Below are 57671 nucleotides of genomic sequence, written 5' to 3' on the forward strand. Positions count from 1 at the left end.
GCGTCTGCGATGGCTCGTAGATCGATGCGGAGATCGCCACTGCGCGTGGGCAATTCGATCGAGCCAAGGAGGTGCTCGGCGACGGCGTCAAGTAGGCCGTCTTTGCCGTCGACGTGGTTGTACAGGCTTTTCGGATCGACGCCGAGCACCCGGGCGACCGCCCGCATGCCCACCGCGCCGACACCCTCGCCGTCGATGACCGTGAGTGTGGCTTCGACGATCCCCGCTCGGGTCAGCTGACCGGCGCCTTTCGGCGGTCGGCCGCGGCGGGCGGCGGGAACGTTGCTGGTCATGGGGTCATCCTGCCGCAAACCGTTGATTAAATCCACATTGTGGGTATATCGTGGGCGGCACATAAAACCCACGCTGTGGATATTGAGTCCGCCATGCGTTTCAGGAGACACCGATGTCCACACGATTCACCTTGCCGCCCGAAGACGTCCTGCGCGCACGGGAGAAGCTGGTCCTCGACCACTTCCACGACGAGGTCCGCCAGGACTGGGACGCGACGCTGTCCACGTTCCCGCACCCGCATTACGAGCTGATCGCCCCGATGGTTGTGCACGACGGCAACGACGAGGTCCGCGGCTACTATCACGACACCCGCCGCGCCTTCCCCGACCAGGACCACGAGATCATCGCGCTGCGGCACAGTCACGACGCGGTGATCGTCGAGTTCTGGCTCCTCGGAACGCATTTGGGCCCGCTGGGGAAGATCCCGCCGACCGGCTCGGCGCACCGGACCAGGATGACGGCCTACTTCGTGTTCGACGAGCAGGAGAACCTGGCGGTCGAACGCATCTACTTCGACCAGCTCACCGTCCTGAAGCAACTGCTGGGCGGGCTGGACAAACGCAAACCCCGCGACCTGCTCACCCTCGCCCGCGCGGTCGCCGGAGCCGTCGCCACCACCGGCACCGAGCCCGATCCGCGCCTGCTCGCCACCACCCCGCCGAACCTCGGCGCGTGATCCCGGATGAAGATTCATCACCTCAACTGCGGCACCATGCGCCCGCTTGGCGCCCCTGACGGTTTGGTCTGCCACGTCCTGCTGCTGGAGACCGATACCGGACTTGCCCTGGTGGACAGCGGGTTAGGCCTGCGCGATGTCGCCGACCCGGGAGCCCGATTCGGGCCGAGCCGCTTCTTCGTCCGCCCGTTGTTCGACGAGAACGAAACCGCCATCCGGCAGATCGAACGCCTCGGCTTCGATCCGCGCGATGTCCGCGACATCGTGCTCACCCACTTCGACGCCGACCACAGCGGTGGGCTCGCCGACTTCCCCTGGGCAAGAGTTCATCTCACCGCCGACGAGGCGAAAGCGGCACTCCGTCCACGAGGTTTCGTCGAGAGGGGTCGCTACCTGCCGACACAGCGTGACCACGACCCGGCTTTCGTGCTGCACACACCCGGAGACGGCGAACCCTGGCGCGGGTTCACCGCCGCAAAGGAACTCACCGACATCGCACCCGGCCTGGTCATGATCGCCCTACCCGGACACACCCGCGGTCACGCCGCCTTCGCCGTCGACGCCGGCAACCGATGGATCCTGCACGCAGGCGACGCCTTCTACCACCACGGACAGATCGACGGCGTCGCCCACACACCCCGAGCACTCACCGCGATGGAACGCCTCGTCGCCCACGACAGGGCCGAGGTGCGCGCCAACCACGAACGCCTCGCCGAACTCTGGGCCGCCCCAACCTCGGACCTGCTCCTCGTCAACGCGCACGATCCGGTCCTCCTCGACCGCGCCCTGCAACTCGACGCGACCGATGACGCCGCCGGGCCGCCCAGTCGCTGAGCGCACCCGCCGCCCTCGTCCACACGGGCACAGACCCTTTCGGTCTCCAGACCCGCGGCACTTAACCCCAGGTGACGACTTCCACCTGTTCCTTGGCCCCGCGGAAGCACGCCTCGATCGATGTACCCCGGCGATAGTCGCCGACGAGAACCAGCCCGGCCGCGCTTGCCGCCGCATCGATGCGGGCGACCCGGTCGGCGTGCTGGTGGCTGTAAGCGCAGAACGCGTGCTCCCAATGCCTACCCACCTGCGCAACGGCTTTCGACTCGTCGAGCGCCGGAAAGTGCGGTGACAGTTGGGCTTCCGCGCGCATCCGTAGTTTGTCGAAGTCCTCGGTCAGGTACGGGCGGGCGGCGCGGCCGCTGAAGGTGTAGCGGACGATGTGCCGATCGTCGACGCCGTATGCGCCGGCGTTGCTGACAGCACTGTCGGGCTCGAAGATCAGCGATCGCGCGACCGGACCGAACACCGGCCGGTCGTACTCGGTGACCACCACGGTCGCCGGGTTGTAACGAATGCGGGCCAACTCGTCTGCGACGGTGGGCAACTCGATGCGGAGCAGCTCCGCGGCCGCGGGACCCGGGATCGCGATCACGACGAGGTCGGCCGCGTAGGACTGCGGCTGTCCGGCTGCGTCGATCGCGTCCACCCCGGTGACCCGACCGTCCTCGGTCAGCAATCCGATTGCCCTGGTGCCGTTTTCGACGGTGACCGTCGTGCCGAACCGGCGATACGTCGGTTCCATTCCGTCGGTGAGCTGGTCGAACCGGTCCAGCAGCATGCCGAGATTCGCGCCGAAGTCCGCGAGGTGGATCTCGTCGGGTTCGGCGCCGTTCATCCGCACCGTCATCGGCCGGATGAGCGCGTCGAGCAGGTTGCGGCGGAAGTAGCCGTCCAACGCCGGATCGCCGCGTCGTTTACTGAGCTGGACGAACTGCGGGCCGCGCACGAACCGGTTGGCGTCGTCGCCGCGCACGTAGCCGACCAACCGCAGGAACCGGTAGATGTCGAACGGACCGGCCCGCCGCGCCACCTCGAGCATGCCCGCGACCGGCGACTTGCCGTCGACGGTGACCACGCGCCCGTTCACCACGCGCGAGGAGTTGATTCCGAAGTGTTCGAACTCCCCGCCCTTCATGTCCGCGACGAAGGTCCTGAACTCCTCGTATTTACTGCCGATGTTTTTGCCGCCCAGGGTTATCCGGCGATCACCGAGGTGCACCGTGCTGGACCTGCCACCTAGCGTGGGCTGCTCATCGAGCAGGGTAACGGCCGCTCCACTGCGGTGCAGGTACCAGGCGGCGGCGATACCCGACCAGCCGCCGCCGACGATAAGTGCCGTCCGCGGCCCGATTTCGGCGCTCATCAAGAGTTCCTTTCCGATAGCGTTGTCTCCGGCGCGGATTCGGCGCCGGTGACGATGGTGTCCATCCACGACCGCAGCCGCGCGGCCAGCCGACCGCTGTGCTTGGTCCAGCGGAAATGGTCCAACCGGCCACCCGCCTCGGCCGAGGTGTAGATCCAGTCCGTGTGCGGCGCATCCGGTGCCGCCTCGGCCAAGCTCCGCACGCCGGCCTCGGTCGCCAGGTCGTCCCGCTCGATGCGCACCGTCAGCAGGGGCAGCGTGAAGCCGAAAACTCCGTTGCCCGTGGCGATCCCGTCGTCGGTCATGATGCCGCTGCGGACCTGGCGGGCCCAGGTGGTCATCACGCCCGCCGCTTGACGGCCACCGAATCCCACACGATCGCCGGGGAAGTAGCCCAGAGTCCGGGCGATGAGCCCGAACCACTGTCCGAACACCAGGTTTCGCGTACGGATCATGCCGTCATAGGTCCGATACCACACCGAACCGCTGGCGATCAGCACGACACCGGTGAGACCTTCCGGCGCCCGCGCGGCGCGCTGAAGCGCCAGATGCCCACCGAAACTGTGCCCGACGAGGAAGATCGGCAGCCCCGCGAACTCTGTTGCCGCCAGTTCGAGCACTGCGGGCACATCCACGTCGACCAGGTCGGCGTGCACCCAGTTCGCGCTGCGGCTGCTCTTGGGCACACTGTCGCCCTGACCGCGCAGATCCACGACGATCGCCGCGATATCGTGGGCGGCCAGTTGGGCGGCGAAGTCCTTGTAGTAGTTCGCGGCGACACCCATCGCGGGCAAAATCACCGCCACCGCGGCGGGTTTCGCCGGGGCAGAGACCAACATCGACAACGTGGTATCGGACGTGGTTTGCAGCGTCCGGGTCGAAATCACGCTTCAGTACCTTTCTGTTCATCGAGCCAGAACGCTTGGCGCGCCGGCTTGTTGGGACAAGACTCGGTGGCGCTCACTTGTGCACCGTCGGCGCGCTGTCGATGAAGTCGAAGATCTCGTCGTCCTCGGCGGCGTGCAGGTCGATTCCGGAACCATCGCCGCCCTGCAAACTTCGAATGATCTCCGTGAGACGCGCCGTGACGGCGGCTACGTCGGACCGATCCAGCTCCGCGCCATCACAGGCCCCGGACAACGCATCGACCTGAGCCACAATCCGTCCCACGACGTCGTCGGCGGGCACGATCTCGGCGGCGATATAGCCGGCCAACAACGTCGGCGACGGGTAGTCGAACACCACCGTCGTCGGCAGCTTCAGACCGGTAGCGTTCTTCAACCGATTCCGGAACTCGACCGCCGCCAACGAGTCGAAACCCAAGTCCTTGAACACATCATCGGCACCCACCGCCTCGACGGACGCATGGCCCAATACGGCGCAGGCATGCGAGCGCACCACATCCAGCACGATCCGACCCTGCTCAGCGGGACTCAAACCGGTCAAGGTCGCCACCAATCCGGAAGCCTGCCCTGTCCGCGTGTCCGCCGTTTTGCGAGTCCGCCGCACCATGCCGCGCAACATCGGCGGCACGGTATCCACTTTCTGCAATACCGCCGTATCGATTCGCGACGCCACTACACATCCCTGGCCGGACCCCACCGCGGCATCCAGCATCGCCATACCGTCGTCGGTCGCGATCGGCACGAACCCACCCGCCGCCAGCCGCTCCCGGTCCGCCTTGGTCAGCGACGCCGTCATCGCTGTCGCCTGCTCCCACAGTCCCCATGCGATCGACGTCGCCGCCATCCCGTGCCGACGTCGATACACCGCCAGAGCATCCAAAAACGCGTTCGCCGCAGCGTAATTCGACTGTCCGAGCGAACCGAGCACGCCCGCGATCGAGGAGAACAGCACGAACATCGACAGCGGAAGGTCTTTCACCGCTTCATGCAGATACCACGCCGCATCCACCTTCGGCGCAAGCACTTTCCCGACTCGATCGGCAGTGAGGTCGGTGAACAAGCCGTCGTCGAGCGCCCCCGCGGCGTGCACGACTCCGGTCAACGGATGGCCCGGATCGATACCGGATACCAACGCGCGCACCGCATCACCGTCGGACACGTCACAGACCACCACTTCCACGGATGCCCCGGCTTCGCGCAGTTCTGCCACCAACTCCGCTACACCCTCGGCAGCCGGACCACGCCGCGAGGCAAGCACCAGATGCTCGACACCGTGCCGAGCCACCAGATGCCGCGCCACCACCGCACCCAAACCACCGGTGCCACCGGTGATCAGCACGGTCCCGGCACGGTCCAGCGGCTGCGGAATCGTCAACACGTTCTTGCCGATATGCCGCGCCTGCGACACAAACCGAAGCACTTCGGGTGTCCGCCGAACATCCCACCGGGTCACCGGAAGTGGTTGCAGCACCCCGGCTTCGAACAGCGCGAACAGTTCACTCAGGATCCGCTGCAAATGCGGCGCAGACAGTTCGGACAAATCGAAGGCCTGATACCGCACGCCCGGATACGCGGCAGCGGTCTCCGCCGGATCACGCAGGTTGTTCGCGCCCATCTCCAGGAAACGACCGCCCCGCGGCAACAACCGCAATGACGCATCGACGAACTCACCGGCCAGCGAATCCAGCACTACATCAACGCCCTGACCACCGGTCTGGGCCAGGAACTTCTGCTCGAAATCCAGGGTCCGTGAATTCCCGATCCGGTCGTCGCTGAAGCCCAGCTCGCGCAGCACCGGCCACTTCGGTTCCGACGCCGTCACGAACAACTCGGCACCCAAATGCCGCGCCAGCTGGATCGCCGCCAAACCCACCCCACCGGTCGCCGTATGAACCAACAGCCGCTCGCCCGCTTGCAACCCCGCCAGATCAACCAGCGCGTAGTAGGCCGTCGCAAACACCACCGGTACCGCAGCGGCCTGCTCGAAACTCCAGCCGGACGGAATCCCCACCACCGATGACTCAGACGTAATCACCGACGAGCCCGCACCGGGGAACAGACCCATCACCCGGTCGCCCGGCACAAACCGCGTCACACCCGAACCGACAGCAGAAACGACTCCAGCGCCCTCACCGCCGACCGCAACACCCTCGCGCGGATACATATTCAAGGCGATGATCACGTCCCGGAAGTTCATCCCGACCGCGCGCACCGTCACCCGCACCTCGTCAGCGGCCAATTCGATATCCGGATCAGCCGATTCGAGCACCAGGTTGTCGCCGTGCAGCGCGCCGGTGCCCAACGTAGTCAGCTTCCACGGCTCGCCCGACGCCGCCAGGTCCGCATTCCCGACCGTATCCGCGCCGACGCGGGACAGCCGAGGGACCTGGAGAATTCCCCGGCGCACCACGGCCTGCTGCTCACCGGACAACGCCAGCGCGAGAACGGCCGCGCGATAGTCGGACACCTCATCGATATCGAGCAGCGCAATATGACCGGGATTCTCGTTCTGCGCGCAACGTAGTAGGCCCCAGACCGCGGCACTCGCCGGATCGATATCCGCGCCGCCGTCGATCGCCACCGCATTGCGCGTGACCACGACCACGGTCGCGGCACTGAATCGCTTGTCCGACAGCATCTTCGCGACAAGCTCGAAGGCCTCGCGCACCAGCCGGTGCGTCCGGTCTACGATTCCCGCTCGAACATCATGGCTGCCTCGGCGATCGGGCTCCGGTGGACAGGTCAACGCAAGGATCCCGGGGTCGGTGACAGACCGTTCCAGCAGCCAGCCGACGCTCGTATCGACGGTTTCCCAGGGGTCGTCGGATTCCGGAATCACACTGCTGGTCAACGAAATCCAGTTCATGCCGTACAGATCGGCGAGACCGCGACCCGAGCTGTTGATGCCATCGACCGCGAGCGGACGCAAGGCCAACGATTCGACATGCGCGACGAGTTCACCAGCCGGATCAACCAATACGACCTCCATCCGGTCACCGGCGCGCACTACGCGCACCCGCACGACCGACGCACCCACCGCTGCCAACGAAACCCCCTCCCACACGAACGGCAACCGCACCCCCACACCACCGGAGGCCAACTCCCCCACCAACGAAACATGCAGAGCCGCATCCAACAACGCCGGATGCAACCCGAACCGCCCCGCGTCGCCGGCACCGCCCTCGGGCAACACCACCTCACCGAACAGCTCGCCCCCACGCCGCCACACCGACCGCACCCCTTGGAAAACCGGTCCGTACTCATACCCGGCGACAGCCAGCGCCGCATACACATCCCCCACCTCGACGGGCACCGCGCCCGCCGGCGGCCATACCCGCAATTCGGCACCCGCATCCGACTGCGCGGCAACCGAATCCAGCACCCCGGTCGCATGACAGGTCCATTCCTCCGCCAGACCTTCAGCCCGGGAGAACACCCCAATCCGCCACTCCCCCAACGACTCGCCCTCGGTCACCCGAACCTGAATCTGAACCCCACCCTGCTCACTGAGCACCAACGGCGAGGCCAACACCAACTCCCCCACCCGCGACGCACCCACCACATCCGCCGCGAACAACGCCAACTCCACGAACACCGCCCCGGGCACCAGAATCCGCCCGTCTACCGCATGATCAGCCAGCCATGCGTGCGACGACAACGACCATCGACCGGACAGCAGAACACCTCCGCCATCAGCCACCCCCACCACCACACCCAGCAACGGATGTTCCACCGACCCCAATCCCAGCCCGGAAACCGCAACCGCCGGCGTCGTCTCCAACCAATAGCGCTGACGTTCGAACGCGTACGTCGGCAAGTCGACCCGCACTGCCCCGGAACCGGCGAAGACCCGTGACCAATCCACCGGAACACCCCGAACATGGGCCGCCGCAACGGAAGTCAGGAACCGCCCGAGCCCACCGTCACCGCGCCGCAGCGATTCGACCACCACGCTGCGCTCCGCGTCCTCGGTATCGTCGAGGAATTCCTGCACATCGGCGCCGAGCACCGGATGCGGACTGCACTCCACGAAGCCGCGACCACGCAACTCGTAGGCGGTCTGCACGGCGCTCGCGAAATGCACTGTCTCGGAGAGATTCCGGTACCAGTACTCGGCATCCATCGCCGCACCATCGAGCACTTCGCCCGTAACCGATGAAATGACGGCGATGTCACTGGAGCGCGAAGACACCTCGCCCAGCTCACGCAGGATCTCCGCACGCAACGGCTCGATCTGCACGGAATGCGCCGCATAGTCGACCGCCACCCGCCGCGCACCGATCCCCGTCGCCTCACAGTGCGCCAGCAGTTCATCCAGCGCGGCATTGCTACCGGACACCACCGTGGAGGTCGGTCCGTTGACCACGGCAATGGAAAGCTTCCCCGCCCAACGAGCTTCCACCGCCGCTTCGACCTCGGCGAACGGACGAAGCACCGACACCATCCCGCCCCGACCGGCGATGGCACACACAACGCGGCTGCGAATCACGACAATCCGGGTCGCCTCCCGCAGCGACAACACCCCGGCGACATGCGCGGCGGCAATCTCCCCCTGGGAGTGCCCGATCACGGCATCCGGCTCGACCCCCATCGAGCGCCACAGCCGGGCCAGCGCGACCATGACCGCGAACAGCACCGGCTGCACGACATCCGGGCTGTCACCAATACTGTTGCTACGCAATCGCTCCAGCAGCGACCAGTCGGTGAATTCACTCAACGCCGCCGAGCACCGGCCGATCTGCTCGGCAAAAACCGGCGACGATTCGAGCAACTCGGCCGCCATCCCAGCCCATTGCGACCCCTGCCCCGGGAACAGAAAGACCGTCTTACCGCGCACATCCGCGCGGCCCTGCACGATATTCGGGGTATCCCAGGCGGCGATCTCGGCAATCCCGGCTTCCAGTGTCTCCCTGGTATCCCCGAGTACCACGGCGCGCTGCGCGAACGATGATCGCGAGGTCACCAACGAGTACCCGATATCGACCGGATCCGGACTCGACTCCGAGCCCACCAGCTCTTGCAACCGTTGCGCCTGCCCCGCAAGGGATTCGGCCGTCTTGGCCGAGAGCACCCATGGAATGACCGGCGGCGCGAACCGTTCGGGCGCTCTGGCGGATTCGGTGACCGGCGCCTGCTCCAAGATCACGTGCGCGTTCGTCCCGCTGATACCGAACGACGACACCGCAGCCCGGCGCGGACGATCACGGTGCGGCCACTCGCGCATCCGCGTTGCCAGTTCCACCCCACCGGCCGACCAGTTCACATGCGGACTCGGTGCATCGACATGCAGGGTCGGCGGTATCGTCCCCCGGCGCATCGCCTCCACCATCTTGATCACACCGGCCACCCCCGCGGCCGCCTGGGTATGCCCGATATTCGACTTCACCGACCCCAGCCACAGCGGTTCCCCGGCGGGCCGCGCTCGTCCATAGGTCGCCAGCAGCGCGGACGCCTCGATCGGATCACCCAACGTCGTGCCGGTCCCGTGCGCCTCGACGACGTCCACCCCATCGGCCGCCACCTGTGCATTCGTCAACGCCTGCCGGATGACCCGCTGCTGCGCCGGCCCATTGGGCGCGGTCAGTCCATTGCTTGCCCCGTCCTGATTGACCGCCGAACCGCGCACCACCGCGAGCACGGTATGCCCGTTGCGCCGAGCATCGGAGAGCCGTTCCAGCAGCAGCACGCCGACGCCCTCGGACCAGCCCACCCCGTCCGCCGCGGCGGCGAACGCCTTGCAGCGCCCGTCCGGGGCCAGCCCGCGCTGCTTGGAGAACTCGACGAACGAGGTCGGCGCGGTCATCACCGCCACACCGCCGGCGAGCGCCAGCCCGCACTCCCGCATCCGCAGGGAATGCGCCGCCAGATGCACCGCCACCAGCGAGGACGAACACGCGGTGTCCACGGTGATCGCCGGCCCCTCCAGGCCGAGGGTATAGGCGAGCCGGCCCGAGACTATCGACCCCGCCGAGCCCACCACGTCCGTGCCGTACTCGTGATACATCACTCCGGCGAAGACGCCGGTGTCGCTGCCCCGCAACGACATCGGGTCGATGCCTGCGCGTTCAACGGTCTCCCACGACACCTCGAGCAGCAAACGCTGCTGCGGATCCATGATCGTCGCCTCGCGCGGCGAGATGCCGAAGAACCCCGCGTCGAACTCGGCCGCGTCATGCAGGAATCCGCCCCGGCGTACGTAACTCTTACCCGGTTGCCCCGGTTCGGAATCAAACAGGTTCGCCAGATCCCAGCCCCGGTCGGCCGGAAACTCCGACGTCGCGTCCACGCTGTCGGCCACCAGGTCCCAAAGCTGCTCGGGTGTGCGGACATCGGCTGGATAACGACAACCCATCGCGATGATGGCGACCGGTTCCGCCAGTGCGGCCCTGGTTTCCGCGCCGGCGTGCCTTAGTCGTTCCTGCTCCAGCAGCGAATTGCGCAGCGCCTCGACCAGTTTCTCGGTTGTCGTCACTGTTCGCCGTCTCCTTCGCCGTCGTCGGCTGCCTCGGGAACCGTCTGGGCGCCAACCGAAGCCAGCCGGACCAGCTCGGCCGGATCCATGGACTCGATCGCGGCGATGCGCCGCGCGAAGTCGTCGGCGGGCGGGGCGGTCGGGAGTGGCGCTGGCTGCTCCTCGCCGAGCAGCAACGAACGCAGATGACCGGCGAGTATTTCCGGTGTGGGGTAATCGAATACGGATGTGGCCGGTATATCCAGCCCGGTGCCGGTGACGAGTTGGTTGCGCAGTCCCACCGCACCCACCGAGGTGATCCCCCAGTCGGTGAAGGTGCCGTCGACGTCGCGATGGGTGTCGCCGATGATCGTCGCCACCGATTCGAAGATCCGGTCACACAGCAGAGCGACCCCGTCGGCCGGTGACAAGGTCGCGAGCCGGGCTGCCAACTCGGCACGGACGGCGGCATCGGGCTGCGCCCACTCATCGGCTTGGCCCGTTGATTCGGCCTCGATGCTGCCCAGCAGCCGGCTCGCCAGCAGCGGCAGCTCGCGGCGGAGGATCTTTCCGGACATGGTCCTCGGCACGGCGTCGATTTCGTACACCTCGAACGGAACCTTGGTGTGCTCGAGGCTTTTTCGGCATTCAGCGAACAACGCACCGACCTCGAAGCCGCTAGGATCGGGCACGACGAGGGCGATCGGCACTTCGCCAAGTGTGTCGTGCGGCTTGCCGCAGACCGCCGCATCCTGCACGCCCGCAACGCGTTTGACCGCGTTCTCGATCTCGACCGGGTGGATGTTCTCGCCGCCCCGAATGATGAGTTCCTTGATCCGGCCGGTGATGTCGAGATAACCCAGCGGGTCGCGGCGCGCGAGATCACCCGTGCGCAGCCACTCCCCGCGCAGCACCTCGGCCGTCAGATCGGGCCGGTTGTAGTAGCCGACCATCACACCGGGACCGGCGACCCATAGCTCCCCTTCGGCACCGGCAGGCACGTCGAAACCGGTGCCGGGATCGACGATCCGGGTGCTGACCCCCAGAATCGGAAGCCCGGCCGAAGCGGGGGTGTTGCGGTTCGACGGCGGATTGACGGTGATGGCCCCGGTTGCCTCGCTCGCGCCATAGGTATTCAGCAACGGCACGCCCAACGTGGCTTCGACCGCCCGGCCGAGTTCATCGGAACCGGGTGCGCCACCGAACCAACAGGCCCGCAACGCATGTGCGGGGATTGCCTCGGCACCTACCCGGACCAACTGCTGAAACAGGGTAGGCACCCCGACCAGCACAGTCGGCGACGTCGAGCCGAGCGCGTCGAGCAGCGGCCCGGCGGCGAATCCGTCGATCAGCAGCGTGCCGGCACCGACGGCAACGACGCCGAGCACGCCCAGATGATGACCGAGGCAGTGCGACAACGGCATCGGCCACAACAGCCGATCGTCGGCGCTCATCCCGAACCCGGGAATGTAACCGGCGACCGTGCCCCACAGCGCCTTGGTCAGCGTCGTGACCACACCCTTCGGCTGCCCGGTGGTCCCCGAGGTGTAGAGGATCCAGCCGATGTCATCGACGCCGAGGTCGTCCCGCGCGGCCGTCACCGGTTCCGTGGTGGCCAATTCCTCGAAGGCACGCTCGTTTTCGCCCGATTCGCCTGAGACCACAATGCGCACATCAGGATGCCGAGCCAACAACTCTCGCCGTCGTGCCACGGAACTCGCCTGTGCCATCAGCACATTCGCTCCGCTGTCGAGCAAGATATGGTCGAGTTCGGCATCTGAGCAGTAGGGGTTGACCGGCACCCCGATCGCCGCTGCTCGCGCGACACCCAGGTATCCCTCGGCCATCTCGACGCTGTTGCCGAGCATCAGCACGACCCGATCGCCGCGCCGGCAGCCGAGATTTCCCGCGAGCCGACGGGTGCGCCGCTCCAGCTCCGCGTATCCGACAGACCGCCGGGGATCGGTGAAGGCGACCTTGTCGCCGAATCGAATCACGTTGTCCCGCAAAATGTCCTGCACTGGACGGATGAGATCGGTTCGTAGCATGAGATCCCTCGATATCGATAGTGTCTTGCCGAAATCAGGACGGCGTCAGCGCCGAGCCGTCCCTGCGGTGCGTCACACGTAGCCGGTGGGACGCGCCTGGTCGATGAAGTCGAAGATCTCGTCGTCGTCGGCGGCATCCAGATCGAGACCCGAACCGCCACTGCCCTGCAAACTCCGGATGATCTCGGTCAGCCGCTCGGTCACGGCGGCGACGTCGGACCGATCCAGCTCGACCCCGTCGCACACCCCCGACAGCGCGTCTACCTGGGCAACGATCCGATCCACGGCGTCCTCGACCGGCACGATCTCGGCGGCGATATACCCGGCCAGCGCCGCCGCGGTCGGGTAGTCGAACACCACCGTCGTCGGCAGCTTCAACCCGGTAGCGTTCTTCAGCCGGTTCCGGAACTCCACCGCGCCCAGCGAATCGAAACCCAAGTCCTTGAACACGTCGTCGGCACCGACCGCCTCCGCCGAGGCATGCCCCAGCACCGCGGCGGCGTGCGCGCGCACCAGATCCAACAGAATCCGGCTTTGTTCGGCCGCACCCAGTCCGGTCAGACTGGCGACCAGGCCAGAAGCCTGCCCCGTATCCGCGGCCTTGCGCATCCGTCGCACGACACCACGCAGCATCGACGGCACCGTCTCCGCCTTCTGCAAAGCCGCGATATCGATCCTCGACGCTACGACCGACCGCTGCCCGGAGCCCAGCGCCGCATCCAGCATCGCCATGCCGTCGTCGGTGGCGATCGGCAGATATCCACCGGCGCGCAGCCGGCCACGGTCGATGTCGGTCAACGACGCGGTCATTCCGGTCGCCTGCTCCCACAGACCCCAGGCGATCGACGTCGCCACCAGACCCCGCCGCTGCCGGTAGAGCGCGAGCGCGTCCAAAAACGCGTTCGCCGCAGCGTAATTCGACTGCCCGGGTGAACCGGCCGTCCCGGCGATCGAGGAGAACATCACGAACATCGACAGCGGAAGGTCTTTCGCTGCGGCATGTAGGTGCCAGGCCGCATTCGCCTTGGGCGCGAGCACTTTCCCTACGCGATCGGGAGTCAGGTCGGTGAACAGACCGTCATCGAGCACCCCTGCCGTATGCACGATCCCGGTCAACGGACGGCGCGGATCGATGCCGGACACCAACGCGCGCACCGCATCACCGTCGGACACGTCGCAGGCCACCACTTCCGCACTCGCCCCGGCTTCGCGCAGATCAACGACCAGCTCGGTCGCGCCCGCAGCGGCCGGACCGCGCCGCGACGCGAGCACCAGATGTTCGACACCATGCCGAGCAACCAGGTGCCGCGCCACTACCGCGCCCAATCCACCAGTCCCGCCGGTGATCAATACGGTGCCGGTGCGATCCAATTGCCGCGGGACCGTCAGCACGTTCTTGCCGATGTGCCGCGCCTGCGACAGGTACCGGAACGCCTCCGGCGCGCGCCGCACATCCCACTGCGTCACCGGAAGTGGTTGCAGCACTCCGGCTTCGAACAGCGTGAACAGTTCGCTCAGGATCTTCTGCAAGTGTGGCGCGGGTAGCTCCATCAGCTGGAACGCCTCGTAGCGCACGCCTGGATAGGCCGCGGCGATCTGTGCCGGATCTCGCAGATCGGTGAGACCCATCTCCAGGAATCGACCACCACGCGGTAGCAATCGCAGTGACGCATCGACGAATTCACCGGCCAGCGAATCCAGCACCACATCCACGCCCCGGCCCTCGGTCTGAGCCAAGAACTTCTGCTCGAAGTCCAGGGTTCGCGAATTCCCGATCTGCTCTTCGCCGAAGCCGAGTTCGCGCAGCACCGGCCACTTCGGCTCCGAGGCCGTCACGAACAACTCGGCCCCCAAATGCCGCGCCAATTGAATCGCCGCCAAGCCGACACCACCGGTCGCCGCATGAATCAACACACGCTCACCGGATTGCAGTCCCGCCAGATCGACCAATGCGTGATACGCCGTCGCAAACACCACCGGCACCGCCGCAGCCTGCTCGAAACTCCAGCCCGACGGGATCAGCACCACGCCGGACTGATCCGCGACGACGTTCGATCCGACACCGGCGAACAAGCCCATCACCCGGTCGCCGGGTTCGAATCGGGTGACGCCGGGACCGACCGCCGACACGACCCCGGCCCCTTCACCACCGACCGGTGCGCCTTCGATCGGATACATGCCCAACGTGATCAGCACATCGCGAAAGTTCATCCCGGCCGCGCGTACCGCGACGCGCACCTGCCCCGGTGCCAATTCCGTCGTGTCGTCGGCGGGCGCGAGCACCATGTTGTCGCCGTTGAGCGTGCCTTTATCCAAGACACCCAACTGCCACGCGGACCCTGATTCGGCCAGATGCGCACCTGTCGTCGTATCCGCGCCCGCCCGCGCCAGCAGCGGCACGAAAACGGCACCGCGCCGGACGGCTGCCTGCGCTTCGCCGGCGGCCAATACCGCGGCCACCGCCGCCCTTCGTTCCGCGATCGCCGACCCGATCGCACGGTCGGCGCGAGAATCCAGGTCGAGCAGGACGATTCGATCCTCGTTCTCGCTCTGCGCGCTACGCAACAGACCCCAGATCGCGGCCTGACCCGGATCGATGTCCGCGCCGCCGTCGACCGCGACACCACTGTGGGTGACGACCACCAGGGTGGCGGCCGCGTAATCCGGTTCGGCCAGCAGCGATTGCATACGTTCCAGCACACCGATCACGCAGGACTGCGGATCGGCGATCAGGCTGCCCGGCGGACAGGTGAGCACGATGGTGTCCCGGCCGGAATCACTCCAGCGCTCCAACTCCCACGGTCGGCCTTCGCTCGCCACCGGATCCGCGAGCGTACTCCAGTCCCCACGGGCGGCGATCTCGGTCTGCGGCGAAGCGTCCCAGTGCAATTCGAACAGCGCATCGGCGATCGAGGCGGGCGGGCCGATTAGCGTGTCGGTCGAAATATCGCGCAGGGCAAGCGATTCGATATGCGCGACGAGCTCGCCGGCCGGATCGACCAGCACCACCTCCAGCCGATCACCCGAGTGCGCCACCCGCACCCGCACGACCGAAGCGCCCACCGCCGCCAGCGACACCCCCTCCCACACGAACGGCAACCGCACCGGCCCCACTTCGCCCAGGTCCAAGTCCCCCACCAGCGAAACTTGCAGTGCCGCATCCAACAGGGCCGGATGCAAACCGAACTGCCCCGAGGCGCCGGCCGCGCTCTCGGGCAGCACCACTTCGCCGAACAACTCCTCCCCGTGCCGCCACACCGAATTCACTCCTCGGAACACCGGCCCGTACTCATACCCACCGGCCGCGAACGACTCATACACGTCCCCCACCTCGATCGGCACCGCGCCGACCGGTGGCCACACGCGCATATCCGCGCCGACGTCGGCGGGCGTCGCCACCGAATCCAGCACCCCCGCCGCATGATTCGTCCACTCCGCCTCGCCCGAACCCTCGGCCCGCGAGAAGACCCCGATCCGCCACTCCCCCAGCGACTCCCCTTCGGTCACCCGGACCTGTATCTGAACCGCGCCCCGCTCACCGAGCAGCAAAGGCGCCGACAACACCAGCTCGCCGACCCGCGACGCATCCACGACCCCCGCCGCGAACAACGCCAACTCGACAAACACGGCCCCCGGCAACAGAACCTGTCCGCCGACCCGGTGATCGGCCAGCCATGCGTGCGACGACAACGACAGCCGCCCCGACAGCAACACCCCGCCGCCATCGGCCACACCGACCAGCACACCGAGCAACGGATGTTCCACCGCACCCAAACCGAACTGCCGTGGATCGCTCGAGCCGTTCCCGCTGCTGATCCAGTAGTTCGTGTGATCGAAAGCGTACGTGGGCAATTCGACGATCTGCGCGCCGGTTCCGGCGAACAACTCCGACCAGTCGACCGGCGTGCCACGACCGTGCGCCACGGCGATCGCGCTCAGTAGGGCGACCGGTTCCGGGCGCTGGGCACGCGAGACCGGAACGGCAACGAAGTCGGCTTCGTCATCCTCGGCCAAACTCTCGGTGACCAGACCGGTCAACCCCGCCGACGGCCCGATCTCGAGCAATGTCGCACCGGCCCTGGCATATTCGGTAGCGCTCGCAACGCCGTCGGCGAAACGCACCGGGGCACTGACATGCCGAACCCAGTACCCGGGATCGCGCAGCTCATCGGGCGTCGCGATCCGGCCGGTCACATTCGAGACGACCGGCAACGTCGCTTCGTGGTAGGTCAGTTCGGCACAGACAGCGTCGAATTCGGCGAGCATCGGCGCCATCAGCGGTGAATGGAACGCATGACTCACCCGCAGCCGCGTGGCCTTGATCCCCTCGGCCACCAAACCCTCGGCGACCTCTTCGACTTCCGCTTCGGCTCCCGAAATAACGACGGAACCAGGCGAATTCACCGCCGCGATACCGACCTTGCCATCCCGCCCGGACAGCAACGGCGCGACGACCTCCTCCCCCGCGGCAAGCGCGATCATCGCACCACCGGTAGGCAACGCGGCCATCAACGTGCCACGCGCGGCCACCAGCCGCACCGCGTCGGGCAACGACAACACGCTTGCGGCACAGGCCGCGGCGATCTCGCCGATCGAATGCCCGAGCACGACATCGGGTTTCACGCCCCAGCTCCGCAGCAGCTCGAACAACGACAGCTCGACGGCGAACAGCCCGGCCTGAGTGAAATCGGTCCGATCGAGCAGCGCCGCATCGTCACTGTCGGCGGCGGCGAAGACCACCGCACGCAGCGACCGCGCCAGCCACGGCTCGAACAACTCGCAGATCTCATCGAACTTCGCCCGGTACACCGGGAAAGCGTCGTACAGCTCGCGTCCCATCTCCGGTCGCTGCGATCCCTGCCCGGAGAACGCGAAAACGGTCTTGCCCTTGACCGCACCGGCGCCCACCACCACACCGGGAACGTCGCTGCCCGCCACCAGATTCGCCAGCCCGGCCGTCAGCTCGTCGCGACCGTGTCCGAGCACCACCGCACGATGCGGATGACGGGTCCGCGAATTCACCAGCGACAGTCCGACATCGGTGGGATCCAGGTCTGGGTCCTGCTGAACCCGCCGCGCGAGCTGCCGCGCCTGACCGACCAGCGCGTCCCGGCTCTTCGCCGAGACCACCCACGGGATCAGCGGCGGCACAATCCGTTCCGGAGCGGGCACGGCCTCCTCGACCGGCGCCTGCTCCAGAATCAGGTGCGCGTTCGTCCCGCTGATGCCGAACGACGACACCGCGGCACGGCGCGGGTGCCCGTTGGCCGGCCACTCCCTCGGCTCGGTGACCAAAGCCACTTGCCCACTGTCCCAATCGATCTGCGTGCTCGGGATATCCGCGTGCAGGGTGGGCGGCACGATCCCGCGCCGCAACGCCTCGACCATCTTGATCACACCGGCCACTCCGGCGGCCGCCATGCTGTGCCCGATATTCGACTTCACCGACCCCAGCAGCAACGGCTCGTTCACCCGTTCGCGGCCGTAGGTGGCCAGCAGGGCCGTCGCCTCGATCGGATCACCCAGCGCGGTGCCGGTGCCGTGGGCCTCCATCACATCGACCTCGCGTGCGGCCAGCTGGGCGTCCGACAGCGCCAGCTTGATCACCCGCTGCTGAGCCGGACCATTCGGCGCGGTCAGCCCATTGCTCGCACCGTCCTGATTCACCGCGGAACCACGGATCACCGCCAGCACCCGCCGACCGTTGCGGCGAGCGTCGGATAGTCGCTCGAGACACAGGACCCCGACCCCCTCGGCGACACTGAACCCATCGGCATTGTCCGCGAACGATTTACACCGCCCGTCCGACGCGAGCGCCCCCATCGCGCAGAACTCCACGCAATCGTCGATACCGGTGATCATGGTCGAGCCGCCTGCCAGCGCCATCGAGATCTCACCACTGCGCAACGAACGCACCGCCTGATGCAGCGCGACCAGCGACGACGCGCACGCCGTATCCACCGTTACCGCAGGACCTTCCAGGCCCAGGACGTAGGCGATCCGACCGGTGGCGATGCTGCCGGTATTGCCGGTCAGCATCATGCCGTGGAACGAGCCGATATCGTCGGGGTCCGACCGGAACGTCGGCGTGATGACCCCGGCGAACACGCCGGTCGCGCTGCCGGCCAGCGTGGTTGGATCGATGCTCGCGTTCTCGATTGCCTCCCAGGCGACTTCGAGCAGCTGACGCTGCTGCGGATCCATCGCCAACGCCTCGCGCGGCGAGATGCCGAAGAAGCCTGGATCGAAATCGCCGGGCCGGGTGAGGAATCCGCCGCGGCGGACGTAGAACGTACCCTTGTGATCCCGGTCCGGGTGGTAGGCCGAGTCGATGTCCCAGCCGCGATCGGCCGGAAACTCGGAGATCAGATCCCGGCCTTCGAGCGTCGCCTCGAACAGGTCGGCCGGATTCTGGATATCGCCGGGGAACCGGCACCCCATGCCGACGATGGCAATCGGTTCGTGCATCCGGGATTCCATGTCCTGCAACCGCTGTCGCGTGTCCTGGAGATCGATCGCGGCCCGCTTGAGGTACTTGCGGAGGTCGGATTCGGTGGCCATCGTTGTTCGCCTTCCTGCATGCACGAGTCCGGCCCGGACGCGAGCTTGCGCGACGGACGTCTCGATTTCACGAGTTAGATTGCGGCCGAACGGTTCTACACGTTCGGGCTATTCGGAGAGATCGACGGGGATGCTCATCGGTAACTATCGGCGGGATACGGGGACAACTCGATGCGGCCGTGCGCGACCTGCTTACCGAATTGGTGGAAATCGACGACGACTTCGGTTCCGCCCACACCGGATTCGGCGTCGGCCTCGGTGGTGCATTCGACGATCGCGTCCAACTCCGCGAATCCGGTGAACTCGATCTCGGCGGCGGTCACCACCGGCGTGTCCGGACGGCCGCCCGCCAGTATCGCCGCCTGCCGGAAGGCCTCCAGCAGCAGCGGACCGGGGACGTGGTCGTAGGGGTGATCGAAGAACGAGGGGTGGCTCTGATCGACGACCAGCACCACACCGTCGTCGTGCGGCACCGTCGCCAACACCACATTCCGGTGATCGCGGCGGCCCACCCGCACCGGTTCGACCAGGGTGACGACCGGCCCGGCGCCCGTCACCCCAGTAGCGCGTTCGGCGCGCTGGACCAGCCGCATGCCGTCGTAGGCATCGCGGGTGAACACGATCCCGCTGCCGCGCACGGTCAATGCCAACGCGGAGTCGATGGTCAAGGTCGCCTCGAACGCGGTGTCGACGAAGTAGTCGCCCGGGCGGCCCTGATCCGAGTGGATCCGGACGATGCCCTCGAGCGGCGCGCGCCGGTCGTCCCGGAATGCGCTCAGGTCCTCGACGCTGAAGGCCATGCGCTGCAAGCTGAGCGGGGTATCGGCCGGCACCTGCCCGTACCGCTGGCCGACGACGAGCATCGCCTGCCGGATCGCCTCGATGGTGGACAGCGGATCGTGGTAGTCGACGGTCCGGTCGAACCACAGCGAGTGCGCGCGCGGCAGCTGGATCGCGGCCAGGAACTCGTCCGGCCCCACCTGCACGGTGTCCGCGACGTACACCTCGCCGAGGGCGCGGCGATGGGCGAGCGTGCGCGGCACGGTTTGATCGAAGGTGAGGCCGTCGCGACGGGGCGGCCCGGTATCCAGCAGATTCTTCGTCATCGGCGTTCCTTCTCGGTGCGCGTTCACACCGCGAGCACGGTTGATTCGGGCCGATCCGGCAGGGGGACGGCGGCGGCCAGCAATGCGGCAACGGCGCGGGGCGTCGGATTGCGGAGCAGATCCTCGACCGAGACCGTGATTCCGGCAGCCACATTGATCCGGCTGCGGAACTCCAAGACAGACAGCGACGTCAGGCCGAGATCGAGGACGGACGCGTCGAGGTCGATCTCGGCGTCGAGCAGGTCCACCACGATCTCGCGCAACTGCGCGGTGACCAGGTCGAGCAGGGCATCCGGCCAGTCCGCCGCCGGCAGGGCCGAAAGGCGCTCTTGCACGGGCGAAATCGAGGCTGCGGCGGGTTCACCGTCGTCCGGAATCGGCTCGGCACCGAACGCCGGTGCCGATTCGTGCGTCAGGACGGTGTCGAGCCAGTAGTTGCGTCGCTGGAAGGCATAGGTGGGCAGGTCGACCGTGCGGGTCCGCGGGAACATCGCGCCCCAGTTCACTGCTGTACCGCGAACCCACACGCCCGCAACGGCTTTCACGAGCCCGTCGGACTCACCGGTCGCCGATCGCAGCGCCGGAATCGCCACGCACCGGGCATCGTCGATGCACTCGTAGCTCATATCCGACAGCACCGTGCCCGGACCCACCTCGATCAAGGTGGTGACGCCCGCCGCGAGCAGCTGCCGCAGCCCGTCGACGAAGCGGACCGGTTCGCGCGCCTGCCGCAGCCAATAGTCGACCGACTCAAGGTCGTCGGCCGACACCGGCGCACCGGTCACGTTGGAGATCAGCGGAATCGACGCGGTCCCCCGCGGCACACTCGCGACCACCTGCCCGAATTCGGCCAGCATGCCGTCCAGATGGGGCGAATGGAATGCCCGTTCGGCGCGCAGTCGCTTCACTCGCCGCCCACGGTCGCGCCACTTTCGCGCCACGGTCAGCACGGCCGATTCGCTGCCGGAGATCACCGTGGCGTTCGGACCGTTGCACGCCGCGACCGCCACCTCGGATTCCAGCCCGGCCAGCGATTCGAGCACCTCGTCCAGACGGGCGCGCAACGACACCATGGCACCGGCAGGCAGCTGCTGCATCAGCCGACCGCGCGCCGCGACCACCGTCGCGGCGTCCGGCAACGCGAAGACCCCCGCCACGTGGGCGGCGGCCAGTTCACCGATCGAGTGCCCGATGACGAAATCGGGTCGCAGGCCCCAGGATTCGAGCAGCCGGTACAGGGCGACCTCGACGGCGAACAGCGCGGGCTGGGTGTAGTCGGTGCGGTCGAGCAGATGCTCCTCAGTCGGATCGAACACGACCTGCCGCAACGGACGATCCAGCAGCGGAGCGAAACTCGCGCACAGTTCGTCGAAAGCCGCGGCGTAGACCGGGAACTCGCGATACAGCTGGCTGCCCATGCCGATCCGCTGACTGCCCTGGCCGGGCAGCATCATGGCGGTCTTGCCCGCGCCGCGCGCGTGCGTCCGGATGACGGAGCTCGACGCCGACAGGCCGGTCAGCTGATCGACCAGTTCAGCGCGGGTGCGCCCGACCACCACGGCCCGATGGTCGAAGACGGTCCGGGTGGTGGCCAGCGAATAGCCGACGGCCGCGGGACTCAGGTCCGGATCGGCCGTCAGCGCGGCATGCAGTCGGGTTGCCTGGCCGGCCAACGCGGCCGTGGTCTTCCCGGACAGCACCCAGGCCACGGGCGCGACCGGTTCCGCACCGTCGGTGTCGAGTTCCGGCTCGGCCCGCACATGCTGCTCGAGGATGACGTGGGCGTTGGTGCCGCTCATTCCGAACGACGACACCCCTGCCCGGCGCGGACCGTCGTGTTCGGGCCACGGGCGGGCCCGGGTGGCCAGCCGGATCGTGCCCGGCGACCAGTCCGCGTGCCGGGTCGGCTCGGCGACGTGCAAGGTCGGCGGCACCACACCGTGCCGGATCGCCTCGACCGCTTTGATCAGACCGGCCACGCCGGCCGCGGATTGGGTATGCGCCACATTCGATTTCACCGATCCGAGCCACAGCGGCCGATCGGCGGAACGCTGCTTGCCGTAGGTGGAATGCAGGGCCCGCACCTCGATCGGGTCGCCGAGTACCGTGCCGGTGCCGTGCCCCTCCACCAGGTCGATCTGGTCCGGGCGCAGCCGCGCGTCGGCCAACGCCGCCGCGATCACTCGTTGCTGGGCCAGGCCGTTGGGCGCCGTCAGCCCGTTCGACGCGCCGTCGGAGTTCACCGCCGAGCCGCGCACCACCGCCAGCACCGGGTGGCCCAGACGCTCTGCGTCCGAAAGTCGTTCGATCAGGATCATGCCGATGCCCTCACCCCACGCGGTGCCGTCGGCCCCGGCCGCGAAGGCTTTGCATCGGCCGTCGGCGGCGAGCGCGCGCTGCCGGGCGAACATCGCGAAGATCATCGGCGTCGCCATCACCGTGACGCCGCCGACCAGGGCCATCGAGGTCTGTCCCGAGCGCAGCGACTGGACGCCTTGATACAGCGCGACCAACGACGACGAGCACGTGGTGTCCAGCGTGACCGCGGGCCCGTGCAGGCCGAGAAAATAGGCGACCCGGCCGGATGCCATCGCCGAGATATTCCCGGTCACCGAATAGGATTCCGCATCGCGCATCGCGGTCGGAGCACCGAATCCATAGCCTTGGCTCGTCATGCCGACGAATACCCCGGTATCGCTGCCCCGCAACTGCGCCGGATCGATTCTGGCGCGTTCGATTGTCTCCCAGGCAACTTCCAGCACCTGCCGCTGCTGCGGGTCTATCGCCAGCGCCTCGCGCGGGCTGATACCGAAGAATCCGGCATCGAATTCCCCGGGACGATCGAGGAAAGCGCCGTGACCGGCGGCTGATTCGATGAATGCGTCCGGATCCGCCGCGAATATCGAATCCAGGTCCCAGCCTCGATCGGCCGGAAACTCGGCGACCAGATCGCGGCCCGCTATCACGCAGTCCCACAGGTCTTCCGGTGACCGCACCCCGCCCGCAAACCGGCACGACATACCGATAATCGCAACCGGCTCACTGGATTTCGCCTCCAGCTCGCGCACCCGCTGCTGTGTCTCATACAGCTCGCGGGCCGCCTTCTTCAGGTACCTGCGCAGTTCAGCTTCGTCTGCCATCGGTCATCCTCGATTCCCCACCGGGGTCGAGATCAACGGCTCCGACCGGTCGACGGAATCGATTTGTTCGTGATTATTCGAAGCGTCGATCAAGGGCGTAAAGTTCATCTTCGACCTCCGCTGATAGCATTACCGCGGTGCCAAAAGTTGTCAACCTGAACAACTTACGTGCAAATTATAGAACTCGACCTTTGCGTAATGTATAGATAAGCAGCTCATAATTTGCGAACGCGCCAATACCCCCCATCCGGGGGTAATCGGGCAAAAAAGGCAACCGGCCGGTATCCGAAAGATACTCTATGTCTGGCGAATTCGACCGTAGGCTCAGTGACCGGCGGCAGTGAGCTGGTAATCCGCTTCGAGCAGCATCCATCCGCTCAGCTGTACCGAGAGATCTCGGCTCAGGTTCCCCGACGACGCGGCGGAGGAGTACATCAGCTGAGGAAAGGTTCCCGGCGGCGCGGGCACCGTGACCGGGCGGCGCCAGTCCACGCCGAACAGCGGTAGTCCGTCTACTTCGGCGCGGTGCTTCCAGGCGGCCTGCGCCGAAGCGTGCACGATATTCGCGGCGGTGGTATCGCCAAGGGCCAGCGCGGCTTCCGCGAGATACCTGGCGAGGATGCCCATGAACAATCCGGAGTCGTCCCCCGAGGCCGCGGCGATCACCCCCGCGTCCGTCATCCGGTCCGCGACCGCGGCGATGAGGGCTGCCGCGCGCCGGCGGTGCGCCGATTCGCCGGTGCGCATGGCCAACTCGGTTTGGAGCCCGATGGCGACGCCTTGGCAGTAGGTGAGGGCGGTGCGATCCACCCGGCCGCCGGGCTCGTGGATTCCGTCGAAGATCAGGCCGGTGTCACGGTCACGCAATCGGGTCTCCAGGAAATCGGCGAGTTCCCTGGCCCGGGACAGATTGCCCAACCGGGCCATGGCGATGCCGGCCGGGCCGATCGCGGAGGTGCTGTAGTACTCGTCGTCGATCCGCCAGGGCACCGCGCCGACCGCCGGGTTCCAGCCGCCGACCAGATCGGCTCCGAGGTCGCCGACCGCTTCGGTGAACCGGACACCGAGCAGCCGGTCGGCCCGCTCCAGCGCTAGCACCAGCCAGGACATGTCGTCGTAGTACCGGTTGGTCCAGCCGGTCAGGTTGCGGACCCGAATACCGCGGGCGAGCGCGATGACTCGCTCGATCCGTTCGGGCGTGCGGGCGCGAAATGCGGCGTCCACCGCGCAGTCGAGCAGGTGGGCCTGCCACCAGTAGCACCATTTCACGAACGTCTGATCCAGCCAGGTCCCCGGCCAGTACAGCGTGCCCAGCCGCATCTGCGGCCGGCCCCAGAGCGTGCGCACGTGCCGTTGCACGATCGCCTGCTCCGCCAGGTCCGCCCGCTGCCCCGGATCGTCCGGGCCGGCCGACACTTTCCGCGTGATCGTCAGGGCCTGCGCGGGCTCCGCCAGTGCGGTCAGCACGACCGAGGCTCCCGCTGCCACCAGCACATTGCGCCGGCTTATCCCCTTGTCCCGGCGATCCATCCGCTCGGACTCCCTTTACTGAGCATGATCATCAGAGGCAGAAACCGTGCAGGGGAATTCTATCTTGGAACGACCGTTCGGGCGCGGCGGCGGATCGCCGTCCTTGCCGGCTCTAGCCGGGAGGTCAGGCCTGGCGGATGGATCGCCGGGTAGCGGAGCTCATCGATAGATGCGCATATCTACGTTAGAGCATGTAATTTCGGTGCGCCGCAATCAGCGGGGCGGATGGAAGCGCGGCACACAGGGGGTGACCGGGCCGGGCGGAGGGCAGTTCGGCAAGGTGATCGGAATGGGTTCGGCCGTCGGCCTGCTCACCATCGGCGCGGTCCCCCAGGGCGCAGGCGGGATATAGAACACGCCCCGCGGTGGCGCGACATAAGGCTTTTCGCACTTCCACCAGGTGTGGTAGCCGCCCGCCGGGACCACACCGACGTCGCCGGAGACGCTGTTCGACGCCGTGGTCAGGCCATCGAGTTGGAGCGTGACGACGAAGAGTGCCTCTGCTGTTCCAGGCCCGCCAGGATCGTGGAATCCGGTGAACATGCAGTCGAGTTTGTACGGAGAGTTGTTGACTACGGTGGCGGTGACGCGCCAGCCCAGCGTCGTGACCGTCGCGGTCACGTCGGTCGGCGCCGCTGCCGCGGTGGTCGGCACGAATATGCCTGCCGCGGCCGCCACGGCCAGCGCGCCGGCGACGCGCAGCCCGGTTCGGTGTTTTCCACGCTCGATGAAGAACGACACGGTCCACCCTCTCTGCCTGCCGCTCGAATGGTCTGCGGCTCGGGCTTCAGGATGCGATGCGGGTACCGGCGATCGCACCATCACCGTGTCGGTCAGTGACACGATCGGGGTGAACTCTGCGATATAGCAGGCGGACACCCTCGGGAGCGGGTGTCCGCCGACACCGGAACGGGGGGTTTCCATGGAGGATGACCGCACAGTCGTCGGTCGCACCGTCACCATCCTGGACGCGGTGACCAGCGCGCCGGCGCCGATCACCCTCGCGTTGCTCACCAAGACCACCGGCATTCCGAAGCCGACTGTTCGCCGGATCGCCAACGCGCTCGTTCAACGCGGCATGCTGACCCGGACGCCGCAGGGCTATTGGACCGGCGACCGCTTGATCCATCAGGGTTTGCGTTCCGCCTGGCACCAGCGGACCGCGCACGCCGCGCAGCCGTACCTGCAAGATCTGTATGCCCGCGCGCCCGGCGAGATCGCCTTCTACTGCGGGCTGCACAACGGTGAGCTCGTCAATGCCGGGTCCGTTTTCGGTGCGGCACATCGCAATTCGATGAGGGAAACCGCGTGGCCGTCGCTGGCTTCGCTCGGCCACAGCGTCGTGCTGACCGCGACGGGCAGGTTGCAATTCGCCCATCACGCCGAGCAAGCCGAGCGCGTCCTGGCCACCGGTTGCCCACCGCTCACTCGATACTCCCCCGCGCACCCTGGTCGCCTCCGCGTTCTCCTCGCCGATGCCCGAGACACCGGAATCGCTGTCGAACAGGAACAATCCAGGCTGGGCTGGGGCTGCACTGCGGTCGCGTTGCACGACAGTGCGGGCGATCTCATCGGCGCGTTGGGCCTGGCCGGGCGCGGCAGCACCACCACGACCCCGGCGATCCGTCGCGCCACGGTCGCGCTCGCCGCGTCCCTGGAGCGCGATCTGGCCGAGATGCTCGACTCCAGGAGCGCGTGAGCAAGCGGTGCCTCAGGTCTGCTGCACCGGTTCGTAGATCTCCTCGCCGAGCCCGAAAGTCCAGGCCACGCCTTCGCGGGCGGTGCTCGTCGTCGGCGGCACGCGCAGCCAGTAGGTGCGGTGGGTGCCGTCGGGTTCCGGCGTGGAGTTGACCACCTCGACCATCACCACGTCCTCGTCGCCGTCGAGCTCGATTCGCCACACCACGCCGGTTTCGTCGCGATGCATCGGGCGCGCGCCGGATTCATCGAGGTAGCGGTCGTAGCCGTAGTACTCGAGCATGATGCGGCGCAGTTCGGCGTTCTCCTCCGCGCGGATCTGCTCGGGCGTCAATGCCCGCAGGCTGTCGAGGAATTCGGCGCTGACGGACATGCCGCGCCAGGCGTGTAGCTCGAATCCGTCGGCGTAGGCCAGCGCGGGACCATCGCCGCGGTCGAGGCGGCCGGCTTCGTCGCGGTGCAGTTCGGTGGGGCGTTCGCTGATCAGGGCGATGTTCTCGTACGGCCACCACCAGCCCGCTTCCCGGGCGACCGCGGCCAATCCGGCGAGCGGCGAGCCGGCGGCCGTATCGAACGCGCACAACCAGGCGGCATCGTGTTGCCCGAGTACGGCGTCCAGCAGCAGCAGGCGAACGCGGGTGCGTTCCTTGGGCTTACTCGCCGCGGCTTCGATGACCCCGTCGCGGATGCGGTCGACGACGGTCCGGGTCAGCTCCCATAGGTCCGCGCCGGTGGTCTGCCAATGTTCGTTGAACGCCTTCGATCCCAATTCGGCGTGTACGCGGGCACGTTCGGCCGCCCACGGTCCGCTGCGCAGCGCTTCGCGCACGCTGGCGCCGCGCTCCCCCAGTTCCCCGTCCGACAGCATCCGCACCGCGGCCGACGGCGAACCAGCCCACACGATTCGCGCGGGCTCACGTAGTCCCGCCAGTCGGTAGGCCGCGCGCACCCCCGCCTCTGCCGCCGCCCGGTCGCCGGCGCCGGTCTGCGCCGAAATCGACCGCCACACATCATGTTCCGTCACGTCTTCGCTCTTCCTGTGCTCGCTCGAGATTCCTGACACCGGGTTTGTTCAGTCGGCCACGATCCGTACCGAACCCGGCACATACTCGCGTTGGCGCACCACCCGATACCAGCCCTGCGGCAGCATGATGGCGGCGTGTTCCTCATGCACGACCCGCCCGCCCTCGGGTAGGTGCAGCAGCATCGGCCCGAACGCGCTCGCCTCGCGAATCAACCTGCCGGGACTCGGGATCGCGTGTGCGTGTCCGGTGACCTCGCCGAGCGCGAGGACCAATCGCCCTCGGGCGTCGCGCGGTTCCGAGGCGGCGCGCACGGCCGTTTCGGGTACCGCGCTCTCCGCCAGCGGAACGATCAGGACGTCGCCTTGCCGATACATGATTTCTCCTCCCACCGCGGCCCGGAATCGGTGCCATGCCGAGGACCGTAGCGGCAGGCACCGACAAAGACCGCCCGGTTCCCGAGTTGTCGGAGGGGCTTGGTAGAACTCACCTGATCATTCTCGAAACCGGCCGAAAGGGGCGGGGACACATGACCGTTGGGGACCACTTGCACGAGCTCGGGGGTTTACCCGCGTTCGACTTCCCGACCGCCGATTCGGGCGGCTCGGAGCGGTCGGCGGCGACACTGCCCGCGGCCGACTCGGTGGCCTGGCGCATCGGCGTCGACTCCTACGACTCGTCGGTTTCCTGGGCGGAGTCCTTCGCCGAGTTCGCCGACGCCGTCGACCTCACCGAAGTCCGGGCGCTCATCGTGGGCTGCTGGTCCGACGCGTACGACAAGGGACCGGACGAGATCTTCGAGGCGTTGCTGGCCGCCAAGGATCGGCTGCCGAACCTGCGCGCCTTGTTCGTCGGCGACATCGTCGGCGAGGAATGCGAGATCTCCTGGATCAATCAGGGGCAGGTGACGCTGCTGCTCGAGGGCTTCCCCGAGTTGACCGAGCTCGGTGTGCGCGGCGGCCAGGAGCTGCGGTTTCCGGCCATCCGGCACACGCACCTGCGCAAGCTGACCGTGGAGACGGGCGGCCTGGAGGCCGAGGTCGTGCGCGGGATCGCCGCGAGCGATCTACCCGCCCTGACCCACCTCGATCTGTGGCTCGGCACCTCGGAATACGGTGGCGACGCCGACGCCGCCGACCTCGCACCCATCCTGGCCGGGACCCGGCTGCCGAAGTTGACCCATCTGGCGTTGCGCAACAGCGAGATCCAGGACGATATCTGCACCGCGCTGGCCTCGGCGCCGGTGGTGGCCCGCCTCGACGTCCTCGACGTTTCCATGGGCGTGCTCACCGACGACGGCGCGGCCGCCCTGCTCAGCGGACAACCGCTCAGCCATCTGTCCTTCCTCGACCTGCACCACAACTATCTGTCCACGGCGATGCGCGAGCGGCTGACCCAAACGCTCGAACCGGCCGGCGTGCGGCTGAACCTGGATCCCGACGACGCCGACGAAGACGAAGATGAGGACGACGGCACCGTCTGGCGCTTCGTCGCCGTCGGTGAATGAGTCGCCGTCGGCGCGCTGGGTAGTCGTCGGCAACCGCGAGAATCGCCGGATCGGGTTGTTCCTCGACGCCGCGCGGGCGGCCGGGGTGGCCGCGCCGCGGGTGGTCGAATGGCGTGCTGTGCTGCGCGACGGCGGTCACGACTTCGCCGAGGACGAGATCGTCCGGCTGGATTCGCCCGGGGAGAACCCCGCGGTGGACGAACTGCTGCGCGGCGTGAACGATCCGACCCGCGTGGAAGGTTCGGCGCGGTGGTACGCGCGGTTCCTCGACGCGGTTGGATCGCTGCGCGGTGGTCGCCGGCTCGATGATCCGGCGGAACTGGCCGTGCTGTTCGACAAGCGGCTGTGCCATGCCCGCCTCGATGGCGCGGGGGTGCCGGTACCCGCCTCCCCGACTTCGGGTGCGGAGGCACCTGTGGGTGGCTGGTCCGAGGTGCGAGACCGGCTGCGCGACAACGGTCTTCGCCGTGTCTTCGTGAAGCTCGCACACGGATCCTCCGCGTCTGGTGTGCTGGCGATCGAGTCGACCAGCTCGGGTCGGTGGCGAGCAACCACCTCAGTGGAGGTCGCGGCCGACGGCCTGCACAACTCGCTCGAGGTTCGGCGATATAGCAGCGAACCCGAGATCGCCGCGATCGTCGATCGGCTCGCGCCGGACGGGTTGCACATCGAACAGTGGGTGCCGAAGGCATCGTTGGCCGGCCGCACCGCCGACCTGCGGGTGCTCGTCGTCGCGGGGCGGGCCACCCATGCGGTGGTGCGGACGAGCCGGGCCCCGATGACCAACCTGCATCTGGGGGGTACTCGTGGTGATCTGGCGGCCGTTCGGGTGGCGGCGGGTGATCGCTGGACCGAAGCGTTGGCGATCTGCGAACAGGCGGCCGCGTGCTTTCCCGGAACGCTTTGTGTCGGTGTCGATCTGCTGCCTTCGATCGGCTGGCGTCGGTTCACGATCGGTGAGGTCAACGCGTTCGGAGATCTGTTACCGCGGCTCACCGGATTGCCGGAAGGACCGGCCGCGGGCGTCGACACCTATACCGCGCAGCTTCGCGCGGCACCCTATTTCGTTGCTCCGCAACTGGATTCACCGGAGGTGAGGTATGCACCGGCCTGATATGAACGAGGTTGTCGGGCGCGACGATCTGCTGCTCCTCACCCTCGATACGCTCCGCTATGACGTCGCGGTCGAGCTGGCGGACGCGGGCGAACTGCCCAACCTGTCCGCCTACCTGCCCGACGGCAAGTGGGAAAAGCGCCACGCTCCAGGCAGTTTCACCTACGCCTCGCATCAGGCGATCTTCGCCGGATTCCTGCCGACGCCTGCGACACCGGGTCCGCATCCACGCCTGTTCGCCGCGCGCTTCGCCGGCAGTGAGACGACCGCGGACGGCACGTACGTCTTCGACTCGCCCGATCTCGTGACCGCGCTCGCGGCGCACGGCTATCACACGGTGTGCATCGGCGGTGTCGGGTTCTTCAACAAGCGGGGTGCGCTCGGCAGCGTGCTGCCCGGCTTGTTCGTCGAAAGTCATTGGGAGTCGGACTTTTCCGTGGCCTCGCCGACCTCGTTCGAAGCTCAGGTGGCCTGCGCCGAGCGAGTGGTCGCCGATCTGCCCGCCGAGCAGCGACTCTTCTTGTTCCTCAACGCTTCCGCGCTCCATCAACCCAACTGGTTCCATCTGCCGGGGGCAACTCGCGAGACCGGGGACAGCCGCGAAACACATGCTGCCGCTCTGCAATACATCGACGCGCATGTAGGCCGGCTGTTCGACGCGATGCGGTCCCGGCGGCGATGTTTCGCGATCGTCTGTTCCGACCACGGCACCGCCTACGGCGACGACGGCTACACCGGCCATCGACTGGGCCACGAGTCCGTATGGACTGTCCCCTACGGCCATTTCTTCTTGGAGTCATCCGCATGATCGACACCATCGCGCTACCCCGGCCCTACCAGAACTACGTATACGCGTATCCGCACAAGACCGCGTATCGGCCGCTGACGCCACGTCCCGCGCTCGCCGATCTGTGGGCAGGTCAACCGCGGCAGGCGCTTTCGCTCTACCTACACATCCCGTTCTGCGAAGTGCGCTGCGGCTTCTGCAATCTGTTCACTCGCGTCGGTGCGCCGGACGGACTCACCGGTCGTTACCTCGACGCGCTCACCCGGCAAGCACAGGCCGTGCGGGCGGCTCTCGGCGACGACGAGCCGGTGCGTTTCGCGAACGCCGCGTTCGGCGGCGGCACGCCGACCTATCTCGAGGCCGCCGAGTTGTCGCGGCTCTGCGACATCGCCGAGGTGCTCATGGGTGCCGACCTGCGGTCCATTCCGCTGTCGGTCGAGACTTCGCCGAGTACCGCCACTGCCGATCGGCTTGCCGTTCTCGCCGAGCGCGGGACCACCAGGCTGAGCATCGGCGTGCAGAGTTTCATCGACGAGGAAGCCCGCGCCGCCGTGCGGCCGCAGCGGCGTTCGGATGTCGAAGCAGCGCTCGGGCGTATTCGCGACACCGACATTCCCGTCCTCAATATCGACCTGATCTACGGCATCGACGGTCAGACCGAGTCGAGTTGGCGCGTGTCCCTCGACGCGGCGCTGGCTTGGCGGCCGGAAGAGATCTATCTCTACCCCCTCTATGTGCGCCCGCTGACCGGGCTCGGCCGGCATGCCGATCCCGCTGTCGCCGATCTGGATTGGGACGAACAGCGGTTGCGCCGGTACACCGAGGGGCGTGATCATCTGCGCGCGCACGGCTATGAGCAGGTCTCCATGCGCATGTTCCGCCGCACCGACGCCCCGCCGCAGGGACCCGACGACTACGCGTGCCAGACCGACGGCATGATCGGACTCGGTTGTGGCGCACGCTCTTACACCTCCGGACTGCACTACTCGTTCGACTACGCGGTCTCCATGCGCGAGGTTCGCACCATTATCGACACCTACACCGCTACAACCGATTTCAGCAGCGCGGTGCACGGCAGGGTGATCGATCGGGACGAGGCGAAACGCAGATTTCTGCTCCAGTCGCTGTTGCAGGCGGACGGCTTCGCCATTGCGGACTACCTGGTGCAGTTCGGCAACGATCCCTGGCAGGATTTTCCCAGCCAGCTACGCACGCTCGGTGACCGCGGCTGGCTCTCCGACACCGAACCCGGCCGGCTACGCCTCACCGACCTGGGTCTGGCCTACTCCGACGCGATCGGCCCCGAATTCTTCTCCCCCGCAGTGCAAGCCGCGATGGCCGACTACGAGCTGCGATAGCCGTGGACCTGACCATCCTCTACCGCGGACCTCTAGCGTCCTGCGACTACGACTGCCCCTACTGCCCGTTCGCCAAGCGCCGAGACAGCACCGCGCAACTGCGCGCGGATCGCGCTGCCCTGGAACGCTTCACCACCTGGGCACACCAGCAGACCGACGACCGGCTCTCCATCCTGTTCACCCCGTGGGGCGAAGGACTGGTGCGTTCCTGGTATCGGCGAGCCATGGTCGAACTGTCCCACGCACCACACATCGACCGCGTCGCCATCCAAACCAACCTCAGCTGCCGCACCGACTGGTTATCCGACGCCGACCCCGACACCCTCGCCCTCTGGTGCACCTACCACCCCGGGCAAACCCCCTACCAGCGCTTCCTCGACAAGACCGCTCGGCTGGCCAGCGCCGGAATCCGCTTCAGCGTCGGAATAGTCGGCCTCCCAGAGCATCTCGAATACGCACAACAACTACGCGCCGACCTCCCCGAGCACATCTACCTCTGGGTGAACGCCGCCGAAGGCCACACCTACACCGACGCCCAAGCCGACGACTGGACCGACCTCGACCCCCTATTCCCCTTCAGCCGCAACCCCCACAAATCCGCCGGCCAGGCCTGCCGAACCGGCTCCTCGGTCATCTCGGTAGACGGCGACGGCACCGTCCGCCGCTGCCATTTCGTCCGGGACCCCTTGGGTAACCTCTACGACAACTCGTTCCGCAGCGCCCTGACCCCTCGCGCCTGCCCACTCACCGTCTGCGACTGCCACATCGGCTACGTCCACCTCGAAACCCTGCCCCTCTACGACGTTTTCGCCGGCGGCGTCCTCGAACGCATCCCGACCACCAAATCCCTGCCCCTCGTCACGCTGTCCTGACAGGGTGATCGGTCAGTCTCGCCCTGCGGCCGCGACCATGCGAACCAGCGTGTCGATGACCTCGTCGGCGGTGGTGTGCCACTTGTCTGCGGCGAGGTAGCCGCTCAGTTCCATGGCGGCGATGCCGTGGGCGCCTGCGAGTAGCAGAGCGCCGTAGTGCCGGGAGTTCTGCTCGCCCACGACTTCTGCGACGATGCCTCTGAACTCGTCCTGGGTGCGTTCGGCGGCGAGGACGGCCGCGGTCGGGTCGCCGGCCGGTTCGCTACACATCTCTCGGTACAGGTGCGGCTGGTCGCGGCCGACCCCAGTGAGCGCGTGCAGAGCTGCGCGCAGCTTTTCGGCGGGCGACAGGTCCGGGTCGAGCCGCAGGGCGTGCACCTCGTCGCCGACCCGTTCCCAGCCCTCGGTCGCGACGGCAGTAAGCAGGCTGTCCTTGTCCGCGAAATGCCGGTATGGCGCGCCCCGCGTCACGCCCGCCCGTGCGCCCACCTCGCGCAGGGTGACCGCTTCGGGGCCGCCGAGGTCGAGCAGCGTGGCGGCCGCATCGAGCAATGAGCGGCGAGTGGCGGCGGCTGACTCCGCGCGGGTAACCATGACGTCCACCATACAGTTGACAGCGTCAGCTCAACTGATACCGTCGTAAAGATGACAATGTCATCTGAAACTCAGAAGCTGATCGTCGTCACCGGAGCCTCCACCGGCATGGGTGCGGCAACCGCCCGCGAACTTGCCCGCCAGGGGTTCCATGTCCTGGCCGGCGTGCGCCGCGAGCGTGACGCCGACGCCATCCGGTCGACCGGCATCGAGCCGGTCATCCTCGACATCACCGAGCCCGAGCAGGTGGCAGCACTGGCCGCGCGAGTCGCCGACGACCCGCGCGCTCTACATGCGCTCGTCAACAACGCGGGCATTCAGGTGAACGCTCCGGTCGAAGCCCTGCCGATCGAGCAATGGCGGAACGTGTTCGAAGTCAACCTCTTCGGCCACATCGCCGTCACTCAGGCGCTGCTGCCCGCGCTGTTGCGCAGCAAGGGCCGGGTGATCAATATCAGTTCGGTCGGCGGCAAAGTCGCCATGGCCACCTACGGTGCGTACGCGGGAACGAAGTTCGCCTTGGAGGCGGTCAGCGACTCGCTTCGCCGGGAGGTCGCGCCGCTGGGCGTGCATGTCGTGGTGGTCGAGCCCGGCGGCGTCCGCACGGAAATGGCCGCCCGCGGAATCGCAACAGCGAACACCCTGGCCGCGAACATGACACCCGAGCATGACGAGCGCTACGGCAGTCTGGTCCAAGCGAACAACAAGTTCATGGCCTCGGGCACCGACTCGGGCGTGACCGCCGACGCCGCCGCCCGCGTCATCGCGAAAGCCGTGACAGCTCGCACACCGCGCACCCGCTACACCGTCGGCCGAGACGCCGCCCTCGTCACCCGCCTGACCCGAATGCTGTCCGACCGCACTCTCGACCGCGTCCTCGCCGTCAACCTGCGCAGGCATTATCCGAAGGAAGCGAGCGCATCCCGCGGCCAGTTGGCGGGACAGGCCGCCCATAGCCACGGCTGATCAGGATGCCTTGAACAACTCCGCCTGGCGGTCGACGTACGGCTGGAACAGTGCCGCAGGCCAATTCGGATCGATGTTCGAGACGCGATCGATCACCTTCCATACACCGCCGCGCCGTTCGAACCGGTCCTGATAGGTGCCGGTCGACACCACACCCTCGTTGTTTTCCTTCCAGTTGACGCGCCAGCGCCACGACACGATCGCCGTGTCGCCCGCACCCTCGATCTCGAACCAGCCGACGTCGTGGAACCACTTCTCCAGCGGAAACACGCTGTGCGCGAAGTCGTACAGGCTCTTCAGTCCGTCCGGCCCGGTGAACGTCTGCGACCGCAGATCGTGCACCGTGAAGGTGGCCTCCGGCCAGTACAGGCCCACGTACTTGTCGGCCGATTCGCGGCTCGGATCGTTGTCGATGTAGCGCTGGTGAAGCACCAACTGCTCGAAAATCTCGAAGCGGTCCAAGGCGGTGAGGGGTGTGTGATCGGTATCCGCGAGGGCGGGGGATGCGGTGCTGTTGCTCATGGCGGGAACGCTAGGAGCGCTCCCCCGTCCGCGAATCGGTCACCGTATCGGTCGGTGCTGTAGGTCACCGACCCGGTCGGTCGGACACCGCGGTGCCGGTTCGCCAATGATGGTGCCGACAGCGCGCACGAGTCGAGGGAGGTCCGAGGATGAATTCGATGGCGACGCCCGGGGTCGGCCTGACGGTGCTGTGCGTGGTTCTGGTGGGCGCGGCCGCGGCGGTGTATTGGATTGCGCAGCTCGGGCCGGTGCGGGTCGCGCCGATAGCGGCGGCGCGCGCGGTGATTCAATTGGCGGCCGTCGCGGTGATCTTGGCAGCGGCTTTGGCCGCGCTGTGGTCATCGATACTGGTGCTGGTGGTCATGTTCGGCGCGGCGGTGTTCACGGCCGCACGTCGGGCACGCGCGGGGAGATCGGCTGCGTGGCTTACGGTTTCACTCGGAGTCGGCTTGGTCGCGACGTTGCTGCCGATGCTCGTCAGCGGGGTCGTTCCATTGCAGGGTGTCGCCATCGTTCCGATCGGCGGAATCATCCTCGGCGGCACAATGACCGCAACCTCACTGGCCGCCCGCCGCTCCCTGGATGCGCTGACCGAACGCTTCGGCGAGGTGGAAGCGGCACTGAGCCTGGGCCTCCTCGAACGCGACGCCCGAATGGAGATCATCCGGACAACCGCGACCGACGCACTACTGCCCGGTGTCGACCAAACCCGAACTGTCGGATTGGTAACGCTCCCAGGCGCCTTCGTCGGCGTACTCGTCGCCAGCGGCTCCGCCGCCCACGCAGCCGCCGTCCAGGTCCTCGTACTACTAGGCCTGCTCCTCGCCCAATCATGCGCAGTCGCAGCGACAATCGAACTCGTCGCGACCGGCCGAGTGCACCGGTCCGTACTGAATCCCGCCACGGTGGCAGACCGACGGTAATCACCACGATCTCGACTGTTGCCACCTCGAGCCGAATGGTCGGGACCTAGTGCACCACAGTCATTTCAGCGCACACACGCACCGACGCCAGCTCGAGCAGCCCGTCGAGTTCGACCTTCCCGACGGTCTGGTTCGGGTCGACGCGGAGGCCGTCGCGGCGGGCGAGGTCGAGGATACGTTCGGCCAGGGGCATGACCATGTGGCGGCCCCAGCATCGTTCCGAGGCGTGGCCGAATGGGAGGTAGCCGGGGTGGGTTTCGGGGTCGAGCCGGTCCCATCGCTCGGGGCGGAATTCATCAGCGGCTGCCCAGAGTCGCGGGTCGCGTTGGCTGAGCAACGGAAGCAGGAGCAGGTCATCACCCGCGGCGATGCGCGGGTCGACGGCCGGGAACTCGGAACCCTTGAGGCGCAGGAGATTCCAGGACGGTGGGAGCAAACGCAAAGTCTCCAGCAAGATGTTGCGATTCGAAGTTTTCGGATCGAGCGGCGACGCCAGCCACAGCGCACTCGTAACCAAGGCGGCGACCGTGAAACACACCGGCGCGGCAACTCTGCGATAGAGGTACATGGAGTATCGGCGATCACGAAAACTGTTGGCCTGGAACACTTGTGTCGCCAGTTTCGACAACGGACGCTCCGGACCCGTTCGGCCGATCAGCGCGGCACCCGAGGTGACCACCGACCAGGTCAGCTTCGGAGTCAATTCGAGTCTGCGGTCGACCAGCGCACGGAATCGGACGTCTTCACCGCCGAAGACGAGATCGCGCACGTAGTCGTGCGCGCGTTGCGGCCAGACGCCGACGAGCGGTCCATCGGCATCGAGCGGAGTCTTCAACGCCGTGCGCACGTCCGCGCCGACGGCCTGCATGAAGGTCGAGGCATCAGCCCGGTCGACCAGCCGCCGACGCACCGGCTTGAAGGTCGGTCGCTCCTCGGGCTGTGCTGGCCGGGCACCTAGCACCGCATCCATCAGCTCGGCGCCGGCAATTCCGACGGTGTCCGACTCCAGCCGAAATAGGTCTTCGCCACAATACTTTTCGAAAAGTTCGGCGATGCGCGGAGCGAAGACAATGGTCCGCGAACTTCCGGCAGTGTGCCGTATGGACATGACGAACTCCCGGATGACAGGCGGGACTCGCGCCCGGTAGGGTGACCAACGGACGCGAGTTCGACAACTTACTGGAAGAGTCAGATCCAGCCGTACCAGGCGTACTTCTTCAGACTCTTCTCCTGCTTCATCCGTTTGACCATACGTACGAGAGTCATGACTCCACCTCCGGTTGTGAGTGTGTTCGGTGAGTGTGCCTGGATCGCAGGCACCCGCCGAGCGTATGCGAAACGCGTTGGGCGGCAGGTATTTTTCGGATAAGTTATCGTCAAATGATGCGCCGGTGACGCGCAAATTACACGCGCTGCCTACCGTCGACACCGGTCAACCTCGTATACGCGGCGAATAGTGAAGGCGCACTATGAATATCGCGGCCTCGACTCGAATCGAAACGCTGGACAACGACTTCCACGCCGATCCGCACGGGCACTACCACCGGTGGCGCGAACAGGGACCGGTGCTGCGCATACACGCACCCTCCGGGGTGGTCAGCTGGCTGGTCGTCGGCTACGCCGAGGCGCGCGCCGCGCTGCGGGATCCACGGTTGCGCAAGAGCGCGGACGGCATCGAAAAGCTGTTCCGCCAACAACATCCGGCGGCACCGGCGAACGCTCCGCTGGCCAACCTCGACCACAACATGGCCAACAGCGACTCCCCCAAACACGTCCGGCTACGAAAGCTGGTCAACACGGCATTCACCCGCAGAGCCATCGCCGACCTGCGCCCGCACATCGAGCAAACCACCCGTTCACTCCTCGATGAGATGGCCGAATACGACGAAGTCGATCTGCTCACGGCATTCGTCTTTCCGTTGCCCGTGCGCATGATTTGCGACATGCTCGGCGTGCCACGCGACGAGGTGCCGGGATTTCAGCAGTGGGCACAGAAGCTGTTCACGATCGTCGGCGACGAGCGCACCGAAGCATTCCGCGAATTGCGTTCCTATCTACAGGGATTAGTTGCCCGAAAGCGGGTCGACCCCGGTGTCGATCTACTCTCCCTGCTGATCCACGCCCGGGACGACGGCCAGTCGCTCACCGAAGTGGAACTGTTGGACATGGCCGTCATGTTGCTGGTCTCCGGACACGGAACAACGGTCGACCTATTGACCACCGGAACGCTCGCACTATTGCGCGACGATTCGCTGTCACAAACCCTGCGCGCCAACCCTTCCGCATTACCCGCGGCGGTCGAAGAGTTCCTCCGCTTCGACGGCCCGATCCATTTCTCCACCATCCGCTACACCGCGGAACCGGTGCGGATCGGCGACACCGAAATACCGGCCGGTGAATTCGTGCACATCGCCATCGCCGCCGCCAACCACGACCCGGCCTACTTCGCCGAACCCGACCGCCTCGACATCGGACGCGACGCCGGCCAACACCTGGGTTTCGGCCACGGCGCCCACTTCTGCGTCGGCGCACCCCTCGCCCGCATGGAGGCGACGGTGGCGTTCTCGGCGCTTCTCCAGCGCTTCCCCGACCTACGACTGGCCTGCCCCCACGCAGACCTGGTCTGGCACCACAAATTCGGCTTCCCCACCCTTACCGGACTTCCGGTGCGGCTGAGGATCTGAACAGGGCTCCATACCATCGAAAGTGGCCGCGACGGCGCAGAGAAAGTCTGCACCGCCGCAGGCCCGTACTACCTGATTCGATCATCGCGCCCATCGTCGTCGGCGTTGTATGCCTCGTTCCAATTGTCGGAGGCCGCGCCATCCGGTCCTGGGTTCCGCAGGTCCATCATTCGAGTCACCTCCTTCGTTGCGCCTGGCGGACGAGCCGATCTCTTACCATGCCGAGAAACCGCAGCAGACCTGCGCTCTTCCACGATCAATAGGGGATGCCGGGGGCTGGGGCATCGCAACACCGACCGGTCGCTCAGCAGCGGATCCCATCGCCGCCGCTACCTGCCGCCCGGAAGGTTGAGCAAATACCGGTCATCCGCTGTGCTACCCCGCCCGCCGAGCGCTAAACGATGCGCTCCAGCGCCGACTCCCCGCGACGCGGCACTTCACTCGGCCAGCACGATCGATCCAGTGAAACACCTTGTGTCAGAAACTATTTCGTCACGTATTACGATGGATACCAAAGTGGCGTCGCAGACTCTCGTATCGCACGAATGGAGACCGGACTCATGTCGGATATCAACAAGCACAATCTCATCTACTTCGAAAATCCTTCTATGCGCGGGCTTTACGACACCATGGAGGAGTGGCAGCAGACCTCGAATCGGCGTCTTTTGTCGATAACTGTTCAGCGGGACGGGGACAACTTCTGCTGCATCGCCCTGACCAATCCGACCGAGGTCGTGATTACCAGCGAGGACGGACATAATCACGCGAACGTCAGCCGATTCGGGACGCTCGCCGTCGATGGGCAATAGTCTGCCCCGGCGATCAGCCTGCTCGGCTCAACGACTGCGGCGCCTCGACGACCGCGGTCTCGGCGGACCGCTTCCGGCGAATCAACGGCGCCAGCGTGGCATGGACGATGAAGTACTCCGCGACCATCACATTACCCAGCAGGGATGCCCACGCGCTCGCGGTGTAGATGTCCCGATATTGCAGTGACGGAATGACTTTCGCGAGTTCCGTGCCGGCGAGCAGGTATAGGCGCAGCGTCACGGCGGCAAAGGTCAACGCGTAGTTGCGGATCATCCAGATCCGGTGCAGTTGCACCTCACCGCGCCGTATCGTGCGATAGCCCTGCGCGGCCGAGTACAGCCACGCCACCACCAGCATGTAGAACGCGACCTGCAACGCGAAACCGCTCGGCGTCACCGCCGCGGCATACGACGCCGCGGCAGCGGCCGCCACGACCGAGATCAGGTACACCCGGCCCGCCATTCGGTGCCATCGAGGAAAGCGTGCCCGCAACTGCGGCACGAATTGCCACGGCCCGATGATCAAGGCCAAGCTGGCCGGCACCGCATGCACCACCAGGCTCAGGTAATACCCCACGATGCTCCGGTCGACCGGCACGGTCGAACTTCCCATCAGATACGGGGTCACGAAGAAGACCGCGATGCCGATCGCCAGAACGACCAGCAGGCCCCACAGGAACCACCACCACCGCCGGCGAACGGTCGGCGACATGACTACGGACATGCGAAACTCCGATACTCGTCTGCGAAGCCTGAGATCAATTACCTTGTGCCGCTGCGGAAACCGACTCCCATTCGCGCCACTGCGCAAGCCGGGATTCGTACTCCTCCGCGACGATCCGCACCGCCGTATCCCCCAGCAGCAGACGCAACGGCGGCTTCTCCGCGTCGACCAACGCCAGCAGGGCGGAGCGGGTCGCGCTGGGTTGACCGAAGCTCGGCCCCGCATCGGCGGCGGTGGCGCGAACCCGGTCGTAAGCCGGGTTCTCGGTAGCGAATCGGCTCAACGTGAACCCGGTGTCGTAGGTGCCGGGTTCGAGCACCGTGACATGTATGCCGAAGTCGGCGACCTCGGCGGCCAGCGCCTGGGACAACCCCTCCAACGCCCACTTCGACGCGTTGTACGCGCCTACGCTCGGCGACGCCACGATCCCCCAGAGACTCGACACCTGGACGATGTGCCCACTCCCCTGCGCCCGCAGAATCGGCAGCGCCGCCTGCGTAACCCACAGCGCGCCGAACAGATTGGTCTCCAACTCCGCCCGGATCTCCCGCTCGGACAGCTCCTCGACCATGCCGAACTGCGCGAACCCAGCGTTGTTCACGACTACATCGAGCCGCCCGAAATGCCCCGCCGCCCGCTCGACCGCCGCGAAATCACCGACCCGATCGGTCACATCCAGCCGCAACGGCAGAAACGTCTCCGGAAACTTCGCCACCAGATCGTCCACCGCCCCCAGATCCCGAGCCGTCCCCGCAACCCGATCCCCCCGCTCCAGCGCCGCCGAAGCCCACTCCCGCCCGAACCCCCGCGACACCCCGGTAATGAACCAAACCTTGCCCATCCGCCTACCTCACTCGTCCGATCACTTGAGCTAACACCGTAAGGCTACGACTGTAAGCTCACCGAACGCAAGAGGTAACACCTGTAAGTTTTGCGGGGCAAGGTGATGAGATAGTCGAAGGATCTACAGACAACTGTCGAGAAGCCGACGAAGTCCGCGCCCGCCCATACCGACGCAGCGCCGTTCACCCCGCTGGCCGAGATCAATGAGAAGCGTGCGCAGATCGCAGCTCTACCAACGCCTTTCGGACATCATCGAACGCGACGTCGGGAAGATCCCCTAGATCGAACCAGCGGTACTCGCTGTTCTCACCGGACAACTCGATCGCATGCTCATCAGCGATCGAGCACCGAAACGCGAGACCGATCGTGTGCAGCCCGGTGTCGCCGTAGATCGAAGAGAACGAACCGACGAACGAAAGCCCGTCAACCTCCAACCCGATCTCTTCACGCGCCTCCCGACGCAAGCAGTCCTCAGCGGTCTCATCACCAGACATGAACCCGCCAACGGTGTCCCACTGCCCGATCTCCGGCTCGATTGCCCTCCGCAGCAACAGCACTCGGCTGCCGCGAACAACCAGGCCGATCGTCGTCGGCAACGGATTGTCGTACTTGACGAACCCACAGCCCGCACAAGCGGCACGGATCTCGCGGCCGCTCCCGGAGCATGACAACGCCGAACCACACATCGGACAGTACTTCCAGTCCCGCATCAGTTCCCGCCAGTCATCTCGTCGTCGAGCCAGGCTTGTTCCCGCTCGATCGTGCCTCATGAGACGAGCTACTCGGCGTCACCGCGGCCGGCATGCCGGGCCGCGGTATCAGTCGCGCCGATCAGGTGGTGAAAAGGGTTGAGCCCCAGTAGTCGTTGGAGCCTAGGCCTGGTGGGACGGCGAAGACTGCGGAGCCTACGTGCTTGATGTATTCGTTGAGGGCGTCGTTGCGGGCCAGGTTGTTTTGCATGGGCACGAATTGGGTTTGGGGGTTGCGGCAGTAGGCGATGAAGAAGAGGCCGGCGTCCAGGTGGCCGAAACCGTCGGAGCCGTCGGTGAAGTTGTAGCCGCGGCGCAGGATTTGGATGCCGCCGAGTTCTTCGGCGGAGGCCAGGCGGACGTGGGCGTCGGTGTCCACGAGGGGGCCGGAGGGGCCGGCGGATTGGAGGTCGAGTTCGTCGAACTCGTCGCGGGCACCCAGTGGCGCGCCGGATCCCTTGGTGCGCCCGATGACTCGTTCCTGCTCGTGCAGTGTCGTGCGGTCCCAGGGCTCGATCAGCATGCGGATGCGGCGCGTGACGAGGTAGGAGCCGCCGGCCATCCAGGCCTGGTCGTCGGCGGGGTCGACCCAGACGAACTTGTTGACCGTGTCGTGGTCTTCGGCCTTGATGTTGCGGGTTCCGTCCTTGAAACCGAGCAGGTTCCGGGCGGTCGTCTGGCTGGTCGAGGTCGACGAGGTGCGACCGAAACCGAGTTGCGACCAGCGCACCGAGACCGCGCCGAACCCGGCTCGAGCGAGGTTGCGGATGGCGTGCACAGCGACCTGCGGGTCGTCCGCGCAAGCCTGGATGGCGATGTCGCCACCGCTGCGCGCCGGTTCGAGCGCGTCCTTGGTGAACTTCGGCAGATCGACGAGCGCCTTCGGTTTACGCGATGCGATACCGAAACGGTCGGCACCGTCCGCGCCGACGAACAGCGACGGACCGAAACCGATCGTCAGGGTGAGCCTGGACGAGGACAGGTCGAGCGCCTCGCCGGTGTCGGTCGGCGGCTTGTACGCGCCCGCGCCGATAGCGCCGTCGGGCTCGGCCTCGCGGCCGGAGGTCATCCGCTCCGCCATCAACGTCCAGGTCTTCAGCAGATCGATGAGTTCGTCGCGCGAGCGCGTGTGCACGTCGAACACCGCGAAATGCAGCCGGTCCTGGGTGGGGGTGACGATGCCCGCCTGATTGGTGGCGCGGAACGGCACGATGCCGGAGGCGCCGGCCGCGGCGGCGGGACTCGACATCCGCCCGGCCAGCACACCCGCACCGGCCGCGGCGACGCCGATCCCCGCCGACCCGATCAGTCCGCGTCGGGAGATTCCGCCCCGCCCGGGGTCACGATCCCGCGACGACACCCTGCACCTGACTCACCACCGCGGACAACGCGTCGATCTGCCGCGCGAGCGCGCCACGCTGATCGCCGTTGACCGTCTCATAACTGACATGTCCGTCGCCGAGCCGATACTTGGCCAGTTCGGCGTCGAGTTCGGCGAAGCGCCGGTCGATCTGGGTGCCGAGGTCCGGATTACGCTCGTCGAGGATCGGCCGCAGGCTGGCGATCGCCGCCTGGGAGCCGTCGACGTTGGCCTGGAAGTCCCACAGATCGGTGTGCGAGAAGGTGTCCTCTTCGCCGGTGATCTTGGTCCGCGCGATCTCGTCGAGCAGGCCCTGCGCGCCGCCCGCGACCTGCACCGGATCGACGGTGTAGCCGGCCGCGTTCACGCCGGCCGCCAGTTCACCCATGTCGGCGAGGAGTTGGTCGGCGATCTGGTTGGTGTCGGGCTGCAGGCCCTGCGCCCACAGATCCTTTTCCAGCCGGTGGAAGCCGGTCCACTTGTCGCCGGCGGCGACATCGGCCTCACGCAGATCGATGCGCGGATCGAGATCGTTCGGGAAGCTCTCGGCGACCGGTTCGATGCGTTCGTAATAGGTGCGGGTGATCGGGTACTGCTTCTTGGCGGACTCGATATCGCCGGCTTTGACCGCGGCCACAAAGGACTTCGTGGTTTCTTGCAGCGCGGTCACCTGGCTCAGGATGTAGCGCTTGTACCCGTCGGCGGCCTCGGCGAGTTTGCCCGATTCGTCACGTTTCTGCGCCTGTCCGGTGACGGTGAAATCGTGCCGGATTCCGTCGCCGACCATGCCGGGCTTGCACGCGGTCTGGTATTTACCGGGATCGGGCACGGACACGATCAATTGGCGGGTGAGCCCGGGGCCGATGTTCTCGATCTCACCGATGACCCGCTCGCCGGCGCCGTACACGTAGAACTCGGTGACCTTGGTGCCGTTGTTGGCGATCCGGAAGGTGACCTGGCCGGTTTCGGCCGAATCCTTGGCCACCGCGCAACTGGTGTCGTTCGCGGTGACCGCGATATCGCCCGCCGATGCGTTGTCGGTCTTACTGGTACACGAAACAAGCAATGCGGGCACCGTCACCGCCACCGCTATGGGAATCATGGGAAAACGCACGGAGAGTGGACCTTTCGTTGTCACGGCGCGACCGCGGTATCTGTCGGGGTCCGGGGATTTCCCCGGTTGGCGTCGGCAGCGGGAACCGGGCGCAGGAATAGGAACAGCACCACGACCACATAGAGGATCCACGCGATGACTTGCAGCACGGTCGGGTCGGCGCGGAAGTTGAAGATGCCCTGCGCGACGGTGCCGTACCAGCTCGACATGGAGAACCAGGAGGAAATGTCGAAGGCGTTCTGCGCCAATCCCGGCAGCCAGTCCACGGTCTGCAGCGCCCGGATGCCGTAAGCGAGAATCCCGGCGGCGACCACGATCAGCAGCGCGCCGGTGTATTTGAAGAAGGTGGCGAAATTGATCTGCACGGCGCCCAGATACATCAGCACGGTCAGCACCGCGGCGACCACGATGCCCAGCAGCAGCCCGATCAACGGCCACGAACTGCCGGTGGTGTTCTCGGCGTAACCGACCATGAGCAGCGCGGTCTCCACGCCCTCGCGCCCGACCGCGAGAAACGCCAGCGCCACGATCGCCACCGGACCGACGTCGAGGGCCCGCGACATCCCGGCCTTCAACTCCCCCGAGATGGTCCGGGACGCGGTCCGCATCCACAACACCATCCAGGTCACGATCACCACCGCGGCCAGCGACGCGAGCCCGGCAATGAGTTCCGCGGCCAGGCCGGTCACCGTCGAGGTGCCGTAGCGGATGCCGGCGAAGATCGCGACGACCATCACAATGGCGGCGCCGACTCCGAGCGCGACCCATTTCAACGCCTCGCGGCGCTGTGATTTCACCAGGAACGCGACCAAAATCATGACCACGATGCCGGTTTCGAGTCCCTCGCGCAGTCCGATCAACCCGCTGCCGAACAATTGTGCGGCCACCGAAGGTGCGTCGGAAGCGAACGCCTGCTCTCTCAAATCCACTCCCAGTCGAACCAAACTCAGCCTAACCACAGTTCGGCAAGGCAAACCTAGTCTTACACGCAGATAGCCAGTTTAGAAACCCGGACATGAGGGACACAGAGCGCGACGGTTAAGCCGCAGGCTCTTCACGCATCAATCGCGCGAACGCACGCAGGCCCGCGAGGATCTCCTGTTGATCGGTAATTCCGTCGAGAGCGGCGTCGAAGCGGGCGGCCATGGTGGTGACGCGCTGATCGACCGCGCCTACCCGTTGAACCAGCCCGGCATGGTCTCGAGCCACCCCGTCGCGCACACCGCGCTGATCTTCACGCGCCCGCTGATCCAGGCGACGCACCTCGTCGCGCAGCTCGTCGATCTGCCGCGCGTCGGAGTCGGCCCGGGCGGCGGCACTCGACTCGCCGGCGTCGAGTCGCTCGGTCAGGAACCGCACCTGCTCGCGCAGTGTGCGCACATCGTCGGGCGGGAAAGCCACCTCCCGCGAGATGGCCGCGATCCGCATGCGCAGATAGGCGAAATACGCCGCCGCCGGACGGATCAGCACGCCCACGAGGAAGAACCCGGCAACGTAGTAGCCGATCTCGTATCCGGTAACCAACGCGACCACCGCGGCAACCACCGCCGACACCACATGCGAGGCGACGGCCACCAGCAACAGTCGCTCGGCCAAGCTGCCGACTTCGCTCGCCCGCTCCGCAGGCACCGCGATCTCCCGCCCGCGAGCCGCGTCGAGCCGATGCCCCGCCTGCCGCGCGGCGAAGTACAGATTCCACGGCACGGTCAACACTGCGCCGAACCAGAAGAACGCGACGAACCCCAGCCCGGCCCCGATCACCGTCGACGCGGACAGATCGGCCCAAATGGCCAGTGCGGCAACCACGATCACCAGAACCGTGGCGGCCCAGAACAATCCCCAGTATTTCTGCATCGATCCAGCATCGCGAGCGGCCCAAGTCAGCGACACCGTATGACTACTCGAGTTCACCGCCCCGAAGACCGTCTACTTGTCGGACCCTGCTGCCAAACTGCTACCGGGTGGGAAATTCAGCATCTCAGGGAGGAACATCCATGACCTTGAAGACGACACACCTCGACCCCGAAGAGCTGCCGTACAGCCCGGCGTTCACGCAGGGTGTGATCGCCCCGGCCGGCCCGACGCTCTATGTCGGCGGCCAATTGGGTACCGACAGCAGCGGGAAGCTGCTCGACGGCATCGAGGCGCAGACCGAACAGGCGATGCGCAACGTGCTTTCGGTGCTCACCGCGGCGGGCACCGGGCCGGAACATGTCGTCAAACTGAACATCTACCTGGTCAACGGGCACGACGCGCGGGCGGGATACGAAGCGTCGCAAGCGATATGGGGTAATCACCGCACCGCCATCACGGTGATCTCCACCGCGGAGCACGGCCGCCCCGGCGCGCTCATCGAGATCGACGCGATCGCGCTCATCCCCGAGTAGGCAGCGTCCTCGCCGAGGCCGCGCCGAGTGCCCGGCTTCGGCGAGACAGGCGGCACGTCAAGTCCTGCTGACGTCAACCGCGGTGCGTCGCGCCCGGCCGCGCACATAGGTGAAGTGTCATGCGTCGGCGGCAAACCGCACGCAGACCCAAGTCGACATCGTCTTTTGTGTACTGCTTGCCTGATCAGGACTCTGCAAGCCGCGCGGACGCGGGGTGTCGCCGCCGCCTGCCGAGCGCTCCTGGGCAAACATTAAATGACCAAATTATGTGAAGTGAGGCAACAACTTTCGCGTACTGCTACGGTGTGCCAGGAGTGACGACTACACTAACCCTCTTTCTGGAAGACGACACCTATGAGTGCAGCTTCGACAACTGGCAAAGAATCAAAAGACACGGGGACACGACGCCGGTCGGTGTTGATTCGCAACCGTAACTTCGGCCTACTCTGGGGCGGCGAATCGATCAGCCTGCTGGGCAGCGAAGTCAGCACCATCGCGCTGCCGTCACTGGCGGTACTCGCGTTCGGGGCGGGCACGCTCAGCGTCGGCTCGCTGGTGGCCCTGCAATGGATACCGTTCGTTCTGCTCGCGCCGATCATGGGCGTTTTCACCGACCGGTGGCGCCGGCTGCCGCTGATGATGATCGCGAACGTCGCGCGGGTGATCATCCTGGGCTCGCTGCCGCTGGCCGCGGTGCTCGGGCACCTCACGATCACCCAGGTGTACATCGTCGCGCTGCTCAAGGGCATCTTCGATGTGGTCTTCCAACTCGCCTACCAGGCCTACATGCTGCAAATCCTGGAGCGGGAAGATCTGGCGGAGGGTAACGCCGCGACTCAGATGAGCCGCTCGATCGCGCAGGTCGCCGGTCGGTCGATCGGTGGTGGGCTGGTCGGGCTGGTCGGCGCCGCGAAGGCGATCGGCATCGACGCGGCGTCCTATCTCGTCGCGGCGATCACCCTCGGGCTGATCAAGCACAAGGAACCCGCGCCGAAGCCGGCCGATCGCGGCCTGGCCGCCACGCTGCGGGAACTGAAGGCCGGCGCGGTGATCACGTTCGGCAACCGGCTGCTGCGCTCGCTGGCCTTGATGGCGACGTTCGGCAACATGGCGGTGTCGCTGACGCTGACCATGATCATCGTCTACGCCTACAAGAACCTCGGGCTGTCCGCCTCTCAGCTGGGCCTCGCGCTCGGCATCGGCAGCGTCGCGGTGATCGCCGGCGCGCTGCTGTCCAGGAAGATCAACGCCAAGCTGGGCATGGGCCGGACCGTGGTCCTCACCCACTCCCTGCTGGCCGTCGCGTTCCTGCTGCTGCCGCTGGCCACGCTGGGCAACAAGACGTTCGCGTTCGTCATCATCGCGATATCGCAGGGTCTCTCGGCGGCGACCACGCCGGTCGCGAACGTGGGTGGCATGACGATGATTCAGATGGCGACGCCGCCGGAGGCGATGGGCCGCGTGGCCGGCGTATCGCTGCCGTTCGTCTGGGGCGCCAACGCGGTCGGCCCGATCCTCGGCGGCGCCGTCGCGGTGTGGATCGGGACGCAGAACGTCTTCTTCCTGTCCGCCGCACTGGCCTTGCTCGCGGTAGTGGTGATCTACATCGGCGGCGTGCATCTCATCCGCAACGAGGTGCCGGAGGAGTACCGCGCCAAGGTGTGATCCCTGCTGCCTAGAGGAAAGATCGTCATGGAGGGGCGAGCGCGTGCCGCGTGGTGCGGCACGCGTTCGTCGTGCGGCCGACTCGGATTACGGTGTCGCGGAAGCGGACCCGGCGGGCAGCAGGGCACGCACCGCCTCGATGGTGTCGGAGTCGGCCGGTTCCTTGTCCGGGCGGTAACGCACGACCCGCGCGAAACGCAACGCCACGCCACCCGGATAGCGCGGGCTCACCTGCACTCCGTCGAGCGCGATCTCGACCACCAGGTTCGGCTTCAGGTAGACGACGTGATCGTCGCGGGAACGTTCGTGTCGCGGGAATTCGGCCGTCTGCCAACGCAACAGCTCATCGGTGAGCCCCTTGAACGTCTTGCCGACCATGATCGGCTCGCCACCGTCCGGATCCCGCGCCCCGAGATGCAGATTCGACAGATATCCGGTGCGCCGACCGTAACCCCACTCCGCACCGAGCACGATCAGATCGAGGGTGTGCGTCGGTTTGATCTTCTGCCAGGCGCGCCCACGGCGACCGGCCGCGTACGGTGCGGACAGCAGCTTGATCACGACCCCTTCGTGACCGGCGGTCAACGCGGCATCGAAATACTCCGCAACCGCCTCGGCATCGGGCCGGATCAACGCCGGAATACTATGCTCGCCAACGACTTTCGCCATGGCCTCGCGCCGCTCGGACAACGGCGCGTCGAGCAGATCGACACCATCCAGGTGCAGGCAGTCGAAGAAATAGGGACGCAACAGCAGATCACGGGTCGAGGTAGCCTCCGGCACCGCCTGGCCGAGCGCGGTCGCCTCGCTGACCGTCGATTCGGCGTCGGGCGTCAACGCGAACCGGCTCATCGTCTCCTGGAACGGCCGCGGGCGTCCCGCGTCCGTGAGCGCCAGGGTCTCACCATCGAGCACCACACTGTCGCAGTCCAATCCGGCGACCAGCTCCACCAGCTCGGGCACCTTGGCGGTGATGTCCCGCAGTGTCCGTGTGAAGATCCAGACCTCGGTCCCCTTGCGGTGCACCTGAATACGCGCACCGTCGAGCTTCTGTTCCACACTCACGTCACCGGCGAACTCGGCGAAGGTGTCGTCCAGCGTGCCGCCGGGCGAGGCCAGCATCGGCTGGATCGGCCGACCCACCTCCAGCCGGAACTCCGACAGCGCCGCCGCACCACCCGTCATCGCGGCCACCGCCGTCACCGGCAACTGCCCCGACAACATGTGCGCCCGGCGAACCAGATCGACCGGCACCTCCGCGGCGACCGCCACCGCCTCCGCGACAACCGCGGTCAGCGCACCCTGCCGCAGCTCACCGGTCAGCAGCCGCACCAGGAATTCGCGCTCCGCCCTGGTCGCCGCGGACAACAGCGTCACCAGCAGCTCCCGCCGCCGCGCCGTCGAGCCCGAGCCGCTCGTCCCGGCCAGCTCGGTGAACGTCTCGTCCACCGCCGCGACGGTCAGGCTCGGCTCGGCGGCCGACTCGACCTCGAGCGCCAACAGCGTGCGCCACCCGGTACCGATGCGGCCCTGCAACAACTCGCCGGACGCCCACGCCACCACCGGCGCGCGTTCGTCCGGCTCGGCCTGCGCCAGCAGCGCGGCGAACGTGGCGATCTTGCTCTTGCGGGAGGAGGTCGCCCGCACGGCGCCGGACGCCTCGACGACTTGCGACAGCAGCACGAGTTCGACGGTAACGTGCGCGGCGGCGAATTGCCGGGAATTCAGTGTGCGGCGGCGTCCCAGCTGCGGCCGACGCCGACCGAGACCTCCAGCGGCACCGACAGCTCGATCGCGTTCGACATATGTTCGCGGGCAATGGCTTCCAGCGCGTCCCGCTCGTCCGCGGCGACCTCGAAGACGAGCTCGTCGTGGATCTGCAAGAGCATGCGCGACCGCAGCCCCGCGTCCCGGATCGCCTTGTGCACGTTGATCATCGCGACCTTGATGATGTCGGCGGCGGTGCCCTGGATCGGCGCGTTGAGCGCCATCCGCTCGGCGGACTCGCGGCGCTGCCGGTTGGTCGAATCCAGGTCGGGCAGGTAGCGGCGGCGACCGAACAGCGTCGAGGTGTAGCCGACCTTGCGCGCCTCGTCCACCGCGTGCCGCAGATAGTCGCGAATGTTGCCGAAGCGCTCGAAGTAGACATCCATCTGCGCCTTGGCCTCGGCCGGCGTGATCTTCAGCTGCTGGGCGAGGCTGTTCGGCCCCAGACCGTACGACAACCCATAGGACATGGCCTTGACCCGGCGGCGCAGCTCCGGCGTGACCTCCGCGATCGGCAGGTCGAAGGCTTTGGAGGCAACGAAGGTGTGCAGGTCCTCGCCGGAGTTGAAGGCCTCGATCAGGCCCTCGTCCTTCGACAGGTGCGCCATTATGCGCATCTCGATCTGGCTGTAGTCCGCGGTCATCAGCGACTCGTAGCCTGCGCCGACGACGAAGGTGTCGCGGATGCGACGGCCGGTGTCGGTGCGGATCGGGATGTTCTGCAGATTCGGCTCGGTCGAGGAGAGCCTGCCGGTGGCGGCGATGGTCTGGTTGAACGTGGTGTGGATGCGCCCGTCGTCGCCGACCGACTTCAGCAATCCGTCGACCGTCACCTTCAACCGCGTCGCATCCCGGTGTGCGAGTAGGTGTTCCAGAAATGGATGCTGGGTCTTCTCGAACAGCGACTCGAGCGCGTCGGCGTCGGTGGTGTACCCGGTCTTGGTGCGCTTGGTCTTCGGCATGTCCAGCTCGTCGAACAGCACCACCTGCAACTGTTTCGGCGAGCCGAGGTTGATCTGCTTGCCGATCACCTCGTAGGCGGCCTCCGCGGCATCCGCGACCCGGGCGGCGAATTCGGACTGCAGCTGGGTCAGCTCGTCGACATCGACCGCGATCCCGGCGTCCTCCAGCCCCGAAAGCACCTCCAGCAGCGGCAGTTCCATCTCGGTGAGCAGTCGGGTCGATTCGATGCCCGCCAGCTCCTCGTCGAAGACCTCGGCGAGATCGCAGATGGCGCAGGCACGCAGGATCGCGGCCTGCGCGAGCGCGTCGTCACCCTGTTCGGCGGCCGTGTCCGCCCGTAGTTCCCGCGATAGATAACGCAGCGACAGATCACCGAGGTCGAACACGCGCTGCCCGGGCTTGACCAGGTAAGCCGCGAGGGCGGTGTCGCTGGTGAGCCCGCCGAGCCGCCAACCGCGCCGGCGCAGCGCCCGGATCGCGGGCTTGGCCTCGTGCATCGCCTTCGGCGTCCCGGTGTCCGCGAGCCACTCGCCCAGCGCCTGTTCGTCTTCCGGGGTCAGCCCGACAACATCGAAGTAGCCGCCCGCGCCCGCATCGGTCGAGACGGCGATCCCGGTCAGGTCGCCCGCGGCCTCCGCGAGCACCGAAACGCCGTAGCGCGCTCCCGCTTTCGCCTGCCCGGCCAGCCAGTCCGCGACCGAGCCCGGCGCCACCGCGCCACCGCTGATCTCGAAGCCGGACTCGGCCTCGGGCTCGGACGGCGCGAGGGTCTCGAACAACCGATCGCGCAGCACCCGGAACTCGAGCCGGTCGAAGAGCCGGTGGATCTGCTCGCGGTCCCACGGCTGCCGGACCAATTGCTCAGGGGTGTAGGGCAACTCGACGTCGCGGACCATCTCGGTGAGCCTGCGGTTGAGCACCACGCTGGACAGGTTGGCGCGCAACGCGTCCCCGACCTTGCCCGGCACCTCGTCGACCCGCTCCACCAGCGTGGCCAGATCGCCGTATTCGCGCACCCATTTGGCGGCTGTCTTCTCCCCCACCCCCGCGATGCCGGGCAGGTTGTCGCTCGGGTCGCCGCGCAGCGCGGCGAAGTCCGGGTACTGCCGCGGCGTGAGCCCGTACTTCTCCTCCACCGCCGCCGGGGTGAACCTGGTCAGCTCCGATACGCCCTTGCGGGTCAGCAACACCGTGACGTTGTCGTTCACCAGCTGGATGGCATCGCGGTCGCCGGTGACGATCAGCACGTGGAACCCCTGTCCCCCGGCCTGGGTCGCCAGCGTGGCGAGGACGTCGTCGGCCTCATAGCCTTCGATGGTCAGCACCGGGATCCCCAGGGCGGCCAGCATCTCCCAGATGATCTCGAACTGGCCGCGGAACTCGTCCGGCGTGCGCATCCGGTTGGCCTTGTACTCCGGATACGCCTCGGTGCGGAAGGTCTTGCCCTTGACGTCGAAGGCCGCGGCCACGTGTGTGGGCTGTTCGTCGCGCAGCAGGTTGATGAGCATGGCGGTGAATCCGTATACCGCGTTCGTCGTCTGTCCGGTGACAGTCTTGAAGTTCGCGGCGGGCAGCGCGAAGAACGCGCGGAAGGCGAGAGAGTGTCCGTCCAGTAACAACAGTGTCGGCTGCGCGCCGCCGGAGTCGGCACTCGGGCTGGAATCGGTGCTCGGACGCTGGTCGGCGTTGCCTGGGGTCACCTCTCCGAGTCTAGGTAACAAGCGGTATCGGGCGAGTGTCTTTGCCGGGACGTCGCTAGGGGTTGCCGCCCCGGTGATTTGCCCATCCGATGCCGGTGGGTTTGATAGCCGAATGGCATGCCGTTCAACGGTCTTCGTTACGACCGCGCGGCGCGCGTTCGAATGAAACTCGAAAGGGCCGATCCCGGCTCGCGCCGAGCAAATCGCGGGTGAGACGCGAGCACTCGCGAAAATAGACCGCACGGTAAACACCGGCGAATCCGGGCGACCGCCGATCGTTGCGGCAGCGCAAAGACCTTATATCGGGCAACCATGCAGCGCCGCGGCAGGTTCCGGCCACGGAAGAGCCGCCGAACGCACAAAGTGAACGGTTCCCGTTTTCCATTTCACGTGTCACAAAGGCGTCATTCCGGCAGCATGGCCAAAGGCGAACCGGCGGCTGCCGTGCAGGCCACGAACGTCCTTGGCGTCGCGGCGTCGTTCGATTGCGGGAATCTCTCACCGCTGATCCCGGTGACGGCTTTGTGCCGCCAGAAGAGATCTGTGTCGGTGGAATCGCCGACTTTACAACGTATCTCCCGCGTCGTCTACAAGTATCGGCAACCTCGCCGCCACGGCCGTTTCTGTGCAGCGCAACAAGACTTCGCCCGCATCGGCCATGCGCGTGCACAAGCGGGTCCCCAGTCACCGCCGCACGTCCGGGGACCGGGAAGTTCGAGGCGCCGCCCGAGCCCACCGGACCGCCTTCTACCTCGTACGACTCCGAATGTGCTGGGGGAAAACCGGATCCGTGCGGAAGCCGCGCCTGCGGCGATGCCCTACCCGGCGGCACAGTCCTCGACTAGCATCGAAGCCGCCACCGTAAGCCTGCGACCAGCAAGAACACAGAGTCATGTCGTCAAAGCGCCGACTCTGCGGCAAGGCGGACTCGTCTACTTGGAGACACATCAGTCATCCGCCCCGAGTACGCACCCGCGTATATGTACATTACGATCAGCAGTGTTTAAGATAACAGAATCGACGCAGGGTGTCGTAAGTATCCCACACTCGGTGTAACGTGTGAGCACATATAGAAAATGTCGTCCGTGTCACTCGTGGGTCCGATCGACCCGGATGACCGCTCGGAAGTAGCTGAAGATTTCCGACCGATACACAGGAAGCTGAGCGACCTTTGGACTCCGACTGGGGTGTGCAGATGAGCAGCGAATCGCGAGACTACATGATCACCGTGATGACGCGCGACAAAGATCACGCGCCCGACCCCCGAATCAGCGCAGTCATCAGATCGAACGATGAGTCCGAACCACACATCGTCGAATTGACTGTGCACGCCTCCGAACAGGGCGCGACCCTGCCACATGCCGTGCGCGACATCAACTTCGAGCAGTTGGCGAAGGCACTGTTGAGCACCGTGGCGGCGTCCGCACTGATCACCGACGTGCAGCCGGCGGCACCACGAAACGACAAGCCGGTTCAACCACGGCGTAGCAGTGGAAGTGGCAGCACCAGCAGCAACGACGCCAACAACCGTCCGTATCGCAAGATGCCGGCCGTGGATGAAGTCCAGGCAGTGTTTCTGGAGACCGGGAGTGTCGGCAAACTAGCCAAACATTTCGATGTCCCTCGGTATACCGCACAGTCTTGGGTCGACCGGCTGCGGCGTTCAGGAGTGTTGGAACCCCCGGTCGCCAGCTAGTGTCCCGGTGACAAGAGTCTGTACTTTGAAATGACTCCTCTCACTACCTACTGCGACTAACCACACATAGTATTTAGTGCCGTGCGCGTGCTGTCAAGTGGAACATACTGTCACGCGCACGGCTCTATGTGGCCTTTTTGGCCGGCTGTCGTCTCCGCTCAGCGGCACACGAGCATCGCTGGACACCACACAGACGACACAGGCTCGTGACCGCCTCCGGACTCCGCAGGACAACGGATAAGCACGGCCCACGGCCCCGCCAGCGCGTCGTGCCGAGGTTCGGCGGACACGTTCTACCCCAACCGGATCCATGCGCGCTGGCGTGCGCTGAGCGGGTGCCACAGGTCGGCCGATCAGCGGGCGGCTTCGAGCCAGAGCGCGGCCGGCGTGCCGAGGCGCACAGACTCCACCGCGGCCATCCGATACACGTTCGCCGCGGTCGAATGCGCGAGCATGCCGCGGACGCCGTGCAGCTGCAACGCGGTACGACTGGCCAGGCGCGCATGCTCGGCCGCGACCGCCAGAACCGCCGCCGTACCGCACTGTTCGCCGCGATCGAACGCCCAGGCGGCCTTGTGCAGCACCAGCCGCCAGCCGTCCGCCTCCCCCAGCAGCGCCGACAGCCGATGTGCGACCGTCTGCCGTTGCGCGAGCGGCTTTCCGGACTGGATGCGCCCGTTGACGTGCGTCCGCGCCACATCCACGATCCGGTAGGCGATGCCGAGCAGCAGTGCCGCCTGCCGGATTCGGGCCGCACCCAGCGCACGCTCCCACCGCTGCGCCGATATCGGCAGCAGCTCGGCGGCTGCCCCGTCGAACCGCACGCGCGAGGCAGGCAGCCCGAAGTGTTCGATGGATTCGACAGTGCAGGTACCGGTTTCCGGCACCACCAGGTGCCAGGAACCGTCATCGGTCCGCACCACGCACAACCCGATGGTGCTGCGGGGCAAGGGTTCCGACGCACCCCGCAGCTTCCCGTCCGGCGTCACCCGCATGCGCGCCGGGCCGTTCGCGCCGATCACCGCGGCATGCCGCAGGCCCTTGTGCAGGTCGGCGACGATCTCCGAAAGGTGTTCTGCCGGTACGTCATCGCTGTCGAGCAGGTCGAGCGCGAACGCGGTCGCGCGGTAACAGCCGAGCGGTTCCAGCCCGAACCCCAGGCGTTCGTTCACCACGATGTCCGCGGTGAGCCCCAGCGCCAGGCCGCCGAACCGTTCCGGCGCGTTGAGGGTGGGCACGCCGATCGTCGCCAACTGGGCCGACGGTTCGCCGGTGCGGGTCAGTACGGTGTCCACCGCGTCGCGCAGTCGCTCTTGCAGCGGATCGAGTCGTAGGTCCATAGCGGTCAGCCCCCTGTGCGGCCGTGGTCGAATACGCGTGCGCTGCTGACGATGTCGAGCATGACCTCGGACGCACCGCCGGAGATGGTCATGCCGGGCGCCTCGCGGAAGGCCGCCTCCAGCACCGGGTTGCCGGGCTCGAGCAAGTCGAGGCCCACGGTGTCGAACGCCCACCACGCGATGCGCTGGGCGGTCTCGCTACAGTGCCATTTCGCGAACGACGACTCCGCGATGTCGGCGTTGCCTTCCTGAAGGTTCTGCATCACTTGGCAACTCAGCAGCCCGCTGGCCTCGATCCGCGTCCGGTGCCGGGCCAGATCGGCGCCGACCGGACCGGCCTGCGCGCCGTCCTCGGCGAGTCGCTCGGTGACCACGTCCAGCCAATGTTTGCCGCGCGCATAGTAATCCAGACCGGTGCGTTCGGCGGCGAACATCTGGGTGATCAGCGACCAGCCCGCGCCGACCGCGCCGAACAACGCGTCCTCGTCCACGTGCACATCGGTGAACCAGATGTCGTGGAACTGTTCGTTGGCCAGGCTGGGCAGCGGTCGAACGACCACGCCCGGCGCGTCCAACGGCACCAGGAACAGGCTGATCGCCTCGTACGGGCTGCCTTGCGGGTCCGTGCGCACCGCGCAGAGCGCGAAGTCGGCGTAGGCGCTCTTGAGGTTGTAGGTCTTGCGCCCGTTGATGATCCAGCCGGTGTCGGCGCGCACCGCCGTGGTGGTGATGCCGGCCAGATCGGAGCCGTGGTCGGGTTCGGTGAACAGGATGCACGCGGTAAGGTCCGTACTGGCCATCGCGGGCAGCAGTGTCTTGCGCTGCTGCTCGCTGCCCGCGGCCAGGATCAGCGATCCGACGTTCAGCACCGAGATGCAGTACAGGTTCTGCGGAATCCGGTGCGCGACCAGCTTTTCCAGCAGCGCCACGGTCGCGGTGAAATCCGCTGCGCGGCCGCCGTATTCGACCGGCCAGGCGGGTGCGAGGATGCCCGCGCGACCGAGGTGCCGATACAGCTCACGGGGATCGCCGTCCATCCCGTCCCGACGCTCGAAAACCTGCTCCAGCAGCTGAGCGGTCTGCGGCGCTTGCAGCACCTCGTCGACCTCGGCGGCGAACGCGACGGTCTCCGGCGGCACATCGAAATCCATCTCAGGAGCTCCTCGTCGGTAGCTGGGGCCGAGGTTGCCGGCTCGCCGCGTGCACGGCCCGGATGACCTCGGCATGGTTCTCGTTGAGGAAGAAGTGCCCGCCCGGCAGCACGGAAAGCCGGAATTCCCCGGCGGTTTGGTCCGCCCAGGGCCGCATCGTGGCCGTCGGTACCTCAGGATCGCTGTCCCCGCACCAGGCGGAGATCGGGCAGGAGAGCGGCGGTCCCGGCCGGCACCGGTAGCGCTCGATCATGCCGAAATCCGCGCGCATCATGGGCATCAGCACATCCAGGAGGTCCTGATGTTCGAAGATCGCGGGCTCCGCGGCGCCGTATTCGCGCAGCATCTGGATGAATTCGGGCCGCGGCAGGTCGCTGACCGGGCTCAGCGGGCGGACGATGGTCGGTGCGGGACGCCCGGTGACGAACAGATGCCGCACCGGACG

At 66.7% G+C, this 57671-nt stretch carries 43 protein-coding genes (2 of these 43 cut by a window edge); 15 read left to right on the forward strand and 28 right to left on the reverse strand.

Annotated elements, in window-relative coordinates; genetic code table 11:
- Window positions 1-293, reverse strand: the 5' end (the start) of a protein-coding gene (locus AB0M22_RS34730) for a TetR family transcriptional regulator (protein WP_364735956.1). It extends 385 nt beyond the left edge of the window; 293 of the gene's 678 nt are visible here — the first part of the coding sequence; its start codon is at window positions 291-293; the stop codon falls past the left edge of the window.
- A gap of 113 nt (window positions 294-406) precedes the next feature.
- On the opposite strand from AB0M22_RS34730, the gene AB0M22_RS34735 reads away from it, so the two are divergent.
- Both AB0M22_RS34735 and AB0M22_RS34740 read left to right on the forward strand, forming a co-directional pair.
- Window positions 407-970 (forward strand): ester cyclase, encoded by a 564-nt coding sequence (locus AB0M22_RS34735; RefSeq protein ID WP_364735959.1) that lies wholly within the window; start codon window positions 407-409, stop codon window positions 968-970.
- A 6-nt stretch (window positions 971-976) separates the two neighbouring features.
- Window positions 977-1804: an MBL fold metallo-hydrolase gene (locus AB0M22_RS34740; RefSeq protein WP_364735962.1), complete on the forward strand. Its 828-nt coding sequence runs from the start codon at window positions 977-979 to the stop codon at window positions 1802-1804.
- A 61-nt stretch (window positions 1805-1865) separates the two neighbouring features.
- Here the strand turns inward: AB0M22_RS34740 and AB0M22_RS34745 are convergent, their stop codons facing one another.
- From AB0M22_RS34745 to AB0M22_RS34785, 9 genes are all read right to left on the reverse strand, one after another.
- A complete protein-coding gene (locus tag AB0M22_RS34745) occupies window positions 1866-3170 on the reverse strand; it encodes an FAD-dependent oxidoreductase (RefSeq protein ID WP_364735965.1) in 1305 nt (434 codons plus the stop codon).
- Window positions 3170-4057 (reverse strand): alpha/beta fold hydrolase, encoded by an 888-nt coding sequence (locus AB0M22_RS34750; protein ID WP_364735968.1) that lies wholly within the window; start codon window positions 4055-4057, stop codon window positions 3170-3172. Before AB0M22_RS34750 ends, AB0M22_RS34745 begins: the two co-directional genes overlap by 1 nt.
- 73 nt (window positions 4058-4130) lie before the next feature.
- Window positions 4131-10547: a type I polyketide synthase gene (locus AB0M22_RS34755; RefSeq protein ID WP_364735971.1), complete on the reverse strand. Its 6417-nt coding sequence runs from the start codon at window positions 10545-10547 to the stop codon at window positions 4131-4133.
- A complete protein-coding gene (locus AB0M22_RS34760; RefSeq protein ID WP_364735974.1) occupies window positions 10544-12547 on the reverse strand; it encodes an AMP-binding protein in 2004 nt (667 codons plus the stop codon). Before AB0M22_RS34760 ends, AB0M22_RS34755 begins: the two co-directional genes overlap by 4 nt.
- 99 nt (window positions 12548-12646) lie before the next feature.
- On the reverse strand, window positions 12647-19135 hold the full coding sequence (locus AB0M22_RS34765; protein WP_364735977.1) for a type I polyketide synthase: 6489 nt from the start codon (window positions 19133-19135) through the stop codon (window positions 12647-12649).
- A 134-nt stretch (window positions 19136-19269) separates the two neighbouring features.
- Window positions 19270-20241 carry an AfsA-related hotdog domain-containing protein gene (locus AB0M22_RS34770; protein ID WP_364735980.1) on the reverse strand — a complete coding sequence of 324 codons (972 nt, stop codon included), beginning with the start codon at window positions 20239-20241 and terminating at the stop codon, window positions 19270-19272.
- A gap of 23 nt (window positions 20242-20264) precedes the next feature.
- Window positions 20265-23381 (reverse strand): beta-ketoacyl synthase N-terminal-like domain-containing protein, encoded by a 3117-nt coding sequence (locus AB0M22_RS34775; RefSeq protein ID WP_364735983.1) that lies wholly within the window; start codon window positions 23379-23381, stop codon window positions 20265-20267.
- Between the two features lie 324 nt (window positions 23382-23705).
- Window positions 23706-24911 (reverse strand): glycoside hydrolase family 76 protein, encoded by a 1206-nt coding sequence (locus AB0M22_RS34780; protein ID WP_364735986.1) that lies wholly within the window; start codon window positions 24909-24911, stop codon window positions 23706-23708.
- A gap of 213 nt (window positions 24912-25124) precedes the next feature.
- Complete coding sequence (locus AB0M22_RS34785) at window positions 25125-25652, reverse strand: hypothetical protein (RefSeq protein ID WP_364735989.1); 528 nt, start codon at window positions 25650-25652, stop codon at window positions 25125-25127.
- A 181-nt stretch (window positions 25653-25833) separates the two neighbouring features.
- Here AB0M22_RS34785 and AB0M22_RS34790 point away from each other — a divergent pair, with 181 nt between their 5' ends.
- Window positions 25834-26610 carry a helix-turn-helix domain-containing protein gene (locus AB0M22_RS34790; protein ID WP_364735992.1) on the forward strand — a complete coding sequence of 259 codons (777 nt, stop codon included), beginning with the start codon at window positions 25834-25836 and terminating at the stop codon, window positions 26608-26610.
- Window positions 26611-26622: 12 nt separating this feature from the next.
- Here the strand turns inward: AB0M22_RS34790 and AB0M22_RS34795 are convergent, their stop codons facing one another.
- Both AB0M22_RS34795 and AB0M22_RS34800 read right to left on the reverse strand, forming a co-directional pair.
- Window positions 26623-27633, reverse strand: a complete 1011-nt coding sequence (locus AB0M22_RS34795; protein ID WP_364735995.1) for a DUF6745 domain-containing protein — start codon at window positions 27631-27633, stop codon at window positions 26623-26625.
- Between the two features lie 48 nt (window positions 27634-27681).
- Window positions 27682-28008 carry a hypothetical protein gene (locus AB0M22_RS34800; protein WP_364735997.1) on the reverse strand — a complete coding sequence of 109 codons (327 nt, stop codon included), beginning with the start codon at window positions 28006-28008 and terminating at the stop codon, window positions 27682-27684.
- A 152-nt stretch (window positions 28009-28160) separates the two neighbouring features.
- Here AB0M22_RS34800 and AB0M22_RS34805 point away from each other — a divergent pair, with 152 nt between their 5' ends.
- Genes AB0M22_RS34805 through AB0M22_RS34825 form a run of 5 tightly spaced genes read left to right on the forward strand, consistent with a single transcriptional unit; the run spans window position 28161 to window position 33269 of the window.
- Entirely contained in the window at window positions 28161-29138 is a 978-nt protein-coding gene (locus AB0M22_RS34805) for an STM4015 family protein (RefSeq protein ID WP_364736000.1), read from the forward strand.
- Window positions 29131-30252 carry an STM4014 family protein gene (locus tag AB0M22_RS34810; protein ID WP_364736003.1) on the forward strand — a complete coding sequence of 374 codons (1122 nt, stop codon included), beginning with the start codon at window positions 29131-29133 and terminating at the stop codon, window positions 30250-30252. The genes AB0M22_RS34805 and AB0M22_RS34810 overlap by 8 nt, the downstream gene beginning before the upstream one ends.
- Before the next feature lies 1 nt (window position 30253).
- Window positions 30254-31060 (forward strand): STM4013/SEN3800 family hydrolase, encoded by an 807-nt coding sequence (locus AB0M22_RS34815; RefSeq protein WP_364736005.1) that lies wholly within the window; start codon window positions 30254-30256, stop codon window positions 31058-31060.
- The gene (locus AB0M22_RS34820) at window positions 31057-32397 is read left to right on the forward strand and encodes an STM4012 family radical SAM protein (protein ID WP_364736008.1); all 1341 of its coding nucleotides are present in this window, start codon (window positions 31057-31059) and stop codon (window positions 32395-32397) included. The genes AB0M22_RS34815 and AB0M22_RS34820 overlap by 4 nt, the downstream gene beginning before the upstream one ends.
- 2 nt (window positions 32398-32399) lie before the next feature.
- Window positions 32400-33269: an STM4011 family radical SAM protein gene (locus AB0M22_RS34825; RefSeq protein WP_364736011.1), complete on the forward strand. Its 870-nt coding sequence runs from the start codon at window positions 32400-32402 to the stop codon at window positions 33267-33269.
- Window positions 33270-33281: 12 nt separating this feature from the next.
- On the opposite strand, the gene AB0M22_RS34830 is transcribed toward AB0M22_RS34825, so the two are convergent.
- The gene (locus tag AB0M22_RS34830; RefSeq protein WP_364736014.1) at window positions 33282-33863 is read right to left on the reverse strand and encodes a TetR/AcrR family transcriptional regulator; all 582 of its coding nucleotides are present in this window, start codon (window positions 33861-33863) and stop codon (window positions 33282-33284) included.
- Between the two features lie 51 nt (window positions 33864-33914).
- Between AB0M22_RS34830 and AB0M22_RS34835 the strand changes: the two genes are divergently transcribed.
- Window positions 33915-34829, forward strand: coding sequence for an SDR family oxidoreductase (locus AB0M22_RS34835; protein WP_364736017.1), 915 nt, complete (start codon window positions 33915-33917; stop codon window positions 34827-34829).
- Here the strand turns inward: AB0M22_RS34835 and AB0M22_RS34840 are convergent, their stop codons facing one another.
- Window positions 34830-35351 carry a nuclear transport factor 2 family protein gene (locus tag AB0M22_RS34840; protein ID WP_364736020.1) on the reverse strand — a complete coding sequence of 174 codons (522 nt, stop codon included), beginning with the start codon at window positions 35349-35351 and terminating at the stop codon, window positions 34830-34832.
- Window positions 35352-35500: 149 nt separating this feature from the next.
- On the opposite strand from AB0M22_RS34840, the gene AB0M22_RS34845 reads away from it, so the two are divergent.
- On the forward strand, window positions 35501-36274 hold the full coding sequence (locus AB0M22_RS34845; protein ID WP_364736023.1) for an ABC transporter permease: 774 nt from the start codon (window positions 35501-35503) through the stop codon (window positions 36272-36274).
- Window positions 36275-36320: 46 nt separating this feature from the next.
- On the opposite strand, the gene AB0M22_RS34850 is transcribed toward AB0M22_RS34845, so the two are convergent.
- Entirely contained in the window at window positions 36321-37382 is a 1062-nt protein-coding gene (locus tag AB0M22_RS34850; RefSeq protein ID WP_364736026.1) for a cytochrome P450, read from the reverse strand.
- Window positions 37383-37462: 80 nt separating this feature from the next.
- Window positions 37463-37540 carry a tryptorubin family RiPP precursor gene (locus AB0M22_RS34855; RefSeq protein ID WP_364736127.1) on the reverse strand — a complete coding sequence of 26 codons (78 nt, stop codon included), beginning with the start codon at window positions 37538-37540 and terminating at the stop codon, window positions 37463-37465.
- 203 nt (window positions 37541-37743) lie between these two features.
- Between AB0M22_RS34855 and AB0M22_RS34860 the strand changes: the two genes are divergently transcribed.
- Together AB0M22_RS34860 and AB0M22_RS34865 are read left to right on the forward strand one after the other, a co-directional pair.
- A complete protein-coding gene (locus tag AB0M22_RS34860) occupies window positions 37744-38958 on the forward strand; it encodes a cytochrome P450 (protein WP_364736029.1) in 1215 nt (404 codons plus the stop codon).
- Between the two features lie 560 nt (window positions 38959-39518).
- Window positions 39519-39767: a hypothetical protein gene (locus AB0M22_RS34865; RefSeq protein WP_364736032.1), complete on the forward strand. Its 249-nt coding sequence runs from the start codon at window positions 39519-39521 to the stop codon at window positions 39765-39767.
- Window positions 39768-39780: 13 nt separating this feature from the next.
- On the opposite strand, the gene AB0M22_RS34870 is transcribed toward AB0M22_RS34865, so the two are convergent.
- The 7 genes from AB0M22_RS34870 to AB0M22_RS34900 form a co-directional block, all read right to left on the reverse strand.
- Entirely contained in the window at window positions 39781-40491 is a 711-nt protein-coding gene (locus AB0M22_RS34870; protein ID WP_364736035.1) for a DUF2306 domain-containing protein, read from the reverse strand.
- Between the two features lie 34 nt (window positions 40492-40525).
- Window positions 40526-41332 (reverse strand): SDR family NAD(P)-dependent oxidoreductase, encoded by an 807-nt coding sequence (locus AB0M22_RS34875; protein WP_364736038.1) that lies wholly within the window; start codon window positions 41330-41332, stop codon window positions 40526-40528.
- Between the two features lie 202 nt (window positions 41333-41534).
- A complete protein-coding gene (locus AB0M22_RS34880; RefSeq protein ID WP_364736041.1) occupies window positions 41535-42044 on the reverse strand; it encodes an NUDIX domain-containing protein in 510 nt (169 codons plus the stop codon).
- Window positions 42045-42165: 121 nt separating this feature from the next.
- Window positions 42166-43443, reverse strand: a complete 1278-nt coding sequence (gene efeB, locus AB0M22_RS34885) for an iron uptake transporter deferrochelatase/peroxidase subunit (RefSeq protein ID WP_364736043.1) — start codon at window positions 43441-43443, stop codon at window positions 42166-42168.
- The gene (gene efeO, locus AB0M22_RS34890) at window positions 43424-44545 is read right to left on the reverse strand and encodes an iron uptake system protein EfeO (RefSeq protein ID WP_364736046.1); all 1122 of its coding nucleotides are present in this window, start codon (window positions 44543-44545) and stop codon (window positions 43424-43426) included. The genes efeB and efeO overlap by 20 nt, the downstream gene beginning before the upstream one ends.
- Window positions 44546-44577: 32 nt before the next feature.
- Window positions 44578-45480, reverse strand: coding sequence for an iron uptake transporter permease EfeU (efeU, locus tag AB0M22_RS34895; protein WP_364736049.1), 903 nt, complete (start codon window positions 45478-45480; stop codon window positions 44578-44580).
- A gap of 115 nt (window positions 45481-45595) precedes the next feature.
- The gene (locus AB0M22_RS34900) at window positions 45596-46411 is read right to left on the reverse strand and encodes a hypothetical protein (RefSeq protein WP_364736052.1); all 816 of its coding nucleotides are present in this window, start codon (window positions 46409-46411) and stop codon (window positions 45596-45598) included.
- A gap of 140 nt (window positions 46412-46551) precedes the next feature.
- Between AB0M22_RS34900 and AB0M22_RS34905 the strand changes: the two genes are divergently transcribed.
- Both AB0M22_RS34905 and AB0M22_RS34910 read left to right on the forward strand, forming a co-directional pair.
- Window positions 46552-46944, forward strand: a complete 393-nt coding sequence (locus AB0M22_RS34905) for a RidA family protein (protein WP_364736055.1) — start codon at window positions 46552-46554, stop codon at window positions 46942-46944.
- Between the two features lie 414 nt (window positions 46945-47358).
- Window positions 47359-48609, forward strand: coding sequence for an MFS transporter (locus AB0M22_RS34910; RefSeq protein ID WP_364736058.1), 1251 nt, complete (start codon window positions 47359-47361; stop codon window positions 48607-48609).
- Window positions 48610-48696: 87 nt separating this feature from the next.
- Here AB0M22_RS34910 and AB0M22_RS34915 read toward each other — a convergent pair whose 3' ends face one another.
- Window positions 48697-50292 carry an ATP-dependent DNA ligase gene (locus tag AB0M22_RS34915; protein WP_364736061.1) on the reverse strand — a complete coding sequence of 532 codons (1596 nt, stop codon included), beginning with the start codon at window positions 50290-50292 and terminating at the stop codon, window positions 48697-48699.
- 41 nt (window positions 50293-50333) lie between these two features.
- Complete coding sequence (polA, locus tag AB0M22_RS34920) at window positions 50334-53039, reverse strand: DNA polymerase I (protein WP_364736064.1); 2706 nt, start codon at window positions 53037-53039, stop codon at window positions 50334-50336.
- Window positions 53040-54234: 1195 nt separating this feature from the next.
- Here polA and AB0M22_RS34925 point away from each other — a divergent pair.
- On the forward strand, window positions 54235-54735 hold the full coding sequence (locus tag AB0M22_RS34925; protein ID WP_364736067.1) for a hypothetical protein: 501 nt from the start codon (window positions 54235-54237) through the stop codon (window positions 54733-54735).
- Window positions 54736-55088: 353 nt separating this feature from the next.
- On the opposite strand, the gene AB0M22_RS34930 is transcribed toward AB0M22_RS34925, so the two are convergent.
- The 3 genes in view from AB0M22_RS34930 to AB0M22_RS34940 are tightly spaced (at most 5 nt apart) and all read right to left on the reverse strand, a layout consistent with a single transcriptional unit that may run on beyond the window.
- Window positions 55089-56075 carry an acyl-CoA dehydrogenase family protein gene (locus AB0M22_RS34930; RefSeq protein ID WP_364736070.1) on the reverse strand — a complete coding sequence of 329 codons (987 nt, stop codon included), beginning with the start codon at window positions 56073-56075 and terminating at the stop codon, window positions 55089-55091.
- Window positions 56076-56080: 5 nt separating this feature from the next.
- Window positions 56081-57226, reverse strand: a complete 1146-nt coding sequence (locus AB0M22_RS34935) for an acyl-CoA dehydrogenase family protein (protein WP_364736074.1) — start codon at window positions 57224-57226, stop codon at window positions 56081-56083.
- Window position 57227: 1 nt separating this feature from the next.
- Window positions 57228-57671, reverse strand: partial view of an alpha/beta fold hydrolase gene (locus AB0M22_RS34940; protein ID WP_364736078.1) — the 3' portion only. It continues 333 nt past the right edge of the window; 444 of the gene's 777 nt are visible here — the last part of the coding sequence; its start codon lies beyond the right edge, outside the window — the gene reads right to left on this strand; the stop codon is at window positions 57228-57230.

It is taken from the genome of Nocardia sp. NPDC051756 (assembly GCF_040681495.1).
Classification (GTDB): domain Bacteria; phylum Actinomycetota; class Actinomycetes; order Mycobacteriales; family Mycobacteriaceae; genus Nocardia.

Bases quoted from the DNA above. Each gene is read 5' to 3' on its own strand.
- AB0M22_RS34820 (WP_364736008.1), top strand. From the start codon at position 31,057: ATGATCGACACCATCGCGCTACCCCGGCCCTACCAGAACTACGTATAC.
- AB0M22_RS34745 (WP_364735965.1), bottom strand. From the start codon at position 3,170: ATGAGCGCCGAAATCGGGCCGCGGACGGCACTTATCGTCGGCGGCGGC.
- AB0M22_RS34770 (WP_364735980.1), bottom strand. From the start codon at position 20,241: ATGACGAAGAATCTGCTGGATACCGGGCCGCCCCGTCGCGACGGCCTC.
- AB0M22_RS34860 (WP_364736029.1), top strand. From the start codon at position 37,744: ATGAATATCGCGGCCTCGACTCGAATCGAAACGCTGGACAACGACTTC.
- AB0M22_RS34835 (WP_364736017.1), top strand. From the start codon at position 33,915: ATGACAATGTCATCTGAAACTCAGAAGCTGATCGTCGTCACCGGAGCC.
- AB0M22_RS34905 (WP_364736055.1), top strand. From the start codon at position 46,552: ATGACCTTGAAGACGACACACCTCGACCCCGAAGAGCTGCCGTACAGC.
- AB0M22_RS34740 (WP_364735962.1), top strand. From the start codon at position 977: ATGAAGATTCATCACCTCAACTGCGGCACCATGCGCCCGCTTGGCGCC.
- AB0M22_RS34800 (WP_364735997.1), bottom strand. From the start codon at position 28,008: ATGTATCGGCAAGGCGACGTCCTGATCGTTCCGCTGGCGGAGAGCGCG.
- AB0M22_RS34930 (WP_364736070.1), bottom strand. From the start codon at position 56,075: ATGGACCTACGACTCGATCCGCTGCAAGAGCGACTGCGCGACGCGGTG.
- AB0M22_RS34875 (WP_364736038.1), bottom strand. From the start codon at position 41,332: ATGGGCAAGGTTTGGTTCATTACCGGGGTGTCGCGGGGGTTCGGGCGG.
- AB0M22_RS34900 (WP_364736052.1), bottom strand. From the start codon at position 46,411: ATGCAGAAATACTGGGGATTGTTCTGGGCCGCCACGGTTCTGGTGATC.
- AB0M22_RS34850 (WP_364736026.1), bottom strand. From the start codon at position 37,382: ATGTCCATACGGCACACTGCCGGAAGTTCGCGGACCATTGTCTTCGCT.
- AB0M22_RS34880 (WP_364736041.1), bottom strand. From the start codon at position 42,044: ATGCGGGACTGGAAGTACTGTCCGATGTGTGGTTCGGCGTTGTCATGC.
- AB0M22_RS34735 (WP_364735959.1), top strand. From the start codon at position 407: ATGTCCACACGATTCACCTTGCCGCCCGAAGACGTCCTGCGCGCACGG.
- AB0M22_RS34805 (WP_364736000.1), top strand. From the start codon at position 28,161: ATGACCGTTGGGGACCACTTGCACGAGCTCGGGGGTTTACCCGCGTTC.
- AB0M22_RS34780 (WP_364735986.1), bottom strand. From the start codon at position 24,911: ATGGATCGCCGGGACAAGGGGATAAGCCGGCGCAATGTGCTGGTGGCA.
- AB0M22_RS34775 (WP_364735983.1), bottom strand. From the start codon at position 23,381: ATGGCAGACGAAGCTGAACTGCGCAGGTACCTGAAGAAGGCGGCCCGC.
- efeO (WP_364736046.1), bottom strand. From the start codon at position 44,545: ATGATTCCCATAGCGGTGGCGGTGACGGTGCCCGCATTGCTTGTTTCG.
- AB0M22_RS34925 (WP_364736067.1), top strand. From the start codon at position 54,235: ATGAGCAGCGAATCGCGAGACTACATGATCACCGTGATGACGCGCGAC.
- AB0M22_RS34855 (WP_364736127.1), bottom strand. From the start codon at position 37,540: ATGACTCTCGTACGTATGGTCAAACGGATGAAGCAGGAGAAGAGTCTG.
- AB0M22_RS34935 (WP_364736074.1), bottom strand. From the start codon at position 57,226: ATGGATTTCGATGTGCCGCCGGAGACCGTCGCGTTCGCCGCCGAGGTC.
- AB0M22_RS34765 (WP_364735977.1), bottom strand. From the start codon at position 19,135: ATGGCCACCGAATCCGACCTCCGCAAGTACCTCAAGCGGGCCGCGATC.
- AB0M22_RS34845 (WP_364736023.1), top strand. From the start codon at position 35,501: ATGAATTCGATGGCGACGCCCGGGGTCGGCCTGACGGTGCTGTGCGTG.
- AB0M22_RS34790 (WP_364735992.1), top strand. From the start codon at position 25,834: ATGGAGGATGACCGCACAGTCGTCGGTCGCACCGTCACCATCCTGGAC.
- AB0M22_RS34865 (WP_364736032.1), top strand. From the start codon at position 39,519: ATGTCGGATATCAACAAGCACAATCTCATCTACTTCGAAAATCCTTCT.
- AB0M22_RS34870 (WP_364736035.1), bottom strand. From the start codon at position 40,491: ATGTCCGTAGTCATGTCGCCGACCGTTCGCCGGCGGTGGTGGTGGTTC.
- AB0M22_RS34815 (WP_364736005.1), top strand. From the start codon at position 30,254: ATGAACGAGGTTGTCGGGCGCGACGATCTGCTGCTCCTCACCCTCGAT.
- AB0M22_RS34840 (WP_364736020.1), bottom strand. From the start codon at position 35,351: ATGAGCAACAGCACCGCATCCCCCGCCCTCGCGGATACCGATCACACA.
- AB0M22_RS34830 (WP_364736014.1), bottom strand. From the start codon at position 33,863: ATGGTTACCCGCGCGGAGTCAGCCGCCGCCACTCGCCGCTCATTGCTC.